The organism is Salinisphaera sp. SWV1 (assembly GCF_052044155.1).
In the GTDB taxonomy this organism is placed as follows: domain Bacteria; phylum Pseudomonadota; class Gammaproteobacteria; order Nevskiales; family Salinisphaeraceae; genus Salinisphaera.
In genome coordinates, this window is sequence record NZ_JBQDYE010000031.1 from 1 (window position 1) to 53,973 (window position 53,973).

Here is a 53,973-nt window from a genome sequence, read left to right on the forward strand (position 1 = left end):
TCGGGCCCGGCGATACCCAGTCGCTCGGCTTCGCGGCAACGACGCGCGTGCTGGCGTTGTGTGCGCTCCAGGATCGGCGCCGCCCGGCGGTTGAGCTTGGCATTGCCGCCCAGACCGAACAGGAAATCGGTCAACGGATCGTCGACGGTCAGCGCCATGAGTTCCGGATTGGCGAAATGACTGTCGCCGCGCAACAGGATATGCGTGTCCGGCCAGGCCTGGCGCAGGCGCCTCAGCACCCGGCCGATGATCATGGCGTTCTCGGCCCCGGTCGGGCGCTTGCCCGGGCGCAAGGCCGCGGTGATGAATCGACCGGACAACCCCTCGAACAACAGCAACGGCAGATAGCAATAACCCCCGTAGTGGTGGTTATAGAAACGAAAGGCCTGCTGGCCATGGGTGGCATCGTCGGTGTGGTCCATATCCAGCACGATGGCGTCCGGCGGCTCGGCGTAGCCGGCGATGAACTGATCCACGAACGCCGCGGCCATACGGTAGATGTCCTGGGCCGAGACCGTATTCTCCAGTCGGGAGAACGTCGCGCCACTGGCCAGCACGCTGTCCGCGTCCAACGGCACACGCCCCACTCCCATCTGGAACATCGGATCCAGGCGCAAGGTGTCGGCGTCGTTGCCGTCCTCGTAAGCACTGGCGACTTGATAGATGCGCTGCGCCAGCAGATCGGCGACTTCATGACGGATATACGATGAATGCCGCCGATCGCTAATGGCCGCGGCCAGCCGCTCGGTCAACCCGATCTGCTCATCGACCGAGCGCAGCAGGAGCGGCCCCACGTCCGAGGACAGGGCCCCACCGTCGAAATCGCCGCGGACGGTCAGGCCATCGATGGGGTTAAATCGGAGCGGCGGTACGTTAGAATCGGACACAGGCGAACCTCGTGGTGCTTTGTTCGAAGCTCTTGTGATTATCCTCCCATTATATCAATGGGTTGCGCGAGGTTCGCCTCCTTTCCTGCAAAATCCGGGTTAACACCAACCGTGATAAATACGGATCGACGCGAGCCCAGTCACGATGGGTTATGGACTGAATCCGATTCCTCCTCGCGGAGGTGGCGGTACAGAGTCGCTCGAGATACACCAAACGAATGGGCCATATCCGTTGGAGCGGATCCCTAATCGATAAGCTTACGAGCTGATTCGAGCTTGGCATCCGTCGTTCGAGGACAGCGTGTCCCGACATACCGCCCCTCGATGTCATAAGAGCCCAGCCTCATCGCGCTCATGGACAGGCGGTCGTAAAGTCACACTTTCATGCCAGCCAAATTACACTCGCCCGTCTTAATCTCCCGATACACTGCATTCGATCTGAACGATCCAACACGCATCACAGTCGACACCATCCGACATGTTCAACTTCTTGCGCCTGAAAGGAAACCAGCATGGCCTCTTTTGTACTCAGCCCGGCGCAGGTGCCGATGTTCGAAAGCCTGTGTCGATCCACGGTCGGGGCGGCGCTGCAGTTACCGGGCATCCTTGATGCGGGGATTGCGCTGTACGACGGCACGCAAGACACGCTCCGGTTGGAATATATGGAGCGTCGGGAGGGTCAGCCTTCGCCCTTTGCCGAGTTGACGCTCGATGAGGGCAGTGTGACCGTTCAGGCGCTCCAGACGGGTCGAACCGTTTGGGTCCGGGAGTTCGCCGAGCACGCCCCGCAGAGTCCTGTGATCTGGGTCGGCGGCGTTGACAGCGTCATTGCCGCGCCGCTGACCGTGGCAGACCAGACCATCGGGGCCGTGGTGGTGACCGCGGCCGCGCGCGAGGTACTGACGGCAGTGCATCTCGGTGCCATCGAGGCACTGGCCGCGGGACTGGGTTTCCAGCTGGCCCATTGGATCCTGCAGGCCCGGTATGCCCATCTTCAGAAGCTGTATGCGGCCCTGCGCGCCAGCAATCGGCTGTTGATTGGCCCCGTTCGTACCCGCGACGAACTCTATGACGAGGCCTGTCGGATCTGTGTCCGGCACGCGGGCTTCGCGCTGGCCTGGATCGCACGGCCCGACGAGGCCGGCTGGTTTCGGACGCTGGCCGTGGCCGGATCCGTGCAGGACTTGAGCGAGCGCATTCAGGTGTCGAGCGATGCCTGGCGCCCCGAGGGCCAGGGCAGTATGGGCCAGGCTTGGCGAACCGGGCAGGCGGCGTATCGGCAGACGCCCCGCGCCGAGCACCATTACCGGCCCTGGCATGCCGCGCTCGAAGACCTCGGGCTGCACGGATTCGCGGCGGTGCCGCTGAAACGGAACGGGCGGGTCGATGCCGTGCTGGCGGTCGGCGCGTATGAGGCCGACTACTTCGGTGATGAAGAGCGCCTGCTGTTCGAGGAAATCGGTATCGATCTGTCCGAGGCCTTGAGCCTGCTCGATGAGCGCATCCGCACCCAGCTCGCGGCGACGGCGGTGCAGCACGCGCCGACCGGCATCATGGTCGCCGAGCCGGACACGCAGCGTGTCCGGTATAGCAACACGGCCATGACGACCCTGACCGGCCAGTCACAGCATGCGCTGCGGGACCGGGCTGGGCTGTTTTTCATGCCCGGGGATCCGATGGGCCGAAGCCTGCCGGGCTTCGCGGCCCGCATCGGCGCAGGCCGGCGCTGGCAGGGGCCGGTCTGGGGCCGGCGTGCCGAGCACATCTGGGAGGCGAGCGTCGAGGTCCGAACCATCACCGGTCCGGACCGGACCCCGCGCTTGCTGGCGCTGTTCGGCCCGCCGCCCGATGCGGCGGGGGCGAGCCTGCGCGATCCGTTGACAGGCCTGCCGAACGCGGACGGCTTTCACCAGGCACTCGAGCGCAGAGTGAGTGAAACCCCCGAGCGCGGCCTGGTCGTGATCCGGATCAACGTTCGGGACCTGACGTCCATCAACAGCGGCTACGGCCGGGCGGGCGGCGACCAGATTCTGGTGGATCTGGCGGGCCGACTGCGGCACGCCCTGCCGATGAGTACGCTCGTCGCGCGTCTTGAGGGCGACAACTTCGCCCTCCTGACGCGCGCCCTGCGCCGCGATGCGGTGGCCCGGGTGGCACAGCGCCTGTTGCGCCAGGTCGATGCGAGTATCATCCGGCCATTCGAGATCGACGGACATGCGCTACCCGTAAGGCTGACCACCGGCGTGGCCTTCCACCCCGGCGACGCGCCGACCGCCGGGGGGCTGCTGGCCGAGGCCGAAATGGTGCTCGGGCAGACCCGCTATCAGGACCGACGCGCCCCGATAGAATCGACGGGGCAACCGGATGCGATCCGGGCCCGGCTGGCCACCGCGGCGCGCCTGCAACACGCATTTCATGAGGGCCACGGGATTCACCCGTGGTATCAACCCAAGATCTGTCTGCACGACGGCACGTTGACGGGGGCCGAGGCCTTGGTCCGCTGGCAGGACGACGCCCGGGGTCTGGTCTCGCCCGGCGAATTTCTGCCGCTGACGGAGGCCCTGGGGCTGACCGGCCAGCTGGATCGGACCATGCTCGATGCGGTGCTGCGTGACCTCGCCCGCTGGCAAACAGCCGCCGGCGGCCTCGTGCCGATTGCCATCAATCTGTCTGCCGGACAGCTCACCGATGAGGACCTGACCCGGCGGCTCCTGGAAGCACTGCAGGCTCATGGACTGCCGGCCTCGCTGCTGCATGTGGAGATCACCGAGCATGACGTGATCACGGACGTGGCCGCGGCCCGAACCGTGTTGCAGCAGTTGGATGCGGCCGGGATCGAGGTCAGCCTGGACGATTTCGGCACCGGCTATTCCTCGCTGTCGATCCTTCGGGACCTGCCGCTGACCCGGCTGAAACTCGACAAGAGTTTCATTGACCGACTGCCCGACGATGCGCGCTCGCTCAAAGTGGCCCAGATGGCGATCGAGCTGGCCCATGCGCTCGAGATGGAGGTAATCGCTGAAGGTATCGAGTCACAGGAGCAGGCGGATGTCCTGCGCGATCTCGATTGCGACTATGCGCAAGGGTTTTTCTTCGCCCGGCCGATGCCGGCGTCGGAATTCGAAGATCAGTGGCTCCGCGGGTGACGCGCCGAACGGGTCACCCCAAGGTCATCTGCTGACGATGGTGGGCATCCGACGTCTTCAACCGACCACGGATCGCCATCTGACGCATGGGGTCTTACCGTACGGTTTATTCTGTTTCGTGAGTTGACCCCCTGTAGCACCGTCATGGCCGGGCGTACCGCAATCATGCGGAACCCTAACAGCTTAATATAACCATGGGCGCCCGGCGGCGTTGCAAGTCTGGGTCGTGGCACGCCACGACGCGGCGACTCGCGCCTTGCCGGACACGATTTGCGGTCTCCAACGCGGCACGTGTACGAAACGGCAACAGGCCCTAATAATCAGTTCGAGCCGAACTGCCAGTAGTCGATCTGGCGGCGCATGCAGAACACCGGCAATTCAGCCTCTTCCACCGCCCGGATCAGTTTGTCCGTCTCGCCGCCGTCGAGCACGAACATCAACTCCTGAGGCTCGTCGGTGGCCTCGAAGAAATGCGCGGAATGCATATGCCCGTTCGCGCCAACACCCTCGATATCGTCGCGCCGGGTCATGCGCGTGATGCCCTGCGAGCGCGCCAGGCTCGCAATCGAATCGAGCACCGGCGCGCCGTTGTGCCGACGCGAGCGCGGGGCGATGAAGATCAGTTCGAATCCTTTCATGACGTCGCTCCGGTGAGATGACGCAGGCCGGCGAACGTCGCCATGCCCAGCCCGGTCATGAGCAAAGAGCCGACCACGTGGACCGCGATTCCGGCGAAAGCCCACAACAGCCGCCCGTCCTGGATCTGGGTGAACATTTCCGCGGAAAACGTGGAAAAGGTCGTCAGCGCGCCCAGAAAGCCGGTGACAATCATCAGCCGCCAGAACGATGACAACTCGGGAATCGCGGTGAAGGTCGCGATCGCCAGGCCAATCAGAAACGCACCCAGCAGATTGGCCACCAGCGTGCCCGGGGGCAGCGTGGGCAGATAGCTGTTGAGGCCGAGCCCGATGGCCCAGCGCAGGTTCGCGCCGATCGCCGCGCCCAGGGCGATGGCAAGCATGGAGTGAATCAACGGCATGGATTTGTCTTCGGCGTACTCGGCTCCGCTTTCCGATTCCTGAGTCTGACCCTGCGGATGCGGTGCCTGCGGGTCGTAGGTCGTCTCGCTGTACGAATCGTTGTTCGTATCGGTCACGCGGCAGACTTGTTCGGTGTGTGCATGCCATATTCTCGCCCGCCCAGGCCGACGATGCCAACGTACCGCCGGGCACGGACGCACGCCACCCGGCCTCCGGCATCAGACACGGCGCCCGGAACAGCCGGCCCGCGTACCCGCGCTCACCCATAGCCAGAGCACCGCCAGCAGCCCGACGAAAAAACGCCCGGCACGGCATACAACGCCAGCCCGGTTTAGGCTCCCGGAGCCAGCGTGAGCAGCCCCAGCGCGTATCGAAACCGATGATCGGGGCGACTGGCCCCGGGTGGTGCGTGAAGGCCGGGTCGGGCACGCGCATCGTATTCGAGCAGTGCCTGGAATTGGCCAGACTGACCCGCCCCGGCGCGGCGCTGGTGGTGGACGACAGCGGGGCCCGGGGTGCGGGCCGTGGCCGCGGGCGCCGACCTGGCGTGCGTCAGCGCCACTGGCGTCTACTTCGTTGCGCCGGGCGATCAGGTTTTCGTTCGGCAGCTTTGGTCGATACAACGTGCCGATGCCAGGCCCACGCCCCTGATCGCGCGTCTGATCGAGGCCCTGAGCGACTGATTCGGGTCAGCTGCTGTTCAAGCGCATCCATTAGGGTCGACCACGTTTCAACGAACAGCCTCGAAAAAAGAGAGGGACAAGCATGACCATTAAAACCACCGCCATCACGGGCCTGACCGCGCTCACACTGGCCGCGGGCACGGGCGTGGCCCTGGCCGACAGCAACGCCTCGAATACGGACAGCCAGGGCATGGCCTCTGCTCAGGCCCAGGGCATGTATTCCGCCAATCGCCTGCTCGATGCGCCGGTCTATGCCAAGGGCAACGACAAGGACGCCATCGGCGAAGTCGATGACGTGCTGCTCGGCAACAGCATGCAGATCCAGGACTTCGTGATCGAAACCAAGGGCAAGTTCGGCGTGCTCGGCGGCAAGAGCTATGTCGTCGCACCCAGCCAGCTGACGGTGCGGACCCAAACCACCGGCAAGGCAACCAAGCCCGACTACCGCGTCGAACTCAATATCACGCGTAACGGCTTGGGCAATGAGCCGGTTTACAGCGATTCCTGGTGGACCAACGCCCAGAACCAGGCCGGACAGGCCTGGCAGGCAACCAAGAACGCGACCTCGAGCGCCTGGACCCAGGTGGAGAACACCACCTCCAACATCGTCAACGGCGGCAAGAACGAGGCCAACAAGGCGGCCAACGCCACCAGCAACGCCGCGGACAAGGCCGGCGACAAGATGTCGAATGCGGCTGACAAGGCTGGCAACAAGGCCTCGAACGCAGCCGACGATACCTCCGACAAGGTCAATAACGCGACCAACAACAACTGATCAACAACCCAAAGCACGTCACGGACGTTCGCCGTCCGCACCAAAGGGGCCGTTCACGGCCCCTTTTTCGTGCTCGGCGCGACGTAACTGACCCCCGACTGCACCTCAGGCTAGAATAACGCCGACCCGGTAACCCAAGTCGAAGGAGCGGCGGATGAGTCCGCAGAACAACAACAACAACCAGAGCAGTCTGTTCGGTGCTCTGTTTTTCCCGGTACTCGCGGTGGGCGTGCTGATCATCGTCGCGATCCTGGTGATGAGTTATATCGGCCACAAGCGGACGGCCCCCGCGCCGAACGGCAACATCCGCCAGCTCAGCGCATCCACCATGAATACGCTGCGCCAAAAATACGACAAGCTGGGCGAATCCATCGGCAATCCGAACGCGCCGGTCACGATCCGCGAGTTCGGCGACTACCAGTGCCCGGCGTGCGGCGCCTTCGAGCCCACGGCAGAGCGTGTCCGCAAGAAATACGTCGATCCGGGCAAGGTCCGCTTCATCTTCTTCGACTTCCCGCTGGCCATGCATCAACACGCCCAGGCGGCGGCGATCGCGGCCCGCTGTGCCGCGCGGCAGGACAAGTTCTGGCCGTATCACGACCGGCTGTATCACACCCAGTCGAAGTGGGCCGAGCAATCCGACCCAAGCTCGATGTTTCTGGATCTGGGGCTGGAGGTCGGGCTCGATAACGACAAGCTCAAGGCCTGCATCAAGAACAAGACGCCGCTGCCCACGATTAACAAGGAGCACGACGCCGGCAAGTTGGTCAAGTTGCGGGCAACGCCGACCGTGTTGGTCGGCAACACCGAGTTCATCGGCGGACCCAGCTACGACAAGCTCAAGCAAGCGATCGACGATGCACTGTCGGCGGCAGGCGCCAACGGCGGCTCGCAGGGTAGCGCCGGGCAGTAGCCCGGCAGTGCCACCGGGCCTATGGCTCGGGTCGGGCCTCGATCTCGGCCAGCGTGGCTTCGATCACGGCGCGGGCCTCGGCATCGCGTTCTTCGCTGTCGCGGCCCTTGGCGACGGCGCGAAACCAGTGCTCCAGGCGTTTGTGGCGAGCCGAATCGAGCCGGTGCACGATGGCGCCGGCCTTGCGGCGGGCGCCGTCGGCCGCGCCCGCTGCCAGTTCACCGACATCGCGCGCGGCATGGGTCCGTTCGATGATGGCCCGATACCGGATCAGCACCGAATCCAGCAGAATCCACGCAAAGTTGGGGTTCCTGGGCGGCCCGAGCGTAATCCGGCGGCCGCCGCCCACCAGTGCGCCCGGCCGGCCCAGCGAGACCTTGAGCGTGGGCAGCGCATCGCCCTTGAAATAAGCCAGCGCACCGCCCACACCGCCGCCAATCAGCGTGCCCAGCCCGAGTGTATGACCGAGCGTGCCCGCGTCCACGGAAACGCCAGCGCCGGCGCCCACCGCCGCGCCGGCAAAGGTAAGCTGGCGCCGGGTCAGCCCGAAACGGCGCCAGGTCTCATCGTGCGCCAGATCCAGCCCCTCGCCGACCGGCGCCGCGGCGGTGGCCGCCCGCGTATGCCGATGGCGGTACAAATCCAGCAACGCGTTCGCGGTATCGCGCTCCAACTCGGCGATACGAGCGTAGTAGCGCCGTCCCGCCTCGGCGATGGCCGCGCGCCGGGCTGCCTCGGGCAACTCGCCATCGGCGTAATCGGCCTGCTCTCGCAGCGTGAGCGCTGCGCGTAGAAACGCCTGGATACGTTCTGCCGCCTCTTCGCGTCGTTGTTGCCACTCGGCATCGAGCAGCGCGATGGTCGTATCCAGATGATCGTGATCGCGCTCATCGATGCGATTGAGCGCCGCCAGCAGTTCGCGGCGGGCGGTATAACGCGCGGCGAACGCATCGAAGGTGCGCACCAGATTGAACGACTTGCCGAGCTCGGTCCGCCAGGCCTCGGCATGACGCCCGGGCCGGTCCGCGGTCTCGCGATGATGCGGGTTGAGCGCCGCCAGCCGCGGCCCGGCCGACAGGCGCAGGATCTCGATCTCGGCGATGAAGGCATCGTGCAGCCGCACGTCCGGGTCCACGACATAGAGCACGCCGGCGCCCTCGATCAGCGGCGCCAGCAATCGGCATTCGTCGACGAATTCATTCGAGTCGCGATAACGATCGACGAAGGCGGCCAGCGTTTCCGGCCCCGGACCACGCGCCGGGTCGGCCGCCAGCGCCCGGATCGCGCGCAGCGCCTCGATCGGCTGCTGGAACCCCGGCGTGTCGATGAAACGCAGCCGCTCGTCGCCGTCCAGCACCAGCGACAGGCGTTGGCAGCGCGTGGTCTCGCCCGGCTCGGCCGAAATCCGGATGATGGCGTCGTCGTCTTCTTCCAGCAGGGTGGCCAGCACGGCCGATTTGCCCATGTTGACCTTGCCGACCACGGCGAAGGTCGGCACCCCGGGCGATACCCAGACGGACGCTGTTTCGCGATCCGGATTACGCGGCAGGATCATAGGCCGTGATTTCGGTGGCGGGGTCGCGCAGGCCGTCGACGAACGCGGTCCAGCGGGCCATATGCTCGGCCTCGGGCGCGCCGGGCGTGCCGTTGTCGTCGGCCACGATTACCCAGGTGATGGGCGTGGCGCGACCGACGGCGGCGCGCACGCGCGCCTGCAGGCGTTCGGCCGAGCGCGGCGACAACGCCCAGTCGGGCGCCACCAGAACGACATGGCCGGGCGCGTGGGCCAAAGCGCGGTCGGCGGCCTCTTCAGCATCGGCATCGAGTACGCTCACGCGCTGCGTGGCTTGCGGGTTCAGCCGCAGGCGGCGCAGAAGAAACCCGCGAATCGCCCCGCCATCGATATCGTGGCCACCGACATCGAGCACGAGCGCGCCGTCGGCGCTCGATTCGGCCACCGCGCCGCGTGTGACCCCGGCCAGCGCGCGCCACAGCGCACGGTGGCGCGGGGCCTGAAAATCGAGCCGCGCCAGAGCCCACCGTTCGCGCGCGGCAAACAGTGCGATCAGCAACAGGCGCGGCAATGCGCCCCAGACCAGTACCGTCATCACCAGAAAGCGCCACCAGGCGCCCGCCACGGCACCGCCCGGCGGTTGCCGGCCGGCCGTGCCGGACAAGCGGCTCGCGCGCACGTCGCTGTCGCCGGGCACCGCCGCGGGCCAGATCCCGGCCCAGGGCGCGGCCAGCGTGCTCACCGCGCTGTCCATCAGACCGGTGTTGTCCGGCGTGGCTTCCCAGTAAAAGCGCACGTCGAAGATCATCAGACTGACCAGAAACGCGAACACCACGCCCAGCGACAACCCGAGCCCGCCCCATTGCATCAGGCGCGCGGCGCGCGCGGTAGCCGCCTGGCGCGCGGCACGCGAATCCGAGAATGCCTGGCCCCAGCGGGCCAGATTGCGATCGCCGGCCATACGGGCCGCCGCCGGACGCAACAGCATGCGGAGCAACCACGGCGCGCCGGTATTGCCAGCGATCAGCCGTGCCAGCGAGAGCAGCACGAAGCCGGTCCACGGCACCGCCACGGTCAGGCCAAGGAAGATCACCACATGCAGGCGCTGGCCATTGCCGAGACACAACCCCCAGGCCAGCATGGCACCGGCCAGCGCGAATCCGCCCAATAGCAGCCAGCCCAGTACGTCGATCAGGCGCGCCCAGGCCAGGCTTGGCCAAATGCGGCCCGGCGCCCGCTCACGACAATGAGTCAGCCATAGCCGGAGACCCAAGGCGCGACGTCGATCGTCCGGCAGCCCGGCCAGCTGCGGGCGGATATCGCGCGCGAAGATCAGTCGCTCACGCTCATCCACCCGCTCGCCGTTGGCCAGCAGAGCCTCGAAGTCGAGCAGATCGGCAAGTTGCCAGCGCGCGCCTGACGATCGGAAAGGGTTCATGCCCTCATTCTAGGGCCTATGGCGATGAAACGAAGCTATCGATAACCGTTCCGGCACAGAAAACCACCATCGGTAGGCCATCAAGACGGACGCGCGATGTTATTCTCGGCGTCATGTCGACGCCCACCACCGACACGCTCAACCGGCCGCTGCGCGATCTGCGTATTTCGCTGACCGATCGCTGCAACTTCCGCTGCACCTACTGCATGCCGCGCGAGCAGTTCGGCGCCGAGCATCTGTTTCTGCCCAAGCGCGAACTGCTGGATTTCGACGAAATCGAACGGCTTGCCCGTATCGCCGCCGGGCTCGGCGTGACCAAACTGCGCCTGACCGGCGGCGAACCGTTGCTGCGCCGCGATCTCGATGTGCTCGTCGCCCGCCTGGCCGCGATCGACGGCATCGACGACATCTGCCTGACCACCAATGGTTCGCTGCTCACCGCCGAGCGCGCCCTGGCGCTGAAGGCCGCTGGCCTGAACCGCGTCACACTCAGCCTCGACGCGATCGACGACGAACGCTTCAAGGCGATCAACGATATGGGCTTTCCGGCCTCGAAAGTGCGCGCGGCCGTGGACAACGCCGTCGCCGCCGGACTCACGCCGGTCAAGGTGAATTGCGTGATCCAGCGCGGTGTCAACGAGGATCAAATCCTGCCGCTGGCCGAAGCCTTCCGGCACAGCGGCGTGGTGCTGCGCTTCATCGAATACATGGACGTGGGCACCTCCAACGGCTGGCGCATGGACGACGTGGTGCCCGCCCGCGAGATCCTCGAGACCATCCGCAGCAGGTACGCGCTCACGCGTCAGCCGGCCCGCCAGCCGGGCGAAACAGCCAACCGCTGGCGCTACGACGATGGCGCCGGCGAGATCGGCCTCATCGCGTCGGTCTCCATGCCATTCTGCGGCGGCTGCAGCCGCGCGCGTCTGTCCGCCATCGGCGAACTCTATACCTGCCTGTTCGGCGTGCACGGCCACGATCTGCGCACCCCGCTGCGCGCCGGCGCCAGCGACGCCGAGATCGCCGCCCGACTGGCCGGCATCTGGCACGCCCGTGACGATCGTTATTCCGAACAGCGTGGCGAGGAAACCGCCCGGCGGCGCGACGGCGATGCCGATGACCGGGTCGAGATGTCCTACATCGGCGGCTGAGCCGTAGGCACGATCCCGAGCACGCGGGCCACGCCCGACGCCTCGACCACGAAACGCACGTCGACATCGCGCAACGCCACACCATAGACGCGATCGGCCTCGCCGCGCCGGTACGCCGGGCGCGGGTCCTGGGCCAGCACCTGTTCGATCAGCGCCCGGAGCGGGCCGGCATCCACCCGCGCGGCCACGCGCCGTTCGGCCGCGGCATCCCATTGCACAGCGAGCGACGGCGGCGCGGTTGGCGCGAGATCGGCGCGCGCATCGACCCGCGCATCCGCCCAGGGCAGATAGGGCTTGATATCCACGACCGGCGTGCCGGCCACCAGGTCGTGCCCGCCAATCAGCAAGTGAACCCGCGCCGGCCGCATTCCAGTCATGCCGGGCAACGCCCACGGTGCCGGCGACGCACGCGATGCGATAGCCACATCGAGCAGGCGCACCACGGAAAGCCCCAGCCGGTTGGGCCGGTGCGTGCTGCGGGTGGCGAACACGCCGACCCGGGCGTTGCCGCCCAGCCGCGGCGGCCGTACGCGGGGGCGCCAGCTTGTCGGGCTGCGATCGAACACGAAACTCAGCCACAGATGACTGTAAGCCGCGATGCCCTCGATGGCGAGCGGATCGTCGTAGGGCGCGACCAGGCTCACCACGCCCCGCGCCGCCGCGACCAGGCCGGGCTGGCGGGGTACGCCGAACTTGTCGGGGTAGTCGCTGGCGACTACCCCGACAGGCGTCAACGACAGCGGCGAACTTTCGTGCATACGGACATCGGGGCCATCGGGTGGGTGCGGGCAGTCTACCGGCCTCGCGAACACGGGCCGGCGACGCTACCATCACGCATCGCCGTTACCAATGGAGCCCGCCGCCCATGACTCCCGCCATCAAGATTCTGGAGGCTGCCGGCATCGCGCACGAAGTCCGGCGCTACGACGCCGGCGAAGCCGCGGGCGATTACGGCATCGAGGCCTGCCGCCAACTGGGACTGTCGCCGGACAAAGTCTTCAAGACACTGGTCGCCGAAACCGACACGCATGCGTTCGTCGTCGCGATCGTACCCGTCTCCGGCCGGCTGGACCCGAAGAAACTCGCGAGCGCCGTGAATACGAAAAAGACCGCCATGGCCGAGCCGGCAACGGTCGAGAAAATGACCGGCTATGTGCTGGGCGGGGTCAGCCCGCTCGGGCAGAAGAAACGGCTGGCCACCGTGATCGACAACTCGGCACTGCCATTGGAACAGATGCATGTCAGCGGCGGTCGGCGCGGGCTGGAAATCAGTCTTGGCCCGGGCGATCTGGCGGCACTCACTGACGGGCAATTCGCCGATATCACGGACTAGCCGTCTCATGCCGTGCCGCCAGCAACATGTAGAAGGCCGGCACCACGAACAGGGTAAACAGCGTGCCGATGGCCAGGCCGGTGGATATCACCAGCCCCATGTTGAATCGGCCGGCAGCCCCCGCGCCCGTGGCGATCACCAGCGGCACCACGCCCAGCACCATGGCGGCGGTGGTCATCAGGATCGGCCGCAGACGCACACCGGCGGCCTGCTCGATGGCTTCGCGCTTGGACAGGCCGGCGCGCTGCAGATCGTTGGCGAACTGGACGATCAGGATGCCGTGCTTGCTGATCAGTCCCATCAACGTCACCAGGCCGACCTCGGTATAGATGTTGAGGCTGGTGAACAGATTGACGAAGATCAGGGCGCCGAACAGGGCCAGCGGCACCGAAACCAGGATCACCGCCGGATCGCGCAGGCTGTTGAACTGGGCCGCCAGCACCAGGAACACGATGATGGTGGCCAAAAGGAGTGTATTGACGAAACCGCCGGATTCCTGTTCGAACTGCCGTGATGCGCCCGAATAATCGACATGGTAATCGCCGCCGGGCGCGACGTCGTGGACCGCGGTACGCAGAAAGGCCAGCGCGGCCCCCTGCGACATGCCCGATACGCCGGAGATGGTCGCCGAGTTGAGTTGCTGGAACCGGTTGAGCGACTGCGGCACCACCGCCGGCTTCAGCGTGGCCACGGTTGCTGCCGGGATCAACGCGCCGTCCGGCACGCCAAGATAGTAATCCAGCACCTGATCGGGATTCAGCCGATCGGCCTGCCGCACCTGCGGAATCACCTTGTAAGATCGCCCGGCGATCGAGAAGTAGTTGACATAGCCGCCGCCGAGCGCGGCCGACAGCGAGGCACCGACGTCCTTCTGGGTCAAGCCGAGGGCGGTGATCAGATCGCGGTCGAACACGATCGTGCTCTGCGGCTTGTCCAGCTTGAGGTTGGAATCGATGTAATAGAACTTGCCGCTGGCCTGAGCCTTGTTCTTGACCGCCTGGGCCACCTCGTAGAGATTCCGGAATGGCTCGGTGGTGGTGATCACCAGCTGGATCGGCAACCCCGAGGCACCGGGCAACGCCGGGAACTGGAAGGCCGCCACCCGCGCGCCGGCGATGTCGTTCCACTTCTGCTGCAGTACCGTCTGCAGGACATGGGCGTTGCGGCTGCGCTGGTCCCAGGGCTTGAACAGCACGCCGCCGATGCCCTGATTGGTCGTCGGCGTGCCGGTCAGCTGGAACATCTGATCGTACTCCGGAAGGCTGCGGGCCTTGTCGAACATCTGGTGGGCGTAGACATCCATCTGTTGCGCGGTCGCGTTGGGCGCGCCCACGATCTGGCCGATCACCACCCCCTGATCCTCTTCCGGCGCCAGTTCCGAGCTCGCCGTCATGCCGAGCGCGATGGTGGCCAGAAACAACAGACCGCCCATGGCCACGATGACGACCCAGGTATCCAGCGCACCGTGCAGCACGCGCTGGTAGCGCTCGCGCACGCGCTCGAACTGGCGATCGATGAAGGCCGGCAAGCGGCCGGGGTTCGCGCTGGCACGAAAGAAACGCGAACACATCATGGGCGACAGCGTCAGCGCGATCACCGCCGATACCGTCACCGCACCCGCCAGGGTAAAGGCAAACTCGGTGAACAGCGCGCCGGTCAGGCCTTTCTGAAAGCCGATCGGGGCATAGACCGCGATCAGCACCACGGTCATTGCCAGAATCGGGCCACCCAGCTCGCGCGCGGCCAGCAGCGCGGCCTGGCGCGGCGTCTTGCCCTCGTCCTTCATGTGGCGATCGACATTCTCGACCACGATGATGGCATCGTCGACCACCAGCCCGATGGCCAGCACCAGCGCCAGCAGCGTGAGCAGATTGATGGAGTAACCCAGCACCAGCATCACGAAGAAGGTGCCGATCATCGACAGCGGCATGGCCACCAGCGGAATGATCACCGCCCGCAGGCTGCCGAGGAAGACAAAGATCACCGCAGTGACGATCAGCAGCGCCTCCACCAGCGTCTTGATCACCTCGTGGATCGAGGTGTTCACGAACGCAGTGGCGTCATACACGATCGCGCCGGTCATGCTGTTGGGCAGCTGGCGCTGCAGGCCCGGAAACGCCTCGCGCACCCGCCGGGCAACGTCCAGAATGTTGGCGTCGGGCGCGACCTTGATACCAATGAACACCGAACTCTTGCCGCCGAAGGCCACGTTGGTGTCGTAGTTCTCGGAGCCCAGCGTGACGTGGGCCACATCCTGCAGGCGTACGATGGCGCCATTGTGCTGCTTGATGGCGAGTTGCCTGAACTGTTCGACCGTGTGCAGGTCGCTGTCGGTGGTCAGGTCCACCGTCACCGCCTGCCCCTTGGTCGAGCCGACCGCGGCCAGATAGTTGTTCGCCGCCAACGCCGAATACACGTCGCTGGCCGTCACCCCGTGGGCGGCCATGCGCGCCGGGTCCAGCCAGGCGCGCAAGGCGAACTGGCGCGCGCCGAGGATTTCGGCGGTCTGTACCCCGGCGATGGAATCCAGCTTGGGCTTGACCACGCGCGCCAGATAATCGGTGATGTTGTTGGTGGGCAACTCATCGCTGTAGAAGCCCATGTACATCGCGTCGATAGTCTCGCCGGTCTGCACCGTCAGCACCGGCTGCTGCGCCGCCGGCGGCAACTTGTTGCGTACCGAATTGACCTGGGTGTTGATCTCGCTGAGCGCGCGATTGGCGTCGTAGTTCAGACGCAGCGTGGCCGTGATAGTGGATACGCCCGACACACTGCTCGACGACAGATAGTCGATGCCCTGGGCCTGGGCGATCGCCTGCTCCAGCGGCTGGGTCACGAAACCGGCCATGGTTTGCGCGTCGGCGCCGTAATAAGCGGTGGTCACCGTGACCGTGGCATTTTCCGTTTTCGGATACTGACGCACCGTGAGACCGGTGACCGCCCGCAAACCGAGCACCAGGATCAGCGTACTGACCACAATCGCCAGCACCGGCCGATTGACGAAAAGATCGGTGAACTTCATGGCGCCGCCTGCACCGGGGACGGGTTCGTGCGACGGTCGCGCAGGCGGTCGGGCCGCCAGTCCGCTTTCAGGCCGGCCGGCGTGGCGCGACTATGCGCGGGGGCGCCACGCCGGGTATTGCCGCAACGCCGTTGCGGCGCCGGCTCGGCAGGAAATATCGCCACGCTAATGTTCCTGCGGCGTCGGATGCGCGGCGTCCGCGGGCTGCACGCTGTTGTCGATCCTGATCGACGCGCCGTTACTCAGTTTGATCTGGCCGCTGGTAACCACGGTCGCCCCGGCGGTGAGGCCGTTGACGATCGCAACCTGGTCGCCGCGGGTTTCGCCGGTGGTGACCAGCGTCTGCTCGACGGTGGCGGGTAGCGGCTGCCCCTGTTCGTTATTCCCCCTGGACGGCTGGACGACAAACACCATGTCGCCGTAAGGGTTATAGACGATGGCCGCTTGCGGCAGCGTCAGATAACGCTGCCTGCGGCCGGTATCGACACGAATGTTGGCGAACATGCCCGGCAAAAGGGCGCCATCGGCGTTGGGCACGATGGCTTCGACCTGCACGTTGCGGGTATCCGTATCCACCTTCGGATTGATGGCAGTGAGCCGCCCGTCGAAACGCCGCGAACCGTAGGCATCCACCGCCAGATGGACGGGCTGGCCGATCTGCAGCCGGCCGATCTCGCGCTGCGGCACACTGAAATCCGCATAAAGCGAGTCGATCTGCTGCAACGTCACGATAGCGGTACCGGCATTGAGATAGTCGCCGGGGCTGACCGTGATGATACCCGCGCGCCCCGAAAACGGCGCGCGCAGCTGCTTCTTGGCCACCAGCGCCTTCTGCCCGGCGACGGCCGCCTGCTTGCCCTTCAGATCGGCCGCCGCACTGTCGTAGTCGGCCGTGCTGATGGCGTGCGAGGCCCGCTGCTGATCGGCACGGCGATAATTCAGCCGCGACAGTCGGGCGGCGGCTTCGAGCTGTGCCAGCTGGGCGCGATCGTCGGCGTCATCCAGCTGCAACAGCAGCTCGCCCTTGCTGACGTGCTGACCGGACCGGACATGGATCCGGTTGACCAGGCCCGGGACGTCCAGCGCCAGGTCGGCCCCGCGCACCGCGCGCAGGCTGCCCACGGCGTGCAACGCCGGTTGCCAGGCCTGATAGCGCGCCACTGTGGTGCTGACCGTGGCCGGCGCCGGCTTGGGCAGGCTGGCGATCGTGCGCATGACCAGCGCAACCTTCGCGCCGACGATCAAAGCCACCAGCAACAGTACGCCCACGATCATCACGATCATGCGCTTGACCAGACTGGGGCCTCGCCCGGCGTTATCCGGCATGCGCGGCACGCCTCGCGAGTCTTGCGGCGAACGTTTCGAGCGCATCGGCGAGGCTCAGGTGCAGACCGTGGGCTGCTGCCACGGTGCGCCCGGCCGGCCAGTCAACACGGCAATCGATCCGGGTATGGAACACGGCGCGCGAAAGGATCATCAGATCGAACTCCAATCGGCGCTCCGAACGGCCGCAAGCGCTGGGTGAACGAGACAGGCCCCGGCCGGGCCGAGCAACGCATACGTTCTTGTTACGATCGAGAACTAAAGCATGGTATCGGCGCGCCGGCAACGACTTTCGTCCAATAACACGCCTGACCGGCACGATCGGCGTCACGCCCGCCATCCCGGCGTGCCGCCCGTGCTACCTGACGGTTGTTGACGCCGTGCATCCGGCGACAAACTTCAGCCCGGACGCCGGCGAGCAAGCGCCGCGCTGTTTCCGGCCGCAGGCGCAACGCCCGCGGCGGGTCAGCCTCGTGCGCCGGTCGCCCTGTGCGCGGATATCGACCCGGCACGGCGAAACCGGTCCATGAAATCGGCCAGCTGTTCGACGGCTTCCAGTGTCACCGCGTTGTACAGCGACGCCCGCAGACCGCCGATGGCGCGATGGCCTTTCAGCCCGGACAGCCCGGCGGCCTCGGCCTCGGCAAGAAAACGCCGCTCCAGCGTCTCGTCCGGCAGGTTGAATGCGACGTTCATGATCGAGCGGTCGCGCTCGGCCGCCCGCCCCCGGTAGAACCCGTCGCTGTCATCCAGCACGCTGTAGAGTTGCGCCGCCTTTTTTCGATTGATGGCGTCCATCGCGTCCAGGCCGCCAATGTCGTGCATCAGCCACCGGGTGACCAGCAACACGACATAGATCGCGAATACCGGCGGCGTGTTGAGAATGGAATGGGCGCGGGCATGGCAACGATAATCGAGGAAATCGGGCAAACCCTGTGGCGCGTCCTGAATCAGATCGTCCCGCACCACGACCACGGTGACCCCGGCCGGGCCCACGTTTTTCTGGGCATGGGCATAGATCAGGCCGAACCGCTCGGCCTCGACCGGGCGCGACAGGAAATCCGACGACATGTCGCAGACCCGAAGCACGTTGTCGTGGCCGAGCACGCGATGGAACTGCAGCCCTTCCACGGTTTCGTTGGAAACGTAGTGCAGATAGGGCGCCGTATCTTTGAGCGCGAGCGTATCGTCGCCGGGCAGGTGACGGAATCCGTCCGCCTCGCCGCTCCAGGCCACGCGGATCGGGCCTTCGCGGCGCGCCGCGGGCAGGACCTTGCCACTCCAGTAACCGGTATGCAGGTAATCGGCGGGCTCACCGTCGGGGGGCAGCAGGGCCATGGGCACCATGCTGAATTGCTGCGTCGCCCCGCCCTGCAATAGCAGCACGTGATAATTCTCGCCCACGCCGAGCAGCGTACGGATATTGTGTTCCAGTTCGTCGACCACGGCCGCGAACCAGTCGGAACGATGGCTGATCCCCAACACCGAAAGACCGACCTCCGGCACCTCGACGATCGCCTGTTGCACCTCGCGCAGCACGCTTTCCGGTAACGCGCCGGGGCCACCGGAAAAGTTCAGGGCGTTGCGCGGATTCATGTCGTTTCGCCCATCAAGCGCGCATCTTCCTCTGCAACGCGCCGCATCAGCAGATCGCGCAGGGCGTGCTTGACCTTGGCCATGTGCGTCTGCTTGTGCGGGAACAGCTCGGGAGAGTCCATGGCATGCACCACCATGGCGTTGCCGATCTCGAAAACGAGCAAATCGCCGTCGGGGGTCTGAGCGCAGTCGATGCAGACATAATCCAGCCCGGAACGCCGGTGAATCGCATCCAGCGCCGCGCGATGGCGGTCGGCAAATGCGTCGAACGACGCCATCCAGGCGGCTTCGCTGGCGCGCTTGTCGGCATCGTCGTACATGCCGGCGTTGAGGTAATGGATCATCCAGTCGTCGGAGATCGCCATATGCCCGGCAAAGGGTTCGCCATCGACGAGCACGACGCGGTACTTGCGATACCAACCGTCCGCGTCGCTGTAGTCGATGAAGGGGGAAATCAGGAAATGCTCGTCCTCGACGTCCGCGAGATAGGCCGCCAGCGCGCCCCGGTCGGCCAACCGGGCGAGGCCGTGGCCACCATGGGAGTCGCGCGGACGCAGGATCAACGGGAAATCGATGCCCTCGCATACGCTCGTCATGGCGCTTTCGCCGCCCGCAACGTCTTCCAGCGCGTCACGCGTGATCGACATTGTCGGCGGCATCGCCAGCCCGGGGACCCCCTGTAGCAATCGGCTGGCCCGCTCACGCTCGGTATTGGCGATGGCCTCGGGCGTGTTGAGCACGGCCCGCGGCCAGTCGGCCACCACGGGTTTGATCGCCTCCAGACTCGGGCGATTGTCGTCGGACTCGCTCATCGCCACGATCGCCAGGTCGTGTTCCGGCAGCGGCGCCTTTTCCGTGGCATCGGATGGCATGACGAAGTAGTACTCGAGATCGATGTCGCTATCCTCGAGCAGACAATCCAGCGGCATGTTGGCGGCCAGGTCGCCGGGCGCCATCAGGAGCAGTACCCGCAGGCGCGCCGGCTGTCGGGCAGCCGCCAGATGGAAACGGCGCTGCATCGCCAGCGCCTGCGCCTGGATGTTGAGGCCGAGTCCGCGTTGCCCCAGACAAAGCATGAGTGTGGCCAGGTTCATCCAGAGGATGGCGTTCTCGGGCTCGGCTTCGGCACCGGCGATCCATTCCCGGGCGAGCGGCTGCATATCGTCCCCGTTGAGGCTACCGCGCAAAAAAGGAGCGAGGCCGAGAAACTCGGCCGCAGCATGGTCGAAACAAGACATCGGGCGGAAACACCTCGGGTATTCTGGGCAGGCCTCTGACCATGGATGACGCAGAATGCATCCAGGCTATTCGGAGGCGACGCCATCGCAGCAGTGGCCTTCACAATGGCCCCATCATACGGCGGCCTCCGGGCATCGAAATGCCGAATACGCAGCAAAAATGATCGCTTCCGACTGATTTCGGATTGACTGCGGCCGGCCGGGAGCCCCGCCCTGGATTACCGCCGAGCATGATGCCGGCGCGATGAGCGACGATGGCGCGACTCATCCGTTGAAGCCGTCACGCCGGCCGCCTGACGCCAGCGCCCCGGCTGCCCGGGCTTGTCGCGCGAACGAGTGATACGGGTCGCCCACGCCTCAAGCCATATTCGAATCCGCCGATATTAAAGAAATCAATGGACTATTGTGCTGCAACGGCAGTTCACGTCATGGATTTCGCATGATTTGTAGTGCCAGGCAATGCGCGGGGATTCGCCGTATCCGGGAATACGGCGAATCGCCGCAACGCCGCATGGCACGAAAAAGCACCGAAAAAGCGTGACGGGATACTAGCGCCAGCCACGCGTCGTGGCGCCGGCAATCAGTTCGTCTTTGGAATATACCCACGGAGAATAGGCACCATGCTCTCTATACTGCCGCTCAGCACCCGCATTCGACGCCTGGAGCGTCGATTCGCGGCCAGCTTCGAGCAGCCGGTTCACCTGGACACCAGTCGCTGCGTGCGGGTCGGCGACTACGACGCACCGTGCCTGGTCCACGGTGATGTCGTGCTCAATCTCCGACATGACTGGGCCGATCGCTTTACGGCTCGAAATGGCGCCACCGCGACGCTATTTGCACGGGTTGGCGATGATTTCGTGCGGGTGGCAACCTCGGTGACCAAGGCTGACGGCTCGCGCGCCGTCGGCACCCGGCTGGATCGTTCGCACCCGGCTTTCGAGCAACTGCGCGCCGGGCAGCACTACATCGGCTACGCTACCTTGTTCGGAACCCAGTTCATGACCTGCTATACACCGCTGACCGATGCACGCGGGCAGATCATAGGCGCGCGTTACGTGGGGCTGGATGTCAGCGACATGTTCAGCCTTGGCGTCGTCGGGCGGCTTACAGCGATTACCGCCGCGGTCGATGTCGCCGCCTTCGCCGGCTACGCGGCCTTCGGCGGGGCGGGCTTCACGCCGGCTTTCGGTATCCTGGCAGCCATTTGCTGCGTGGTCACGCCCATGCTGGTGGGCTGGGCAAGCCGACGCAGTGTCACGCGGCCGATGCAGGTCAGTCGCGAGGCGGCCGAGCGCATGGCCAACGGCGATCTCACGGCCCAGGTGCCCGTGAATCGCCGCGATGACACCGGTCAGCTTTTGCAGGCAATCAACGGCATTGGCGTCGGCCTGGCCACGGTGGTGGACCGGGTGCGTGGCGCCAGCGAGCACCTGCACGACGCCGGAACCGAGGTCGCATCCGGTACCGCCGATCTGGCCGACCGTACCCAAAACCAGGTCGCCACGCTCGAACAGACCGCGGCCGCGATGGCGCAAATCAGCGCCACGGTCAAGCAAACCGCGAGCAATGCCACCGAGGCCGACCGGCTGGTGGGTTCGGCCGCCGAACTGGCGGTCGAGGGCGGCGATCTGGCCGGCCGCGCCACCGAACGAATGAGTGATATTCGCGAAAGCTCGAAGCGGATCGAGGATATTGTGGGAATTATCGATGGCATCGCCTTCAGCACCAATATGCTCGCCCTGAATGCCTCGGTCGAGGCGGCGCGCGCCGGCGAACACGGTCGCGGATTTTCCGTGGTGGCCGCCGAGGTACGCCAGCTCGCCCGGCGTTCCGCCGAATCGGCCGATCAGATCAAGGCGTTGATCGCTGAATCGGCGGACCATGTGGCCACCGGCGCGTCGCTGGTCGAGAATGCCCGCGATGTGTCGACGCGCACCGCCGAGGCGATTCGGGAGTCCGCCCGCCTGGTCAGCGAAATAGCAAAGGCGAGCGAGCAGCAGAGCCAGGGCGCCGAGCAAATCAGCTCGGCCCTGGAGCAACTGGACGACACCACCCAGCGCAACGGCGCACTGGTTCAGGCACTGGAGAGCACCGTGTCGAGTCTGCAGGGCGAGGCCGCGGCGCTGACCACGGCGGTCAAATTGTTTCGCACCACGGAACAAAAGCATCAATCCACCGAGGACACGCGGCAAACATCGGCGCCGGGCGCGACCGCGTCCGAGAAGGACGAGCAGGGCCGGTCCCGGCCGCGCCTGCTGCCGGCTTAGCGGGGCAAGCCGCGGCATAATCGGTCGGTCTGCCGTCAACACGATCGGTCGGACGCGCGCTGCCAGCGCAGCGCCGGATGCACAGAGGCTACGCGATCAGCGAACACCCCTCCACGCCCGGAATCTGCGTGTCGCACATAATCGAGAAGCAGCTTCAACCGCCGCAGGGCTCGCCGGCTCTATTAATCCGGCATCAAAACAGCTGACTTCATCCGCTGTTTTCAACGCCTTCAAAAATAAAAGCCGACGCGTGTCCGTCTTTTATTTTTGAAGGCTTTGGGCCAATGGCCGCGACGAGCATGCGGTCGCATGCTCGCGCTATCAACCGAAAAATCATCTATTTTTGTGCCGGGTTAATAACCATGCAGCCGTTCGAGGGCACGTCGCACACTCTGCCCGTGGCGGGCGATGTTCGACCAGGGGCAATCGCGCTGCGCCAGGCGCCGGAAGATGTTGCCGACATGGAAGCGCCGCGGGCCGATGTCCGCATCGGCAAGCTCGTCCCATTCCAGCGGGGTGGCGATGGGCGCGCCCGGCCTGGGCCGGACCGAATACGGGGCCACGGCGGTCTGGTTCACCGCGTTGCGGCGGATGTCGAGATACAACCGCCCGCCGCGCTTGTTCTTGGCGTGCGCCGTGGTGAATTCCTCCGGATGGGCATCGGCTACACGCTCGGCAATGCCTTGCGCGAACTCGCGCACCGTATCGAAGTCCGCATGGCGGTCGAGCGGGACCGCCACATGTAGACCGGAGGAGCCGGAGGTCATCACGAACGAAGTGAGGTCCACCGCTTCCAGCGCATCGCGCACGGCACGTGCCGCGGCGATGACAGGCGCGAAGTCGTTGTTTTCGCCGCCATGACCTGGCGGATCCAGATCGAAGATGAGCCGATCCGGATGCTCGGGACGATCGTAGCGGCTCAGCGTCACATGGAAGGCGATCGCGCCCTGGCCGACCAGATAGACCAGCGCGTCGGCCGAGTTGATGAGCGGCTGAACCAGCTCACCGTCTTCCTTGGCGACCGTCACCCGTTCCAGCCAGTCGGGATCATGATCCTGGACCGCTTTCTGGATGAAATGGGTACCGTCGATCCCGTCGGGAAAACGATTGAGCGTCACCGGACGGTCCTTCGCATACGGCAGCATGACCGGCGCGATCCGCCGGTAATAATCGGCCAGATCCCCCTTCGTGAGCCCGGCGTCGGGAAAGAAGATCTTGTCGATATTGTCGATTTCCACGCTCACGTTCCGCTCACTTCCCGGACCACGTCATGCGGGTCCTTGTCGTCGCGTTCGCCCAGATAGGCGGGATGGCGCAGCCTGCCGTCGCGGGTCCATTCGGTGAATTCGATCTCGGCCACGCGTTCGGGCTGGACCCAGTGGATGCCACACCCGTCAGGCGGATCGGCAAACGGCGGCGTCTCGCGCTCACTGGCCGAAAGCACGCGATGCAGACGACGCAGCTCGGCATCGGAAAAACCGGTACCGACGCGGCCGGCATAGCGCAGTTCGCCGGATTCGTAATAGCCCATCAGCAGCGCACCCAGGCCGATGCGCTCGCCCTCGGGCTCGGTGTACCCGCCGATGACCAGCTCCTGGCCGGCCTGGCACTTGAGCTTGAGCCAGCGCTTGGAACGGCCGCAGCGATAGCAGCTGTCGGCCTGCTTGGCGACGATACCTTCCCAGCCCTTGCGCCGGGCCTCGGCCAGCAATGTCTCGCCGTCGCCGTTGCGATGCGCGGTGAAATACAGGCGGCCGGAATAATCGAGGATGTCGCGCAGCAGGGCTTTACGCTGGCGCAACGGCACGCGGCGGATGTCGTAATCCTCGATCCAGGGCGAATCGAACACATAAAAGCGGATGGCGATACCTGACGCGCGCGCCTCGGCCGGGTCGGCAATACCCGCCCGCTGCTGGAGCCGGGAAAAACGGGTCACATCGCCATCGAAAGCCACCACCTCGCCATCGAGCACAAAACGCCGACATGGCTGGGCGGCGAACAGATCGAGCAGCTCGGGGAAATGATCATTCCGAAGTTGCCCGTTGCGCGTATACAGCTCGACGTGTTCGCCGTCGCGAAACACCAGCAGGCGAATGCCGTCGAGCTTGCGCTCGTAGATCCAGCGTTCGTCCGAGAACGGCCGGTCGTGCAGCGTGGCCAGCATCGGCTCGAAGGTCCGCGGCATGGCCGCCTTCTGGGCCTTGGCCCAATCATCGCCGTTGATACGGCCTTCCAGGCAAGCCTTGTTCATGACGACTCACCCGCCGCGGCCGCGATCTGCTCAGTCGTGCGCGCGCTGAGCACCGAGTAGTCCTCGGTCGACACCGGATTACGGCGCGCATCGGCGTCTTCGTCGTCGATCTTCACCAGCAGCCACTGGCGCTTGTCGCCCTCCGTACGGAAATGCGTGAGCGCGTAGCCGCCGGTGAGCTTAATGCCATGCAAATTCACCGTGAGATGGCCATCGGCCCAGCACGCCGCCAGCGATTTTTCGGCATGGCCCGCGTCATCGAACTTGGCATTATCGTATGGCCCGATGTCCCAGACCATGACCGTGCCGCCGCCATATTCGCCTTCCGGGATCACCCCTTCGAAATCGGCGTAATCCAGCGGATGATCCTCGGTCTCGATCGCCAGGCGCTTCTCGCGCGGGTCGGTCGACGGCCCCTTGGGCACGGCCCAGGACTTGAATACGCCGTCTATTTCCAGGCGAAAATCGTAGTGCAGCGTCGAGGCCGAATGCTTCTGCACGACGAAGATCGGCGGCCGATCATCGGGCCGCGGGTTGCCCTGACCCGAAGGCTCGGGCGTCACATCGGCATGTCGTTTGTCGCGATAGGTCTTGAGCGGATCCTGAGCCATGGCCGTCTCCGCACGGGTGTTTCTGCGTTATAACTGATCCCCGCGCGGCGCGTCATCCGCACTTACCCGTAACCGCGCACGGCGGCTCGCCAAGCCCTTAAACTGGCTCAGGTATCGACAAAGATGAGTATTTTTCATGCCACACGACTTCTACATGCAGGCTGCTCTGGACGAAGCCCGGCGCGGGCGCGATGAGGGCGGCGTGCCCATCGGCTGTGTCCTGGTGAAAAACGGCGAGATCGTCGGCGCCGGCCACAACCGCCGGGTGCAGAAATCCAGCGCCATCCTGCACGGCGAGATGGACGCGCTGGAAGCCACCGGCCGCCAACCCGGCGCCTGGTACAAGGACATCACCCTCTACACCACGCTCTCGCCGTGTGCCATGTGCTCCGGCGCGATTCTGCTCTATGGCATCCCGCGGGTCGTGATCGGCGAAAACGCCTCGTTCATGGGCGAAGAAGCCCATCTGGCCGAACGCGGTGTCGAACTCACCGTGCTCGACGATGCCGCCTGTAAACAACTCATGGCCGATTTCATGCGCGAGTCACCGGAACTCTGGAACGAGGATATCGGGACGTAGCGACAAGCGGAGGGACAAGTTGGAACCGGCTGTCGTGAATATCGGCGTCCAGCCCGACGCGGCCATTCGGCTTTGCCTCGGTGGAACGCGCAATCGCCCCCATTCCGCTCGATTCGAGTGGGCCGGCCGCGTGTCACGACCGCTTCAAAGCGATCTGTAGATCGACAAGCAGGCTCATCGCCTGTCGCAATCACGAAATCAAGACCGGCCACGTTGCGAACAGCGTAACTCGGCATGCCCTTTGAGCAGACTGCTCACATCCGGAGACCGGCGCGCACGAAACAGACAAAGCCAACAGCGCCCTAATCTTCCCGCTTGTTTGCCCTCATTCGCGCGCATTGGCTGACAACATGCCCTGACTTATTCGGCCCGCTGCGTGTCGGGCATGATCAAGTGCGGCAGTTCGGCGTATCCCTTCTACGGCGCCTGTGATCCCGGCCGGGAGGCGCGCCGCCCCCCCCCGCTCGCCTACCAATCGCACAACCGGCATTCCACCGGATTACACCGCGCTAGCGAATCAGGCCGGTACTGGGGCCACGAACATCAGCCCGAGAGTTAAAGGAATGGCGTAAGTGGTCGATAGGGCGCTTGAAGACCGAACAGCGGCGAGCATCGGCTATATCTCGCATCGCGCCTCCGCCCCATTCGACACCCCGGGACAAGAAGACGCTATGGACGCTCGTCAAGACCGCATGCAAAAATCTAGTTTTATTTATTAAATTACGAGAAACTCCATGCAATGCGATTAATATTTTGTATTAAATATTTTATACGCTATATATCGACCGGGAAAACTTCCTTGACATATTAAAAATTTTGCCAATTTTTAAAGCGGGCCACACAACACTGTACCCAAGTTTAAATCTATAGAATCAGGGCAAACTCTCACCGATATAACACCAGCATGAGGCAATGCAATGGATATAAAATATTTAAGCTTAGCCCTATTTATTGTTGCCGCAGGATTACCGCTGCCGGGTTTAGCGAAGACAGTAATAATTTCGAACGGCAGCAATAGTCAGCCTTTAATTCGGACTGCGAGCGGCACAGATGGATACCAATTCCCATCCCAAATACCGCCTGGGAAAACGATCCGGGCAGATCTTAGCCAACGCCTGATCTCCGACAACTTTTCAATAAGTTACGGGTACAGCAATTCAGGTGGGTGCAAACTAAAAGCCTCTTACAAATCGGTACTTACTAATGGCGGGTACGATGTGCCAGCTTATGATAGTGACGCCAAAAGTTATGGGACAGGAACTTATTGCTCCGATTATCTTCGGGGGCAATACTCAAAACCGTATACTTATACGGTCACTTACAGTCTTTTCGACTAGCAATCGCGCATCTACAAGATTCGCAAATCTCGTTGTTTTTTCGAGAATATTTCATCAGACAATAAGGCGAAAAATGAACGTCACGTCTAAAGCAACATATATACTGAATTTCTCACGCGAGATAAAGCAAGGCGCTCTTTACAAGAGCAATCCAGATATTGCATTCGCGAACAACGGCCAAGATGCTGGCGGCAATTCACGTAACAGGGCAGAAAAACCGAGCGCCGTCGTTAATATCTCCCAGGAATCCAAAGCGTTATCAAAAACATCATCAATCCCAACCGGGCCTGCTGATAATAGCTCCAGTACTCGCTTCAGCGCCTTTATACATGACTTCAACCAACAGATCCTGGAAAACGGAAAGAAGGCTCAGGTACTCCAGCAAACGCCTGGCGGTGATAGTGCGCAGCGAAACGCCGTTGCGGGCAAGGCGGCCAATTACCTTCTTTCCGAATATTACGGCATCAAGGGACCGAATGCCGATAACTCTTCTTCCGACAACCCGTTCGCGCAACTGAGCAGGAAGGATTTATCCAATGTAGCATTTGACAAATCCAACAAATTCACGCCTGCAGAACGGGTGCTTGCGTTTATGCAAATATCCGAAAAGGATGCGACATTCCAGAACAAGTATTTTGATCTGGCCAGCAACACGTCCCAGGCGGGAAGCGCGGAAGGTAAAAATTATCTAGCGCGCGAGATGGATGCGCGCCTGGCCTCAGGCATGTCTGATGCGGAAAAACAATGGCGCGGATGGGATAACTCAGAAATCAAGCCGCCGGAGCACGCGCCCGCCGGTCCAAGGCCCAATTATGACGGCGGCCTGGGAGGCAGTCGTGATTCCGTTTTCGCTGTCGCAAAGAACGATAGCGCAGGCGCACAACTCATCAGCATTCCCGTGGGCCAAATTACTCAAAATAAGAGCAATAACGTCTGGTTGGAAAAGGTGGTTCATATGCTCGATACAAGCGCAGCAGCTGGCTAGAGACGCTCTGTCGGGAGGTAGGCGAACGTCCCGAATGTGGCGATCAGCGCCGTCGCCGCCACCAGAGTCGTTAGGGCCACGGGCAAGGTGACCAGGCCGGCCAATCCCCCGATTAACGGCGGGCCGATCACGAAACCGGCGTAACCGGCCGACGCAGCGCGCGAGATACCGGCGGCTTCGGAGCGGGCGACACGACCGGCGCTACCGAAAGTGATCGGCACCACGTTGCTCATCCCGATACCGACGAGGGTAAAACAGATCAAGGCCGAGGCAAGACCTGGCCTCGCCAACACGACGGCCAGACCGATGGCCGCCAGAGTGGCACCAGCGACACCAACCCGGCGGCGACCGTATCGCGCCACGATCGGGTCGCCACCCAGTCGTCCGATCGACATCCCGACCGAAAACGCCACATAGCCAACGGCGAACCCACCCGATACGCCGGCCAGAGCGCCCTTGAGGTAGATACTGCTCCAGTTGGCCAGCGCGCCTTCAGTAAATAGCGCCAGAAAGGCAATGGCGCAAAGCAACGGCAGCAGGATTGTTCGCAGCCGCTGCGTGCTTGCTGTCGTTTCTGCCGGCGCACTTGTCGAAATTGGCTTCGCGGTTTGATGGCCGCCCAGAGCCAGCAACAGGGCGGGCAGCGCTATCACCGCGGTAGCGGGCAAGACGACGACGGGCCCGCAGCCATGCGCGGCCAGAATACCGGCCAAACCGGCCCCCACAGCACCACCGACACTCCAGGCGGCATGGAAGGAGGACATAAGCGGACGCTGCGCTCGGTTTTCGAGCATGCTGGCTCGAGCGTTAATCGCCACATCCAGGGCACCATGGGCCGTACCGAAGACGGCCAGGGCCACGATCAGACTCGCAATACCCACGACAAAGCCCAGTGCTGTAAGTGCCAGAGCGAACGCCACGCCAATGCCCGCACAGAGGTAGTTGACCGGATACCGCGCCGCCGCCTTGCCACTGATCTGCATGGCGCCCAACGCAGCCACGGCAAAGACCAACAGTGTGACGCCAATCATGAAATCGGACAGCCCGTTGGCGGCTTGAACACTGGCAATCTGAACCGACCACGCGCCCATGCCAAACCCATTGGCCAGGAAGGTCGAAGTGCCGCATACCCGTTGTACTGCCAGATCTTCCAACCGGCTTGCCTCCCATGCGTCGTCAAGCCTTTATTCTTGCGCTTCGTCTGAATCACGAAGCCAGGCTTGCAGGGCCGCCAGTCCTTGATAACGATGCGACACGATCGACAAGCCGCGAGCCGCGGCAATGTTGCTCGGGCTATCATCGACAAACCGAGCCACCGCCCCCGGGTGTCGCTGAGCAACCGACGCAAAGGCCGTGTCAAACGCCGCGATCTCGGGCTTTGCCACGCCCATCTCGCACGACATGAAACGCTGCTCGAACAGCTCGGCGAGCCAGCCGTGGCGCGCATCGAGAAACGTGAATAACGGATCGGGAATGTTGCTTAACAGATAGAGTGGCGTATCGCATCGACGCAGCTCGTACAACATCCGCACCATGCTCGGGTCGACGTTGGACCAACTTTCGTTGTCGAGGGCCGTGAGTTGCTCGACCTTGCCTTGGTTGAACGATAACCCGAGGCTTGCGCCCACCGCGCTCCAGTACGCACCGGGTGAACAGCCGCGGTCGTAGTTCGGCCGTTCCTGCCAATAAGCCGCACTGAACCCGGTTGAGTCGGCCCCCGCGAGTTCGGCCAGCCTGTCCTGGTCCGGCGACCGCTGTTTTCGTATCAGCACGCCAAACAAGTCGAAGACAATGGGAGACGGACAAGCCACGCGAGGCTCCTTGTTTTTGCGTGCTCGTGCATGATATTGCGTGTTATTGCGCTATAGTGCAATCGCGCGACCGACCCGGAGATACGTTGAGCCATGTTGAAAGCCACCCGCCAAAGCGCCCTGTTAACCCAGCTCGAGGCCGAAGGCAGTATCGGGGCGGCGGCGGCGGCTGAATCTTTAGGGGTGTCGGAAGACACCGTCCGACGTGATCTGCGGGCGCTTGAAGCCGCCGGCCAGCTGCAACGTGTCCATGGCGGCGCCATCCCCCGGGCTGCTAAACCCGCCCACTACGCGCAGCGTTCGCAAGCCCGGCAGGCCGACAAAACAACGATCGCGCAGCGAGCCGCCGCTCTTGCCCGCGATGGGCAATTGCTATTCCTGGATGGCGGCAGCACAGCGCTGAATGTCGCCCGCCACCTGGCACCCGACTTGAACGCCACGGTCGTGACCAATGCACCGCCCGTCGCCGCCCTTCTCATCGACCATCCACGCATTGCCGTGTATCTGGCGGGCGGTGCGCTCAATAAGGAACTCGGCGTCACATTGGGCTCGGAGACCACCCGCTTTCTGAGCGCGTTTCGGGCCGATATGAGCTTTATCGGCGTCTGCGCGCTGGATCCAGACGCCGGATTGACCATTCCCGGGCCGGATGAGCTGGCGACCAAACGGCTGATGATCGACCAGTCCGCGCTGGTCGTCGCGTTGGCCGACGCCGGCAAGCTGGGAAAAGCCTTTCCTTATGTCGTTGCCGCAGCCGACACGGTCACCGACCTGGTAACGGACGCGAACACGTCCGAAGAACAGCTTGCGGCTTATCGGCTTCTCGGAATAACGATTCACCGATAATCGCAGCACCCGGAACAGCAGCCTGACCGGACCGCGTGGACGCCGCATTTCGATTCGCTTGATGCCACCTTCTACACCAGCCTCTCACCGTGCGCGGTCCTGCGCCATGGTATCCAGCGGGTGGTGATCGGCGAGAATCGCTCGTTTGTCGGCGAAGAGGCGCTGCTGAGCGGGCGCGGCGTGCGCTGCGCGTGCTCGACGATCCGGGCTGCATCAGCCTCATGACCCGGTTCATGCGCGACGCGCCGGCGCTTTGGAACGAGGATATCGGGGTCTGAACGCACCGCGCGGTGGCAACGGCTCAATGCCACCACCGGCTCCCCCACCCGCGCGGCGGCCGGTCGGCAGGGCGCGGCGGCATGATCGGCTGCCACGGGTCGGGCACGGCGGGCGACGGAGCGTCGACAGACATGCCGCCGGCCGCCTTGAGCGCCTGCAGCCGGGCGATGCGCTCGCGCGTTTCCGGATGGGTGCGCAGCAGCGACCACAGGCCCCCGCGGCGGCCGGGCCACAACACCCGTGTCCAGCCGCCCTGGCGCCATTCCATGCGCGCCAGGGCGCTGGCCAGGGCATCCGGATCGCCGGTCAGGCGGGCCGCGTCCAGGTCGGCATCGAACTCGCGGGTGCGCGACAGGGCCAGCTGGGCGAGTGTGCTCAACAACGGCGCAAAGACCAGCAACAGGATTGCGAACCCGTTGATCGCGACCGCGCCCAGCAACAGCAGCGGCAGATTGACCAGCACCAGCAACTGGCCGAGCCAGGACAAAAACGCCGTCATGCGGCTGAACAGGTCCGCCAGCCCCATCACCCACAGGTCGTTGTGGGCGACATGACTGATTTCGTGGGCCAGCACGCCGACAATCTCGCGGCCGTCGAGCGTGTTGACCAGGCCGGCGGTGACCACGAGGGCAGCGTCGCCGCGCGCGCCGACGGTAAAGGCGTTGATTGCCATGCTCGGCAGATAGTAGAGCCGTGGCGGGGCCGGCAACCCCGCCCGTTCGGCCAGTACCGCGACCCAGCGGTGCAGGCCCGGCGCCTGCGCCGGCGCGATCGCGCGCGCACCGGACAGGCGGATCACCAGCGCCGGCGACAATGCCGGCATGAACAATACCCCGGCCACACCCGCGGCCAGCAGCATGACCAGTCCGGACGGCCCCCACAGCAACCCGCCCAGCAGGGCCAGAAAACCGCCCATGACGGCCAGCAGCAGGACCGACTGGACGCGGTTGCGCCAGTTGTGCCGCTGCCATTCCCGGCGGTCGATACGCGTCGAATAGGCCATTCATCCCACCCCGCTGGCTAGGCAAAGGGTCCGACACTGTGGCGCCGCGGGCGCCCGGGATTATTGATAGGGGCGGTCGACCGCGTTTACCAGTGCTGCCGAGGCACGCTCCGGCAGCGCGCCGCCCAGTCGTCCAGCACGGCCTCCAGCGCCCCGGACCCGGGCCCGGCGAGGACATGGTCGGCGGCCGCACATACGCGCTCGCCTGCCGCGCCCATGGCATAGCCGTGGCCGGCATGGGCCAGCATGGTGATGTCGGAATCGGCATCGCCGAAGGCGGCCACGCGGTCGAGCGCGACGCCGAGGTGGTCACAGAGCACGCGCAAGGCATGGCCCTTGGTGGCGGTGGCGAGATGAATGTCGTGGCATTCGGTCCCGCTCCACGAAATCACCAGTTCCGGTCGGGCGGCGACAGCGGCCTGGACGCCGGCCAGACCATCGTGCATCCCGTCGCACATGATCTTGAGCGCGGGGTCGGGCATGGAGCGAGCATCCAGGCGCTCGGCGCGCAGATCGGGCGTCACGTCTGTGCCCGCGGCTTCGCGCACGATGCGGTGCTCCTGGCCGTAGGCGTGCCAGCGGCCCGGGCCGTAGGCATGGATGCAGCCGCCGACATCAACGAACTGGGCCAACGCGGCGATGAGCACGTCGTCGGGGGTGAAGGTTTCGGCGGCGATGGGGGTGCCGTCGGCGGCGGTGACCCGCGTACCGTTGAAGGAGATCAGCGGCATCTCGAAGCCGATGGCGGCGGCGATCTCGGCCAGCGACGAGTGCTGGCGCGAGCTCGCCAACGCCACCCCGATGCCGGCCTCACGCAGCCCGTGTAAGGCATCGATCGTGCGCTCCGAAAGCGGGTTGCGGGCATCCATCAGCGTGCCGTCGATATCGAATACGGCCAGGTCGATGACCGGTGCCATTACGGGGTCGGGCATGGTTTGCACCTCGGGCAAGGGTATGCGCGTATCGCCTGAGCTCAGTTGCCGGCCATGGGCGGTCGACTGCGGCGATTCGTCAAGTTCTTGATGCACGATATTCCACCGACTTTCTTCCCTCTAGAAGACCTAGAACCGATATGTCTTCATCAAGGCCCGGCCAGTGAATACCTTCTCCTTCGCCGAGCAGCTCGAAGTCCGACAACTGTTCGGGCTTGGCCCTTGCAAGTCGAGGGAACCATACAAGCGGTACCGAAATGACTCGGCCGTCGTTAAGCGAAACCACCAATTCTTCGCTTGTACATCTGACTTGGGTCGCATGCGGAATTGTATTAACTGTTAAAGAACTCATTCCATGCCTCCACTAACATCGGTTGATGCTCTTCGACCAGCTTGAAAAGCTCGTTGAGCTCGTGGGCTGCAAAACCTGTGCTTGATGCGAGCGATACAGAGTCCAACCAAAATTTCGCTAACATCCGATCGCGCTGGATATGGATGTGTCTCGGCTCATCGTTTTCATTTGCATAGAAAAAGAACCGATATCCATTAATGCGCAGTACGGTTGGCAAAACGAAAACCTCTAAGACCTAATGCCTAAGCACAGTTGCCGCCAGAGCGGCCGCAGGCCGCTTCGGGTGGTCAACTGCGGAAAACGCAGCGATGAGCGGCAGGTTTGCGCGTCGACCATGCGCCATCGAATAGCTGATGACGGTGAGAATAGTCGGGCCGGGAATAGCCAGTAGAACCGATGAAGCGGCCACGAATGCGAGCCAAAGGCTGATAGACATCTCCTGACTCTCCTCCGGAGCTAACAGCACCCAATGTAGCGCGCCGGGGGCGCCGTTCGCTATTGCCAGAGTGCCGCGGCCGCCGCGCCGAGATCGAGCGTGGCGGCGCCGGGCGCCTGCCCGCGGGCGTCGTGCGCACCGTCCGGGGTATCGGTGATCGATTCGAAGCAGGCCATGACGGCGGGGGTGAGAAAGCGGCTGTTCGCGCCGTAGACGTGGGCGTCGCCGAGCGCGGCCTGCTGGGTGACGTAGTAGCGCAGTGGCGAGATGAGCGAGAGTTCGTTCTTCGCACGCGTCATGGCGACATAGAGCAGGCGGCGCTCTTCTTCCAGGCCGGCCTCGGTTTTGGTGGAGAATTCGTTGGGGAATGTGCCGTCGGCCACATGCAGCACATGCACGGCATCCCATTCCTGGCCCTTGGCGCTGTGCACTGTGGAGAGGATGAGATAGTCCTCGTCGGCCAGCGCGTCGTCATTGTGATCGCCGGTGGCCCGGGGCGGGTCGAGCGTGAGCTCGGTGAGAAAGTCCGGCGCACAGACATAGCGCGCGCCGATGCGGGCCAGGTCGTCGATATCGCCGGCACGGGCGGTATTCGGCGCCTCGAAGCGATTGTCGAGCTGGCTCTTGTACCAGGTGGCCGCCGGCGCCAGCGCGCCCGGCCAGGCGTTGTCGCCAGCCAGGGCGGCGACCGTCTCGATCATCGTCCGCCAGGCGGCGCGATCGGCGCGGGCCGGACGGAAATCGGCCAATGCCGCGATCCGGTCGCCCGCGGCTTCCAGCGCTGCGAACGCCTGACGCGCCGTGCCGGGGCCGACGCCCGGCACGATCTGCAGGGTGCGCCAGCCCGCGATTTCGTGGCGCGGGTTGTCGGCCCAGCGCAGCATGCCGAGAAAGTCCTTCACGTGGGCCGCCTCGAGGAATTTGAGCCCGCCGTATTTGCGAAACGGTACGTTGCGCCGGATCAGCTCGATCTCCAGTTCGTTGGCGTGATGGCCGTTGCGGAACAACACCGCCTGGCGCTTGAGATCGACACCGGTCTCGCGGCGGGCCAGCACCGCATCGACCACCCAGCGCGCCTCGGCGGTGGTGTCCATGACGGTCACGTGGCGCGGCTTCACACCGCCACCCCGGGTGGCGGTGAGCTGCTTGGCATAGGCGCGCGCGGCCTCGCCCATCAGCGTATTGGCCGCGTCGAGAATCGCCTGGGTCGAACGATAGTTGGCCTCGAGCGTGACGACCTGCGTGCCGCAGTACGTCTTGGGAAAATCGAGGATGTTTTCGACCTCGGCGGCGCGAAAGCCGTAGATCGCCTGGGCATCGTCGCCGACCACGGTCAGCCCCCGTCCGCTGGGCTTCATCGCCTGCAGGATGGCCGCCTGCAGGCCGTTGGTGTCCTGATATTCGTCGACCAGCACATGATCGAAGCGGGCGCCGATTTCGTCGGCCAGCGCGCCGTTTTGCATCACCAGGTACCAGTAGAGCAGCAGGTCGTCGTAGTCGAGCGTGGCGCGGGCCTGCTTGCGCGCGGTGTAGTCGGCGAACAGCCGCTTCAGGTCGTCGTGGTGCTCGGCGCACCAGGGGAACCAGCCGTCCAGCACCTCGGCCAGCGGCGCCTGCCGATTCACCGCGGCCGAATAGATCGCCAGACAGGTGTCCTTGCGCGGAAAACGCTTGCGGTGGCCCCCGGGCCGCGCGGCCAGATTGGCATCGTGACGCGCCACGTCGAGCAGGTCGGCCGCATCGGCGCGGTCGAGAATCGAGAACGCCTCGTCGATGCCGAGCCGGGGCGCGTACTCGCGCAGCAGCCGGGCGCCGACACCGTGGAAAGTGCCCGCCCACGGCAGGCGCACGCCCTGACCGCGGCGCCCGCAGGCCGCCATCGCCGATTCGCAGATCGCATGCGCACGGCGCGTCATCTCGTCGGCCGCCCGCCGCGAGAATGTGAGCAGCAGAATGCGCCGCGGATCGACACCCGCCAGCACCAGATGCGCCACCCGATGGGACAGCGTCTGCGTCTTGCCGCTGCCTGCCCCGGCCAGAATCAGCAGCGGGTCGGCATCCCAGCCGTTCGGCGCGGCCATGCCGAAGCCGGCGGCCGCGCGCTGGGCGGGGTTGAGCCCGGCGAGATGATCGGCGGCGGTGGCCGGCGCGCTGGATTCGATGACGGTCGCACTCATGGCAACACACTGGCATAGGTGGTGGGTCAGATCGTGACCCACCGCCGGCTCATTTGGCCTCGGCGATGCGCTGGCGAATCAGCTTGGCGAGATGCGCATACTGGCGATCGAAGTGATGGCCACCCGGCAGCCCGAGTACATCGAAGCCGGCCGCCGTCAGCGCGTCGCAACTCGCATGCGGGTCGTCGACGCCGTACAGACAGCTCGTCCGCTCGGGCGGCAACCGTCGCGCCTCGGGCATGACGGCCCGGCCCTGCGGCCCGAGACCGATCCACGACAACAGGTGATAGCCGAAGGTGATGTGCCGGGCGAGCCCGAGGAGCACGATATGCGCCACCTGCGCCCGGGTCGCGGGCGGCAGGCGGTTGTAGACAAACGGCATGACATCGGCCCCGCGCGAGTAGCCGATCAGCACCACGCGGCGCCGATGCCAGCGCGCGCGGTAGGTTTCGATCACGCGATCCAGATCGGCGGCGGCATCGTCCGGCGCGTGCGCATGCCAGTAGTAGCGCAGCGAATCCCAGCCGACGACACCGTAACCGGCACGCGCCAGCGCGTGGCCGACCGACTTGTCGAGCCCGGCCCAGCCGCCATCGCCGGAGAGCATGACGACGAGCGTATCGGCGGCGGCCGAGTCGGTATTCGACGCTCCGCGCTCCGGCGGCGGATACACCACCAGCGGCAGGTCGGTCACCGCCTCCGGCAGCGGCACGCCGCCGGGGTGAAACACGCAGCCGGGCGTGCCGGCCAGAATCGCCACCAAACCGGCGCACCAGGCCAGCCGTTCGAGAAAAAATCGCATATCCGTATGAACCACGTCTCGGCAGGGCATCGACGAACGGTTAGACTACTGCGGGCCGCCGAAGCGGCTTCGATGTAATGCAAAGGATAAGCCATGTTCGAATCGATTGAGCGCGTCCCCGGCGACGCCATCCTCGGCCTGATCCAGCAGTTCAAGGACGACCCCAACCCCAACAAGGTGGATCTGGGTGTCGGCGTCTATCGCGACGAACACGGCAATACGCCGATCCTGCGCGCGGTGAAGGATGCCGAGAAAAAGCTCATCGACAGCGAACAAACCAAGGCCTACATCGGCTCGCACGGCGATCCACAGTACGGCGAGTACATCCTGCAGACGGTGCTCGGCGCCGACAGCAAGGTGCTGGCCGCCAACCGCGCGAGCGCGACCCAGTCGCCGGGCGGTACCGGCGCACTGCGTCTGGCCGCGGATTTCCTCGTCTCGCAGCTGCCCGGCAAGGCGATCTGGCTGCCGAACCCGACCTGGCCGAACCACCTCGGCGTGTTCGAGGCCGCGCGGCTGGAGATCAAGCGTTATCCCTACGTCGACGACAACGACCAGTTCGACTTCGATGCCATGCTCGCCAAGCTGAAGTCGATCCCCAAGGGCGATATCGTGCTGCTGCATGCCTGCTGCCATAACCCGACCGGCTTCGATCCGAGCCAGGACCAGTGGCACCAGATTCTCGAGGTGGTGCAAGACCGCGAACTGCTGCCGCTGGTGGACTTCGCCTACCAGGGCTTCGGCGACGGGCTCGACGAAGACGCCTACGGCGTGCGCCTGCTGGCCGAGAATCTCGACGAGATGGTCATTACCCAGTCCTGCTCCAAGAACTTCGGCATCTACCGGGAGCGCACCGGCTGCTTCATCGCCATCGCCAAGGACGCGGAAGACATGCAGGACGTGCGCTCGCAGCTGGCGACCACGGCGCGCGAGAATTATTCCAACCCGCCGGCGCACGGCAGCGCGATCGTGGCGACGATCATGGGCTCGGCCGAGCTGACCGCCGCCTGGCACCAGGAGCTGGATGAAATGCGCGACCGCATCAACGCGGTGCGCCGCAAGCTGGTGGAAGGCCTCGAGCCGCACGGCCTGGCGGATCATTTCTCGTTCGTCACCGACCAGCGCGGCATGTTCTCGTACACCGGCCTGAACAAGGATCAGGTCGATGCGCTGCGCGAGAAATACAGCATCTACATGGTCGCCTCGGGCCGGGCCAACGTGGCGGGCCTGAACGACGACAACATCGAGTACGTCTGCAAGGCCATCGCCGACGTCGTCGGCGGCAAGCAATAGCCCACCATAGATCGAGCGCGGGCCCGCCTGCCTTCCCCGGCGGGCCGCGCTCGCTGCGCTCAACCCGTTTCGTCGTCTCCGACGTCGGCGGCGGCCCGGTCGTGTGCCGACCGGGACCGTGGCAATACCAGATTCAGCATCACGCCCAGCACCCCGGCCAGGGCGATACCCTCCAGCGAGAAACGACCGAACGAAAAATGCAGCCCGCCGATGCCACAGATCAGGATCAGGCCGACGATCGCCATGTTGCGGGACTCGGTCAGATCTTCGCCCGACTGCACCAGGCTGTTCATGCCCACCACCACGATGGCGCCGAACAGCAGCACGATGATCCCGCCCATCACCGGTGTGGGAATGCTGGCCAGGAATGCGCCCAGCTTGCCGATGAATGAGAAGGCCACGGCAAAACCGGCGGCCCAGGTCATGAGCGCCGGATTGGTGGCGCCGGTGAGCGTCACCGCGCCGGTGACTTCCGAATAGGTGGTGTTCGGCGGCCCGCCGAAACAGGCCGCCAGCGAGGTCGCCAGGCCGTCGCCCAGCATGGTCCGATGGATGCCCGGATCGACCAGATAATCGCGCCCGGTCACCGAACGAATCGCGATGATGTCGCCGAAGTGCTCGATCGCCGGCGCGATCGCCACCGGCAGCATGAACAGCACCGCCTGCCAGTTGAAGGTGGGCGCGACGAAATCCGGCATGGCGAACCACGGCGCATTCGCCACCGTGGACAGATCCACCAGGCCCAGACAGAGGCTGGCGATATAGCCGGACGCGACACCGATGATGATCGGCAACAACGCGACAAAGCCACGGCCGAGCAGCGAAACCGTCAATGTCGCCAGCAGCGCCACCCCGGCCACGATCATCGCCGGCGTGCTCGCCACCAGCGTCTGGTCGCCGGTACCGTTGTGGCCGGTGGCCAGGTTCACCGCCACCGGCGCCAGCACCAGCCCGATCACCATGATCACCGGCCCGGTCACCACCGGCGGCAGAAGACGCTCGATCAATCCGACACCGCGCCAGGCGATCAATGCCGACAACAGCAGATAAACCGCGCCGGCAGCCATCAGCCCGCCGAGGGTGGCCGGAATGCCCCAGGCCTGGACGCCGTAGATGATCGGCGCGATGAAGGCGAACGACGAGGCCAGAAACACCGGCACGCGACCCTGGGTGACGACCTGGAACACCAGCGTGCCCAGCCCGGCGGTGAACAGCGCCACATTCGGATCGAGCCCGGTAAGCAGGGGCACCAGGACCAGCGAACCGAAGGCCACGCACAGCATCTGCGCGCCCAGCAGGCCATCGCGAAATCGAAACGCATAATCCTGCGCGCGGGCCGTGTGGGCGGTCTGCGTCATGGTGTCCCCGTTGGTTATTGCGGCGTGATGTCTACTTGGTGCCGTACATGCGATCCCCGGCATCGCCCAACCCGGGGCGAATATAGCCGTGATCGTCCAGGCGCTCGTCGATGGCGGCCGTATAGATCGGCACGTCCGGATGCTCGGCGCGCAGTGCCGCCACGCCTTCGGGAGCCGCCAGCAAGCACAGGAACTTGATGTTCGTCGCGCCCAGTTTCTTCAAATGGCTGATGGCCGCGCCCGCCGAGTTGCCGGTCGCCAGCATGGGGTCGACCACGATCACGCGGCGACCGGCGATGTCATCCGGCATCTTGCAGTAGTATTCGACCGCTTCCAGGGTCTCGGGATCGCGGAACATACCGATATGCCCGACCCGCGCCGACGGCAACAGCTCGACCATACCTTCCAGCAGGCCGTTGCCCGCGCGCAGGATCGACACGAAGCACAGCTTCTTGCCGGCCAGAACCGGCGCGTCCATTGCCTCGAGCGGCGTTTCGATGCGTTCGCTGGTCAGCTCCAGATCGCGGGTGATCTCGTAGGTCAGCAGATGCGCCACCTCGCGCAGCAACGCCCGGAACTTCTGGGTCGACGCCGTGGCACGCCGCATCAGCGTGAGCTTGTGGGCGATCAGCGGATGATCGACGACGGTGACGTACTCGTCCATGGTTCTCCCCAAGAGCCGGTTCCGGATATGCCGGCGACCGCGGCGCCGGCGCCGTTATGCTACTACGGCCGCCGGAAGACCCCCAGCCCGGGCGGTCACGCCGACCGCGCGAATGCCCTGGCTTCCAGTCGCAGCCACTCGCAGAACCGATGCGCCAGCGGCGGCGGCGAACCGGTAGCGGGCCGTAGCAGCCAGTAATCGAACGGCGACGGCATCGCGTAGCGATCACCGAAGGGTGCAACCAGCACGCCGCTGGCCAGACGATCGGCCACCACCGTATGCGTGGCCAGCGCCACGCCGCGACCGGCGATCGCCTGATCCAGGACGAGGCTGAACAGCGAATAGCGCCGATGCACCGGCGCGTCCACCGCGTCGGCCCCGGCGAAATCCAGCCATTCCCGCCAGCCAGGGAAGCTTGTTGCGGCGGCGCCTGGCGTCCACGACGCATGCAGCAGGGTATGCGCCGCCAGATCGGCCGGCTGGGCCAGCGGTGGTCCGGCCGCCAGCAGCGACGGCGCACAGACCGGGAACAGCGTATCCGCCAGCAGTCGCTCGGCCTCGATCCCGAGCGCCGGCTTCGGGCCGCAGCGGATCGCCAGCCGGCTGCGCCCGGCCTGCCAGACCGGCTCGGTCAGCGACGGGCTCACCTCGATCGCCACTTCGGCCTCGCCGGCATCGAACCCGGCCAGTCGCGGCATCAGCCAGTGCTGGACGAACGACGGCGGCACACTGACGGACAACGCTTCGCCGCCGTCCTGGCGAGCCTTTGCCATCGCCGTGGCGAGCCCGGCAAGATGCCCATTCACGTGTTCGGCCAGCCGGCGGCCGGCGGCATTCAACCGCACACCGTGGGCACCCCGCTCGAACAACGTCCCGCCGAGTGTCGCTTCCAGGCGCTTGACCTGACGGCTGACTGCACCCGGCGTGACGCCGAGTTCGGCCGCGGCGCGCTTGAAACTTTCGTGGCGTGCCGCGATCGCGAATGTGCGCAGGGCATTGAGCGGTAGACGCTCGATCATGACATGAGTTTTTCTAAGCCTCGCGTCGCATAATAATTGCTTGCCGCGGCTACCGCCCGGTGCTTCACTGGCGCCCGACCCCACCGGAGCCCGTCATGAGCCATCAACCCGAGCGCGCAGCGACCGCGGCGAAGGCCCCGCAGGCGATCCGGCAACCGCTGGATGCGCGGGCCACCGGGCTCATGATTGGGTTTTGCCTGGTCATCGGCCTGCAGCAGGTCGCGATCAAGTCGGTCGCGCACGCCATCAGCCCGCTGGCCCAGATCGGTATTCGATCGCTGATCGCCGTGCTCGTGATCGCGGCCATCGCGCGCTTTCGCGGCATTGCGCTCTGGGTACCGGAGCAATTCGCCCCCGGGCTGGTCATCGGCGTGGGCTACACACTGGAATTCGCGTTCGTTGCGCTCGGCCTGAACTACACCTACGCGTCGCACATGTCGGTATTTCTGTATACCGCGCCGGTATTCGCCGCGATCGGGCTGCATCTGTTCGTCGCCGGCGAGCAGCTCGGGCCGCGCCACTGGGCGGGTGTCGTCATCGCTTTCGCCGGGCTCGTCATCGCGCTGGCGCCCAGCGCGCACGTCTCGTCCCGCGTGTTACTCGGCGACGGTCTGGGTGTGGCAGCCGGTGCGTCCTGGGCCGGCACCACCATCGCGCTGCGCACCAGTTCGTTATCGGAGGCCCCGCCGCTACGCACCATCGCCTACCAGCTTGTGGTGGCCAGCGTCTTGTTGTTGCCGACGGCCGCCGCACTCGGCGATCTCGGCTCCATCCACATGACCGCACTGGCCTGGGCCAGCCTGTCGTTCCAATCGGTGATCGTGTCGGTCGCAGCACTGCTGGTCTGGTTCTGGCTGCTGCGCCGCTACCTGGCCTCCCGGCTCGGCGTGTTCGCTTTTCTCTCGCCCATTTTCGGCGTCGGCTTCGGCGTGATACTGATGGGCGACCCGATTTCGCTGAACTTCGCCTTCGGCGGACTGGCGATTCTGGCCGGGCTGCTGCTGGTGAACACCCGCGGGCGCCGCCGGATCGTGCCGCGCACCCCCGCCTGAGCCGAGCCAACCACACCATGACCTGCACGCTCGAAGGCCGCTGTTTCTGCGCGCGGTGCGCTACCGTGTGACCGGTGCCGTGAACGGCGCGTCTTCGCCGCAGAACGGCCGGGCTGGGCCGTGCTCGACCACGAGCTGCCGGCCATTCCGGCTTTGCCGACTCGTTACCGGGGAGCGAATGAACGCGATTCGCGCCCCGTTAACCGCGCCCGGTTTTGATCTGCGTAAATCTGCGTTGATCTGCGGAAAATGCCTTGGGAAAACAGAAAAACGCGCTAGCGTTCGACCGCCAGCACCAGCTTGCCGAAGTTCTCGCCGGTGAACAGCTTGAGCAGCGTCTCGGGAAAGGTTTCGAAGCCTTCGACGATATCCTCGCGATGCTTGAGATCGCCAGCCGACAGCCAGCCCGCCATCTCGCGCGCCGCCTCCGGATAGCGATCGGCGAAATCGAACACGATGAAACCTTCCATTCGCGCCCGGTTGACGAGCAGCGACAGATAATTCTTCGGCGCATAGGCGGTGTCGCCGGCCTCGCCGGTGACGTTGTACTGCGAGATCGCGCCGCAGATCGCGACGCGAGCCCGCCAGCGCAGATTGGCGAGTGCGGCGTCCAGGATCTCGCCGCCGACGTTGTCGAAATACAGATCGATGCCGTCGGGGCATTCGCGCCGGACCGCATCGCCGATTTCCTCGGCCTTGTAGTCGATGACCGCGTCGAAGCCGAGCTCGTCGACGACGTAGGCACACTTCTCCGGCCCGCCGGCAATACCCACCACCCGCGAAGCGCCCTTCTTCTTCGCGATCTGGCCGACCAGCGCCCCGACCGCGCCGGAGGCGGCCGATACCAGCACCACGTCGCCTTCGGCCAGCTGGCCGACATCCAGCGTGCCGAAGTAGGCCGTCATGCCGGGCATACCCAGCGCGCCGAGATAGACCGGCAGATCGGCCAGTGAGGTATCGACCTTGCGCAAATCACTGCCGGGAAACACGGCATGCGTCTGGACACCCAGATTGCCGGACACCTTATCGCCCGCAGCGAAGTCCGGGTGCTTTGAATCGATCACCGTGCCCGCCGCGCCGGCGCGCATAACCTCGCCGATGCCCACCGGTTTGATATAGGACTTGCCCGCATTCATCCAGCCGCGCATGGCCGGATCGAGCGAGATGTATTCGACCGCGATCCGAACCTCGCCGTCGCGCGCCTCGCGCAAGGGTTCGGTGGTCAGATCAAAATCAGCCCGCTCGGGCAGCCCCTTCGGACGACGGGCCAGGCGGAATTGACGATTATCGATGGTGTCGGTCATGAAAAATCTCGAGGGGACTTCGATGTACCGACGTTAGGCGCTACGCATCGGCCTGACAAGAGCCGTGAGCAGGCAACGCCGCCAGGCCCGCCCCGGCGCGCACGCGTCCGCACGGGAACGCGGCAAAATAGCGGCCAACGCAAGGCAATGCCCTTATCCAGGCGCGAGCGAAGTATCCCGCCCGGATGTCGCCCCCGGCCGGATCAAGAACAACAGAACCGCGATCACCGCCCCGATTGCATCCGAAGTCCAGCCCGGGAAGATCAGCGCCAGCGCGCCGACCAGCGCAACCAGCCGGAACAACGGGTTGAGCGGTGCCCGCGGATAGCCCTCGACCGCTACCGCCAGCACAAGCGCAGGCGGCGTCGCCCTATTATTGGAACAGGCGCGTTAGTCGCCCCGCAGCCGCCGGGCACCGCTGTAACAGTTGAAGCGTTCGCCGCGCAGAAAACCAACCAGCGTGGTCGAAAACCGACGGGCCAGCTCCACCGCGAAGCTGCTCGGTGCCGAGATTGCGCAGACGACCGGAATACCGGCCGCGATCGCCTTCTGCAACAGTTCGAAGCTCGCCCGGCCGGACAGCATGAGCGCTTGCTGATCCAGCGGCAACTCGTCCTCGAGCAGCGCCCGACCGATCAGCTTGTCGAGGGCGTTGTGGCGGCCGACATCCTCGCGCAGCGCAATCAGATCGCCACCGGCAGCAAACAGCGCGGCTGCATGCAGGCCGCCGGTGGTTTCGAACACCCCCTGCTCGGCGCGCATCCGGTCGGGCAACCCCAACAACCAGCCGGGCTCGATGCGTAACGCAGCGCCCGTGGCCGGATCGCCCCGGCGCGGCTCCGGCGCGCGAAAGCTGGGCTTGCCGCAGACGCCGCAGGCGCTGGTCGCCAGCGTATTGCGCTCGATCCGGTCGAGGCGCGCGCGGGCTGCCGGCTTGAGCATGGCGCGAATCACGTCGGGCTCGTCCGGGCTGTGGCGCAGATAGACGATATCGCCGGCGGTTTGCACCACGCCTTCGCCGTGCAACAGCCCGGCGGCCAGTTCCCGGTCGTGGCCAGGCGTGCGCATAGTGATGAGCGGCTCCGCCCCGGCCACGTGAATCTCCAGCGCGCGCTCGACCGCCAGCGTGTCGTCGGACGTGCGCCAGGCGCCATCGCGGTAGCTGGCGATTTTCACACGCTCGCGGGCCGCGGATGACGCGTCGCCGGTGTCGGGCAAGTCGGGGCCGTCGGCTCGGCGCATGGGCAAGTCGGGTGCCAATATGAATGGCATCATGATAATGCGTCGGCGCGGCGCTGTATCCCGCCCATGGCGGAAGTCTATACTGGCGCCCGCTCCACGGCCTTCGCGGCCTTTTCATTTCTGCATCTCCGGCCCGTTGCCCATGAACATCGCGGCGATTTTCATCCATACACTGGACGTCACGCTGCCGGTGTTCGCGCTGGTTTTCGTGGGCATCGCCATGCGTCGGATCGGCTGGATCGACGATCGCTTCGTCTCGGCCGCGTCGAAGATCGTGTTCAAGGGCAGCATGCCGGCGCTGATCTTCGTGTCGATCGTGGGTGCGAATCTCGGCGACGCGATTCGCCCGGGGATGATCGCCTACTTCGGCCTGGCCACGGTGGCAAGCTTCATCCTGATCTGGCTGTGGGCGATCTGGCGCGTGCCCGAGATCCAGCGCGGCGTCTATGTACAGGGCGCGTTTCGCGGCAACTGCGGCATCGTAGGTCTGGCGCTGGCGCAGAACATGTACGGCGATTTCGGCCTGTCCGCGGGCAGTATTCTCGTCGGGGAGGTTATCCTCATCTACAACATCCTCGCCGTGATCGTGCTGACCTGGTACCAACCGAGTGAGAGCGCGGACTGGCGCTCGATCACGCGCGGCGTGGCCACCAACCCGCTCATCCTGGCGACCCTGGCCTCGGTTGCCGTCGCCGCGAGCGGCATTCCCATGCCGAAGTGGGTGATGACCAGCGGCGAGTATTTCGCCCAACTCACGCTGCCGCTGGCGCTGATATGCATCGGCGGCGCGCTGTCGGTTCGCGCGCTCTACGACGCACGCGGCATCGCGTTTTCGGCCAGCGCGATCAAGATGACGATTCTGCCCGGGGCGGCGGTCATCGGCGGTTGGCTGTTGGGCTATCCGCCGCGCGAACTGGGGCTGATGTTTGTCTACTTCGCCTGTCCGACCGCGGCGGCCAGCTTCATCATGGTCGAGGCCATGGGCGGCGATGCGCGTCTGGCCGCCAATATCGTGGCTCTGACCACGCTGGCCGCCAGCGTGACCATGACCACCGGCGTGTTCGTGCTGCGGGTAGCCGGGATCATCTAGGGCCTGTTGCCGTTTCGTCCGAGTCCGCGCCAAGCGCTGTTTTGCGGCAAGACGAGGCGTAGCGAACGTGGCGTAGTGGTTCTACGTGAGAGAGCTACAACGCTGGATTGCCGCAAAACAGCGCTTGTCCCGAAGGGTTGGGCCGCAAATCGCGCCCGGCGGCGTTGCAAGTCTTGATCGTGGCACGCCACGATGCGGCGACTCGCGCCTTGCCGGACACGATTTGCGGTCTCCAACGCGGCGCTCGTACGAAACGGCAACAGACCCTAGAGCATTTTCCGCTTTTATCGATCCACTGCGCGCCGGCAGCGATACGCCAACGTGATTGTGTACGACACGCAGCTTCCTGAATCAGCAAAAGCATTTGTCCGCAAATGCACGCAAATGAGCGAGAATAAGAAAGAAGATGAAGGCAGCGCTGGCGTCAGGCTCAGCTGCGCGAGCAATCGCGTCGTCAAGCCTTTGACTGAACTTTGCACATCATCGAGTACACCAGCCGGCAGAAAACGCATCGTATCTGCGTTCATCTGCGGATAAATGCTTTGGGACAATAGAAAAAGAGTCCAGGGCCTAACCCTTCGAATCGCTACCGTCACCATTTTGCTGCTTGCCGGCATCGTCGCGTTGACGACGGCTTTCGGCCGAGAACGCCTTGGCGCCCTCGATCACCGGCGCCAGCGTGCGCCAGAGGTCCTCATCGCGCAGCAATTTGAACACGCCGGTCACGCCTGGCGGGTCGTAGGGCGATTGATGCGCGCCCGCCGCGGTTTCATCGACCCGGTCGAGGCCGGCATGCATGGCATTGAACATGCGCTCCAGCTGATCGGGGTCGATCTTGCCCAGCTGCTTGGCCAGCACCAGCAGGTTACGCATGCCGGCCTGGCCGTGCTCGGTATTGAGGCTGTCGAGCGCGATCATCGAGACTTCCGGCATCGCGCCCACGAAATCCTTCAGCCAACGCATCAGGCCGGATTCATAGAGCTGATCCAGCAGTTCATTGATTTCGGCGATGCGGCCCTCGAATTTCTCGAGTTCGTCGGCCGTTTCCGGACGCAGCCGTTTGGCTTGTTCCGGGCGATAGTGAATCTGTTCTGCCATCGGGAAAATCCTGTCGAGCCACGGCCGCGATGCATCGCGGCCGTGGCGTGAATTCAAGGCCTGCTACAAACCGCTGCCGGTCGGGCGCATCTTGGGCGGACGCTTGTAGTCGTCGCGCTCCCATTTCTGGTTGACCTGCACACCGCTGGTGGGATGCCGCTTCTTGTTGCGCTGATTGTTCGGCTTGAGCGGCGCCGGCCCGTGGTCCTCGAGCAGCTCCATGTTCACCGCCAGCTCCTTGTAGGCCGGGGTGTCGGTATCCTTGTCGGCCTCGAAGCTGGTGAGCACGTTGATCGCCTCGATGTTCTTCTTGCCGTGCATGGGCATGTACAGCTGCTTGCCCTGCACGCGGTCGGTCACCTCGACGGCGACCTTGATCGCCCCGCGCCGCGACTTGAGCCGGACCACGGCGCCGCTTTCCAGCCCGCGCTCTTGGGCCAGTTCCGGCGAGACCTCGACGAAACCGTGCGGGATCTTGTAGACGATGCCAGCGGTCTCGTCGGTCATGTTGCCTTCGTGGAAATGCTCCAGCAGGCGCCCGTTGTTCAGGTGCAGGTCGTATTCGTCGTCGACCTGGTCGGTCGGTTCGGTCCAGCTCACCGGATGAAATTTCGCCTGGCCGTTATCGAAATGGAATTTGAGTTCCGGATAAAGGTCCGGGGTATCGGTGCCGTCGGCGGCGACCGGCCACTGCAACGAGTTGAAGCCGGTCAGCCGGTCGTAATGCACGCCGGCGAACATGGGCGCCAGACCGGCGGCCTCGTGCATGATCTGGCTCGGATGGGTATAGCCCCAGTCGTGGCCGAGATGCCTGGCCAGTTCGGTGAGGATCAACCAGTCCGGCTTCGAGTCGCCCAGCGGCGGGAAGACTTGGTAGATACGCTGGATCCGCCGCTCGGTGTTAGTGAAGGTGCCCTCCTTTTCCACCGAGGGGCTGGCCGGCAGCACGACATCGGCAAACTCGCAGGTGCGCGAGAAGAACATGTCCTGCACGACAAAGAATTCCAGCTTCTCGAAGGCAGCCTGCACATTGAGCGCGTCGGAATCGACGATACTCATGTCCTCGCCCACCACATACAACGATTTCAGATCGCCGTCGTGGATGTTGTGCACCATCTGGTGGTTGTTCAGCCCCTTGTTCGTCGACAGTTCGACGCCCCAGGCTTTTTCGTAGCGCTGGCGTACGGCGTCGTCGGCGACGAACTCGTAGCCCGGGAAACGATCCGGCATGTTGCCGAAGTCAGAGGCGCCCTGGACGTTGTTGTGCCCGCGCATCGGGTAGCCGCCCGAGCCGAAGCGGCCCATGTTGCCGGTCACCAGCAGCAGGTTGCACAGCGCAGTCGCGGTATCCGAGCCCATGGAGTGCTGGGTCACGCCCATGGCCCACACGCCGCAGATGGTATCGGCCTCGACGATCATGTCGGCCGTCTTCTGTAGCGTCTCGCGGCTGATGCCGCAGCGCTCGATGGCGAACTCGAAGGTGAAATCTTCCAGCGAGGCCTTGAATTCCTCGAAATGGTCGACGTGCTCGCGGATGTAGGCCTCGGCGTGGTAGCCGTTGTCGATCAGGTACTTCGAGATCGCATTCATCCAGATCATGTCGGTGGCCGGCGCCGGCTCGAGATGCAGATCGGCGCGCTGGGCCAGTTCGTTCTTGCGCAGATCGGCAACGATATGCTTCTGGCCGTGGAGCTTGGCCGCCCGCTTGAAGCGGGTTGCGATTACGGGGTGGCTCTCGGCCGTGTTCGCGCCGACGACCAACAACAGGTCGGCCGCTTCCAGGTCGGCGATGGAGCCGGTGTCGGCGCCGTAGCCGACGGTACGCCACAGCCCCTGCGTGGCCGGCGCCTGGCAATAGCGCGAGCAGTTGTCGATGTTGTTCGTGCCCATGACGCCGCGCGCGAGCTTCTGCATCAGGTAGCCTTCCTCGTTGGTGCACTTCGAGGAGGCGATATAGGCCAGCGCGTCCGGGCCATGCGCAGCGCGGATTTCGTTGAAGCGGCGCGCGATCAGGGCATAGGCCTCGTCCCATTCGGCTTCACGGAAGGCGCCGTTCTCGCGAATGAGCGGCTTGGTCAGGCGTTGCTCGCTGTTGATGTGACCCCAGCCGAACTTGCCCTTGATGCAGGTGGAGATCTGGTTGGCGGGGGCTTCGTGCACGGGCTGGACCTTGAGCAGTTCGCGCTCGCGCGTCCACATCTCGAACGAACAACCCACGCCGCAATAGGTGCAGACGGTCTTGGTGCGCTTGAGCTCGGTCTCACGCATGGCCGCATCGACCTCGGACACGGCGAAGATCGGGCCGAACCCGGTCGTATGTTCAGCCGTCTTGACGACGTCGATCGCGGCGCGGCCCAGCTTGCGATAGCCATCGCGATTCTGCGGCGAGAGCGCGGTCATCGGCCCGACCTTGCCGATGGCCGTCTTTTCCATCAACGCATTGCAAGGGCATACCGTGACGCAATGACCACAGGACACGCAGGACGAGTCCTCGATCGCGACGTCCTCGTCCCAGATCACGCGGGGCCGTTCGCGCGACCAGTCGATCGACAGGGTCTCGTTGACCTGCAGGTTCTGGCAGGCCTCGACGCAACGGCCACACAGGATGCACTGATCCGGATCGTAGATGTAGAACGGGTTGGAGTAATCCTTGTCGTAAGGCTTGCCGCGGTATTCGTAGTGCTGGCCCGGCACGTGCATGTCGCGCACGGTGTTGTGTACCGCGCAATCGCCATTATTGTTGTCACAGACCGAGCAATACAGGTCGTGATTGGAGGTCACGCGGTTGATGGCTTCCAGCCGCGCGGATTCGGCCTCGTCCACATTCAGGCCAACCTCCATGCCCGGTTTGACCGTGACCGCGCAGCCGCGAACCAGGTTGCCGTCGACCTCGACCATGCAGGTATCGCAGGTCTGGATCGGCCCCAGGCTGGGGTGATAGCACAGATGGGGCATGTACACGCCCGCCGCATCGAGCGCTTCCGGCAAAGGCTGGCCGGTACGCACAGTTACCGACTGGCCGTCGACGGTGATATCGAAAAACTCAGCTTCCTGATCCACGAACTTGCTCCTGTTTACCGTCGACTGGGACTAGTCGGAATCGCGCGCTATGCCGGATCCGGCGCCGCGCCGCAATTGGCCCCGCGGCTCGGCATCTCGATCAAGGCACGGGCGGCTGCTGACATCAAGCACGGCCCCTCGGGACCGCGGTCTCGCGGCGCGATGTCGCATTCGGGTCGTCGACGATATTCGATTGTGTTGCCGATGAGTATCCCCACGTTTCGACCTCGGAATCAATCGATATTATCTCGGTCAAGCCGGCGCCCCGCGCCTCGGAAGGCATGAAACATGGCCCGACCCGGTGCATCGGCGGCTGGTGGCAAACACCCGCGGCCGGCGGTGCCCGGTTGCGCCATGCCATGGCCGCGCGGTGGTTGCGGGCCGAAGTGCGCTCGCTCGCGACGTCTCGCCGATCATGCCAGGACACCGCCTCGGCCTGATCTTCCGGGATGCCGAATTACGGATCAACCGTCGCCCAGATTGGCTGGGCGAAGGGTTCGACCGTCACCGGTGTCCCCGCCGACACCCCACCACTTTCCGCGGGCAGCAGGATGAAGGCATCGGCACGGCTCATCGATCGCATCACACCCGAGCCCTGATGATCCAGGGCGATCACCCGCGGCGCGGCGCCGGCCCAATCCAGCCGCGCTCTGAGAAAATGCGCGCGACCGGGGGGCTTGGTCAGATCGGTCGCGGTCGGCAGGGTCATGCGCATCGGCGGCGCGGGCACGCCGCCGGCCAGCCGCACCAGAGCCGGGCGCACCAGCTGGAGGAACGTCACCGCGGACGAGACCGGGTTGCCGGGCAAGCCGAAGAAACGGGCCCGGCCGACGCTACCCGTGACCAGCGGCTTGCCGGGCTTGATCGCGACCCGCCAGAAATCGATGGTGCCCTTTTCGCCAAGTATATCGACCATGAAGTCGGCGGCGCCCACCGAGACCCCGCCACTGGTGATCAGCGCATCACAATCCGCAGCGCGGTCGAACGCATCGGCCAGCACGCGACGCGAGTCGCCGATAGCGCCCAGGTCCACGCCAAGCATGCCGAGGCTTTCCAGTTGCGCCGCCAACCCGTAGCGATTGCTGTCGTAGATCTCGCCCGGCGCCAGCGGGCCGTCGATCGGCCGCAACTCGTCGCCGGTGGAAAAGAACGCCACCCGAGGGCGGCGTACGACCGCCACCTCGGCGGCGCCCACCGACGCGAGCAGGGCGATATCCGCCGGACGGACAAAGCTGCCGGCGGATAGCACCGTGGCGCCGCAGGCTAAATCCTCCCCCGCCGGCCGGATGTTCGTGCCCGCGGCTGGCGGCGAATCAATGCTGACGGCCTCGTCCTCGAGCCGCGCGTTTTCCTGCATGACCACGGTGTCCACCCCGTCCGGCACGACCGCACCGGTCATGATGCGCACGCATTCGCCCGCGCCGACGCGGCCGTTGAACGGATGCCCCGCCAGGCTCTGGCCCACGACGGTCAATCGCGCGCCGGGGCGATTGATACTGGCCGCGGCGTAGCCATAGCCATCCATCGCGGAATTGGCCGCGCTCGGCACATCCACCGTCGCGACCACGGGTGCGGCGAGCACGCGATGCAATGCGCGGGGCAATGGCACGCGTTCGGTCTGCCGGATGGGCTCGATCGCATCGATGATCCGGCGCCGGGCCTCGTCGAGCGCCATCGGTGGACTGGCATCGCCGGGCCGGACGGCCGACTGGCGGGAAGTTGCGGCCATATGCATCTCGCTTTGCGATCCGGACACCCTGCCGGGGGCAATCTCGCGCTCAGAGGCGATGGGTCAACGCCTCGGCGTCCTGGTCGCTGTTGATATTGGCAAACGGCCCGGCTTCGGCCCAATCGACCACCACCCGGCCGATATCCTGCTGCCATTCGGTGACACGGCGCACACCCGAGAACAGCGCTGCCTGGATGTCGTCCAACAGGGAACGACGCATGAGCGCATGCAGCGGATGCAGTTCATCGGGGGTGCGCGCCACGGCGAGGTCGGTTTCCGGACGCATGGCGGCAGCCAGCCGCGCGGCCAGATCCAGCGGCAGCAGCGGCGTATCGACGGGCACGATCAGCACGTACGGTGTCGCCGCGGCCTTGAGCACCGCCGCAATGCCAGCCAGCGGACCGCGATGATCGTCGGTGTCGTCACCATGCACTGTATAACCGAGGCCACGATAACGCGCAAGGCTGCGGTTCGCGCTGATCACGATGTGTCCGACCTGAGGCGTGACGCGCTCGATCGTATGCTCGATCAACGGGCGGTCGCCCACGCGGTACCAACCCTTGTCGATGCCACCCAGGCGACGGCCTTCGCCGCCGGCCAGGATACCCGCGGTAATCTGTTCGGGAGCAATTTTCATGGCGTTATTCTGTCGATCCCGCCGGGTTCGGGCAATGCTCGTCGCCTGCTTTAGAACTTTTTTCAACGCGAGCGTTCCAAACGCCAGCAGGTCCGCGGCAACGACAGCGAGGCGTCAGACGCGATGCGATGTTTTGCGATCGGCCTTCTGGCCTCCAGTCTGCTCACCTTCGTCACCGGAGCCCAGGCCAGCGGTCTGGGCGCGCGGATGGAGCGGGCCATGGCCGCGCCGCCGCCCGAGAGCACCTCGCGCACCCGACGTGTCGGGCGCGACGACATGGCGACCGGGTTGAAGAGCGTTTTGGCCGACGGCGCCAGTACAGCAGTCCTCGAACTCGGCGCGCCGGGTGGCTTCGGCCGGCGGCCGCTGGATCGTTGGCCGGCCATGCGTAGCCCGGCCGGTCGGGATATCCGTCTCACCCACATCGCAAGCGCGGCCGAAAATACCGCAAGCCAGGCCGGCCCTGTTTTGCGCGAAGCGATCAACGCACTCTACATCCCCGATCCGCAGGCACTGCTCGAGCATGGCGCCCCGTCCGCCACCACATTTCTCGCCGATCACGCCAGCCAGTACCTGCGCTGTGCGTTGGCACCTATCGCGGCCCGTGCCTATGCCACGGTGACGCGTACTCCTCGGCGGCCGATCGAGTCGAGCACGAGCGCGCCCAATTCCCTGCTGGCCGATCACATCGCGAGCCAAACGCTCGACGCGCTACTCGATGCGATGGCGCGACAGGAATATCTTGTCCGCCGCGGCGCGGCGACCCACACCGGCCCGCAACGGGCGCGCATTTTCGGCCAATCGACCTAGCGTCGGCCCTGCGACGGACCCTTGCGCCCTGCCGGCGCCGGTCGAGGCGCTGCCGGTCAGCAACGCTAACTCGCCATGCGCACACGACGCGGCGCCAGGCGCTCAAGGAACGCCTGTTGATCGGCGAGGATGCGACGATTGGCCAGAATGAGCCATTCCGCCAGATTGGGCTCGTACGGCAGCGCCAGCAACTTCATGCCGGCCTGTTCCGGTGTCCGGTCGTCCTTGTAGCGGTTGCACGGCTCACAGGTCGAGACGACGTTGCGCCATGCGTGTTCGCCGCCTTTCGACCTCGGGACCACGTGTTCGATCTGCATCTGGGCAAAGCTCAACTGCGTGCCGCAGTACATGCACAGCCCGCCATCGCGGTGGAACAATTCGCGGCGCGTGAGCGTGGGCACCAGGTTACGCGTGAACCGATGCGAACGATCGCGTACTGCGATGATCGAATCGATGGCGATTTCGCTGCGCGCCCCCGTTTCGCGCGATCGCCCGCCCCGCAAAACAATCTTCTCGCTACCTGCTTCCCAGGCGATCTTGTCCGTGAAATACAGGCTCACGGCTTCGCGCCAGTCCACCCACTCCACGGGTAGACCGCCGGCATCGAGTTTCAGAATGCGTGGTATCACCAACACGAAGTGCGACCTCCTTTCGCCGCAACCGGCCACTCCGGGCGGACATCGCTTGTCAACACTTCTTTCTTGTACCGGAAAGATCGTGACCCGCGCAATCATGCGCGCGGCGCGCACATGCCCCGCGGGCGTAACAGCGGGCGGCGGGCAGGGGGCGAGAGAGGGACTGCGCACGGGCAGGTACCATAAAAAAAGCCCCGACGCGGGTGCGACGGGGCTTTTCATTTGGAGCCTGGCGGTGACCTACTCTCACATGGGGAG

The 53,973-nt window shown here is 64.9% G+C and carries 46 protein-coding genes and 1 pseudogene; 13 read left to right on the forward strand and 34 right to left on the reverse strand.

The window, feature by feature from the left end:
* The coding region (locus ACS8YF_RS14345; protein ID WP_440850830.1) for an IS1380 family transposase at positions 1–887 on the reverse strand (887 nt) is incomplete at its 3' end.
* 512 nt (positions 888–1,399) lie between these two features.
* Here ACS8YF_RS14345 and ACS8YF_RS14350 point away from each other — a divergent pair.
* Positions 1,400–4,033 (forward strand): bifunctional diguanylate cyclase/phosphodiesterase, encoded by a 2,634-nt coding sequence (locus tag ACS8YF_RS14350; RefSeq protein WP_440850831.1) that lies wholly within the window; start codon positions 1,400–1,402, stop codon positions 4,031–4,033.
* 320 nt (positions 4,034–4,353) lie between these two features.
* On the opposite strand, the gene ACS8YF_RS14355 is transcribed toward ACS8YF_RS14350, so the two are convergent.
* Both ACS8YF_RS14355 and crcB read right to left on the reverse strand, forming a co-directional pair.
* Positions 4,354–4,671, reverse strand: a complete 318-nt coding sequence (locus ACS8YF_RS14355) for a DUF190 domain-containing protein (protein WP_440850832.1) — start codon at positions 4,669–4,671, stop codon at positions 4,354–4,356.
* The gene (crcB, locus tag ACS8YF_RS14360) at positions 4,668–5,066 is read right to left on the reverse strand and encodes a fluoride efflux transporter CrcB (RefSeq protein WP_440850874.1); all 399 of its coding nucleotides are present in this window, start codon (positions 5,064–5,066) and stop codon (positions 4,668–4,670) included. The genes ACS8YF_RS14355 and crcB overlap by 4 nt, the downstream gene beginning before the upstream one ends.
* A 772-nt stretch (positions 5,067–5,838) precedes the next feature.
* Between crcB and ACS8YF_RS14365 the strand changes: the two genes are divergently transcribed.
* Both ACS8YF_RS14365 and ACS8YF_RS14370 read left to right on the forward strand, forming a co-directional pair.
* Positions 5,839–6,531, forward strand: coding sequence for a PRC-barrel domain-containing protein (locus ACS8YF_RS14365; protein WP_440850833.1), 693 nt, complete (start codon positions 5,839–5,841; stop codon positions 6,529–6,531).
* A 154-nt stretch (positions 6,532–6,685) separates the two neighbouring features.
* Positions 6,686–7,444: a DsbA family protein gene (locus tag ACS8YF_RS14370; protein WP_440850834.1), complete on the forward strand. Its 759-nt coding sequence runs from the start codon at positions 6,686–6,688 to the stop codon at positions 7,442–7,444.
* A 19-nt stretch (positions 7,445–7,463) separates the two neighbouring features.
* Here ACS8YF_RS14370 and ACS8YF_RS14375 read toward each other — a convergent pair whose 3' ends face one another.
* Entirely contained in the window at positions 7,464–8,999 is a 1,536-nt protein-coding gene (locus ACS8YF_RS14375) for a DUF3482 domain-containing protein (protein ID WP_440850835.1), read from the reverse strand.
* Positions 8,983–10,395 carry a DUF2868 domain-containing protein gene (locus ACS8YF_RS14380; protein WP_440850836.1) on the reverse strand — a complete coding sequence of 471 codons (1,413 nt, stop codon included), beginning with the start codon at positions 10,393–10,395 and terminating at the stop codon, positions 8,983–8,985. Before ACS8YF_RS14380 ends, ACS8YF_RS14375 begins: the two co-directional genes overlap by 17 nt.
* A 113-nt stretch (positions 10,396–10,508) precedes the next feature.
* Here ACS8YF_RS14380 and moaA point away from each other — a divergent pair, with 113 nt between their 5' ends.
* Positions 10,509–11,543, forward strand: coding sequence for a GTP 3',8-cyclase MoaA (gene moaA, locus ACS8YF_RS14385; RefSeq protein WP_440850837.1), 1,035 nt, complete (start codon positions 10,509–10,511; stop codon positions 11,541–11,543).
* Here the strand turns inward: moaA and tsaA are convergent.
* A complete protein-coding gene (gene tsaA / locus ACS8YF_RS14390) occupies positions 11,528–12,301 on the reverse strand; it encodes a tRNA (N6-threonylcarbamoyladenosine(37)-N6)-methyltransferase TrmO (protein ID WP_440850838.1) in 774 nt (257 codons plus the stop codon). The two genes, moaA and tsaA, sit on opposite strands and share 16 nt — an antisense overlap.
* 107 nt (positions 12,302–12,408) lie before the next feature.
* Here tsaA and ybaK point away from each other — a divergent pair, with 107 nt between their 5' ends.
* Complete coding sequence (gene ybaK, locus ACS8YF_RS14395; protein ID WP_440850839.1) at positions 12,409–12,876, forward strand: Cys-tRNA(Pro) deacylase; 468 nt, start codon at positions 12,409–12,411, stop codon at positions 12,874–12,876.
* Here the strand turns inward: ybaK and ACS8YF_RS14400 are convergent.
* The 5 genes from ACS8YF_RS14400 to ACS8YF_RS14420 form a co-directional block, all read right to left on the reverse strand.
* Positions 12,866–15,898, reverse strand: a complete 3,033-nt coding sequence (locus ACS8YF_RS14400) for an efflux RND transporter permease subunit (protein WP_440850840.1) — start codon at positions 15,896–15,898, stop codon at positions 12,866–12,868. The genes ybaK and ACS8YF_RS14400 overlap by 11 nt on opposite strands.
* Positions 15,899–16,063: 165 nt before the next feature.
* Positions 16,064–17,224: an efflux RND transporter periplasmic adaptor subunit gene (locus ACS8YF_RS14405; protein ID WP_440850841.1), complete on the reverse strand. Its 1,161-nt coding sequence runs from the start codon at positions 17,222–17,224 to the stop codon at positions 16,064–16,066.
* Positions 17,214–17,390 carry a hypothetical protein gene (locus ACS8YF_RS14410; protein ID WP_440850842.1) on the reverse strand — a complete coding sequence of 59 codons (177 nt, stop codon included), beginning with the start codon at positions 17,388–17,390 and terminating at the stop codon, positions 17,214–17,216. Before ACS8YF_RS14410 ends, ACS8YF_RS14405 begins: the two co-directional genes overlap by 11 nt.
* 296 nt (positions 17,391–17,686) lie before the next feature.
* Positions 17,687–18,817 (reverse strand): phosphoserine transaminase, encoded by a 1,131-nt coding sequence (locus ACS8YF_RS14415; RefSeq protein ID WP_440850843.1) that lies wholly within the window; start codon positions 18,815–18,817, stop codon positions 17,687–17,689.
* Positions 18,814–19,977, reverse strand: coding sequence for an ATP-grasp domain-containing protein (locus ACS8YF_RS14420; protein ID WP_440850844.1), 1,164 nt, complete (start codon positions 19,975–19,977; stop codon positions 18,814–18,816). The genes ACS8YF_RS14415 and ACS8YF_RS14420 overlap by 4 nt, the downstream gene beginning before the upstream one ends.
* A 698-nt stretch (positions 19,978–20,675) precedes the next feature.
* On the opposite strand from ACS8YF_RS14420, the gene ACS8YF_RS14425 reads away from it, so the two are divergent.
* Complete coding sequence (locus ACS8YF_RS14425) at positions 20,676–22,322, forward strand: methyl-accepting chemotaxis protein (RefSeq protein ID WP_440850845.1); 1,647 nt, start codon at positions 20,676–20,678, stop codon at positions 22,320–22,322.
* 353 nt (positions 22,323–22,675) lie between these two features.
* Here ACS8YF_RS14425 and ligD (ACS8YF_RS14430) read toward each other — a convergent pair whose 3' ends face one another.
* From ligD (ACS8YF_RS14430) to ACS8YF_RS14440, 3 genes are all read right to left on the reverse strand, one after another.
* A complete protein-coding gene (gene ligD / locus ACS8YF_RS14430) occupies positions 22,676–23,566 on the reverse strand; it encodes a non-homologous end-joining DNA ligase (RefSeq protein WP_440850846.1) in 891 nt (296 codons plus the stop codon).
* On the reverse strand, positions 23,563–24,507 hold the full coding sequence (ligD, locus tag ACS8YF_RS14435; protein WP_440850875.1) for a non-homologous end-joining DNA ligase: 945 nt from the start codon (positions 24,505–24,507) through the stop codon (positions 23,563–23,565). The genes ligD (ACS8YF_RS14430) and ligD (ACS8YF_RS14435) overlap by 4 nt, the downstream gene beginning before the upstream one ends.
* A gap of 62 nt (positions 24,508–24,569) precedes the next feature.
* Positions 24,570–25,184 (reverse strand): DNA polymerase ligase N-terminal domain-containing protein, encoded by a 615-nt coding sequence (locus ACS8YF_RS14440; protein ID WP_440850847.1) that lies wholly within the window; start codon positions 25,182–25,184, stop codon positions 24,570–24,572.
* 136 nt (positions 25,185–25,320) lie between these two features.
* Between ACS8YF_RS14440 and ACS8YF_RS14445 the strand changes: the two genes are divergently transcribed.
* The gene (locus tag ACS8YF_RS14445; protein ID WP_440850848.1) at positions 25,321–25,764 is read left to right on the forward strand and encodes a nucleoside deaminase; all 444 of its coding nucleotides are present in this window, start codon (positions 25,321–25,323) and stop codon (positions 25,762–25,764) included.
* A gap of 1,410 nt (positions 25,765–27,174) precedes the next feature.
* Complete coding sequence (locus tag ACS8YF_RS14450) at positions 27,175–28,086, forward strand: hypothetical protein (RefSeq protein ID WP_440850849.1); 912 nt, start codon at positions 27,175–27,177, stop codon at positions 28,084–28,086.
* Here the strand turns inward: ACS8YF_RS14450 and ACS8YF_RS14455 are convergent.
* Both ACS8YF_RS14455 and ACS8YF_RS14460 read right to left on the reverse strand, forming a co-directional pair.
* Positions 28,083–29,240, reverse strand: a complete 1,158-nt coding sequence (locus tag ACS8YF_RS14455) for an MFS transporter (protein ID WP_440850850.1) — start codon at positions 29,238–29,240, stop codon at positions 28,083–28,085. The genes ACS8YF_RS14450 and ACS8YF_RS14455 overlap by 4 nt on opposite strands.
* Before the next feature lie 30 nt (positions 29,241–29,270).
* On the reverse strand, positions 29,271–29,897 hold the full coding sequence (locus ACS8YF_RS14460) for an HAD family phosphatase (protein WP_440850851.1): 627 nt from the start codon (positions 29,895–29,897) through the stop codon (positions 29,271–29,273).
* Between the two features lie 93 nt (positions 29,898–29,990).
* Here ACS8YF_RS14460 and ACS8YF_RS14465 point away from each other — a divergent pair, with 93 nt between their 5' ends.
* Positions 29,991–30,743 carry a DeoR/GlpR family DNA-binding transcription regulator gene (locus ACS8YF_RS14465; protein WP_440850852.1) on the forward strand — a complete coding sequence of 251 codons (753 nt, stop codon included), beginning with the start codon at positions 29,991–29,993 and terminating at the stop codon, positions 30,741–30,743.
* Between the two features lie 301 nt (positions 30,744–31,044).
* Here the strand turns inward: ACS8YF_RS14465 and ACS8YF_RS14470 are convergent, their stop codons facing one another.
* The 7 genes and pseudogenes from ACS8YF_RS14470 to ACS8YF_RS14500 all read right to left on the reverse strand — a co-directional run bounded on the left by ACS8YF_RS14470 (position 31,045) and on the right by ACS8YF_RS14500 (position 36,724).
* Positions 31,045–32,025: a zinc metalloprotease HtpX gene (locus tag ACS8YF_RS14470; RefSeq protein ID WP_440850853.1), complete on the reverse strand. Its 981-nt coding sequence runs from the start codon at positions 32,023–32,025 to the stop codon at positions 31,045–31,047.
* An 86-nt stretch (positions 32,026–32,111) separates the two neighbouring features.
* Positions 32,112–32,957 (reverse strand): HAD family hydrolase, encoded by an 846-nt coding sequence (locus tag ACS8YF_RS14475; RefSeq protein ID WP_440850854.1) that lies wholly within the window; start codon positions 32,955–32,957, stop codon positions 32,112–32,114.
* A 79-nt stretch (positions 32,958–33,036) separates the two neighbouring features.
* Positions 33,037–33,309: a DUF2442 domain-containing protein gene (locus ACS8YF_RS14480; protein WP_440850855.1), complete on the reverse strand. Its 273-nt coding sequence runs from the start codon at positions 33,307–33,309 to the stop codon at positions 33,037–33,039.
* A complete protein-coding gene (locus ACS8YF_RS14485; RefSeq protein WP_440850856.1) occupies positions 33,290–33,526 on the reverse strand; it encodes a DUF4160 domain-containing protein in 237 nt (78 codons plus the stop codon). Before ACS8YF_RS14485 ends, ACS8YF_RS14480 begins: the two co-directional genes overlap by 20 nt.
* A 69-nt stretch (positions 33,527–33,595) precedes the next feature.
* Positions 33,596–33,745: pseudogene (locus tag ACS8YF_RS14490) on the reverse strand (LysE family translocator); the annotation flags it as partial.
* Positions 33,746–33,804: 59 nt separating this feature from the next.
* The gene (locus tag ACS8YF_RS14495; RefSeq protein WP_440850857.1) at positions 33,805–35,922 is read right to left on the reverse strand and encodes an ATP-dependent helicase; all 2,118 of its coding nucleotides are present in this window, start codon (positions 35,920–35,922) and stop codon (positions 33,805–33,807) included.
* A 49-nt stretch (positions 35,923–35,971) separates the two neighbouring features.
* The gene (locus tag ACS8YF_RS14500) at positions 35,972–36,724 is read right to left on the reverse strand and encodes an AcvB/VirJ family lysyl-phosphatidylglycerol hydrolase (RefSeq protein WP_440850858.1); all 753 of its coding nucleotides are present in this window, start codon (positions 36,722–36,724) and stop codon (positions 35,972–35,974) included.
* A gap of 93 nt (positions 36,725–36,817) precedes the next feature.
* On the opposite strand from ACS8YF_RS14500, the gene ACS8YF_RS14505 reads away from it, so the two are divergent.
* Complete coding sequence (locus ACS8YF_RS14505; protein WP_440850859.1) at positions 36,818–38,017, forward strand: amino acid aminotransferase; 1,200 nt, start codon at positions 36,818–36,820, stop codon at positions 38,015–38,017.
* 59 nt (positions 38,018–38,076) lie between these two features.
* On the opposite strand, the gene ACS8YF_RS14510 is transcribed toward ACS8YF_RS14505, so the two are convergent.
* From ACS8YF_RS14510 to ACS8YF_RS14520, 3 genes are all read right to left on the reverse strand, one after another.
* Entirely contained in the window at positions 38,077–39,375 is a 1,299-nt protein-coding gene (locus tag ACS8YF_RS14510; RefSeq protein WP_440850860.1) for a uracil-xanthine permease family protein, read from the reverse strand.
* A gap of 31 nt (positions 39,376–39,406) precedes the next feature.
* Positions 39,407–40,039: a uracil phosphoribosyltransferase gene (upp, locus tag ACS8YF_RS14515; protein WP_440850861.1), complete on the reverse strand. Its 633-nt coding sequence runs from the start codon at positions 40,037–40,039 to the stop codon at positions 39,407–39,409.
* Positions 40,040–40,134: 95 nt separating this feature from the next.
* Positions 40,135–41,058, reverse strand: a complete 924-nt coding sequence (locus ACS8YF_RS14520) for a LysR substrate-binding domain-containing protein (RefSeq protein WP_440850862.1) — start codon at positions 41,056–41,058, stop codon at positions 40,135–40,137.
* Positions 41,059–41,153: 95 nt separating this feature from the next.
* Here ACS8YF_RS14520 and ACS8YF_RS14525 point away from each other — a divergent pair, with 95 nt between their 5' ends.
* Positions 41,154–42,110, forward strand: a complete 957-nt coding sequence (locus ACS8YF_RS14525; RefSeq protein WP_440850863.1) for a DMT family transporter — start codon at positions 41,154–41,156, stop codon at positions 42,108–42,110.
* 275 nt (positions 42,111–42,385) lie between these two features.
* Here ACS8YF_RS14525 and ACS8YF_RS14530 read toward each other — a convergent pair whose 3' ends face one another.
* The 3 genes from ACS8YF_RS14530 to fdhD all read right to left on the reverse strand — a co-directional run bounded on the left by ACS8YF_RS14530 (position 42,386) and on the right by fdhD (position 44,656).
* The gene (locus tag ACS8YF_RS14530) at positions 42,386–43,414 is read right to left on the reverse strand and encodes an NADP-dependent oxidoreductase (RefSeq protein ID WP_440850864.1); all 1,029 of its coding nucleotides are present in this window, start codon (positions 43,412–43,414) and stop codon (positions 42,386–42,388) included.
* A 153-nt stretch (positions 43,415–43,567) separates the two neighbouring features.
* Entirely contained in the window at positions 43,568–43,765 is a 198-nt protein-coding gene (locus tag ACS8YF_RS14535) for a hypothetical protein (protein WP_440850865.1), read from the reverse strand.
* 39 nt (positions 43,766–43,804) lie between these two features.
* On the reverse strand, positions 43,805–44,656 hold the full coding sequence (gene fdhD, locus ACS8YF_RS14540) for a formate dehydrogenase accessory sulfurtransferase FdhD (RefSeq protein ID WP_440850866.1): 852 nt from the start codon (positions 44,654–44,656) through the stop codon (positions 43,805–43,807).
* Positions 44,657–44,798: 142 nt separating this feature from the next.
* Here fdhD and ACS8YF_RS14545 point away from each other — a divergent pair, with 142 nt between their 5' ends.
* Positions 44,799–45,746, forward strand: a complete 948-nt coding sequence (locus ACS8YF_RS14545; RefSeq protein ID WP_440850867.1) for an AEC family transporter — start codon at positions 44,799–44,801, stop codon at positions 45,744–45,746.
* Between the two features lie 570 nt (positions 45,747–46,316).
* On the opposite strand, the gene ACS8YF_RS14550 is transcribed toward ACS8YF_RS14545, so the two are convergent.
* The 4 genes from ACS8YF_RS14550 to mobA all read right to left on the reverse strand — a co-directional run bounded on the left by ACS8YF_RS14550 (position 46,317) and on the right by mobA (position 52,270).
* On the reverse strand, positions 46,317–46,844 hold the full coding sequence (locus ACS8YF_RS14550) for a DUF1641 domain-containing protein (RefSeq protein WP_440850868.1): 528 nt from the start codon (positions 46,842–46,844) through the stop codon (positions 46,317–46,319).
* A gap of 63 nt (positions 46,845–46,907) precedes the next feature.
* Positions 46,908–49,904 carry a formate dehydrogenase subunit alpha gene (gene fdhF, locus ACS8YF_RS14555; RefSeq protein WP_440850869.1) on the reverse strand — a complete coding sequence of 999 codons (2,997 nt, stop codon included), beginning with the start codon at positions 49,902–49,904 and terminating at the stop codon, positions 46,908–46,910.
* Positions 49,905–50,361: 457 nt separating this feature from the next.
* Positions 50,362–51,633 carry a molybdopterin molybdotransferase MoeA gene (gene moeA / locus ACS8YF_RS14560; protein ID WP_440850870.1) on the reverse strand — a complete coding sequence of 424 codons (1,272 nt, stop codon included), beginning with the start codon at positions 51,631–51,633 and terminating at the stop codon, positions 50,362–50,364.
* Positions 51,634–51,682: 49 nt separating this feature from the next.
* A complete protein-coding gene (gene mobA, locus ACS8YF_RS14565; RefSeq protein WP_440850871.1) occupies positions 51,683–52,270 on the reverse strand; it encodes a molybdenum cofactor guanylyltransferase MobA in 588 nt (195 codons plus the stop codon).
* Between the two features lie 123 nt (positions 52,271–52,393).
* On the opposite strand from mobA, the gene ACS8YF_RS14570 reads away from it, so the two are divergent.
* Positions 52,394–53,080, forward strand: a complete 687-nt coding sequence (locus tag ACS8YF_RS14570; RefSeq protein WP_440850872.1) for a DUF4197 family protein — start codon at positions 52,394–52,396, stop codon at positions 53,078–53,080.
* A gap of 65 nt (positions 53,081–53,145) precedes the next feature.
* On the opposite strand, the gene ACS8YF_RS14575 is transcribed toward ACS8YF_RS14570, so the two are convergent.
* Entirely contained in the window at positions 53,146–53,715 is a 570-nt protein-coding gene (locus tag ACS8YF_RS14575) for an HNH endonuclease (RefSeq protein ID WP_440850873.1), read from the reverse strand.
* Between the last annotated feature and the right edge of the window lie 258 nt (positions 53,716–53,973).

Bases quoted from the DNA above. Each gene is read 5' to 3' on its own strand.
- ACS8YF_RS14350 (WP_440850831.1), top strand. From the start codon at position 1,400: ATGGCCTCTTTTGTACTCAGCCCGGCGCAGGTGCCGATGTTCGAAAGC.
- ACS8YF_RS14355 (WP_440850832.1), bottom strand. From the start codon at position 4,671: ATGAAAGGATTCGAACTGATCTTCATCGCCCCGCGCTCGCGTCGGCAC.
- ACS8YF_RS14365 (WP_440850833.1), top strand. From the start codon at position 5,839: ATGACCATTAAAACCACCGCCATCACGGGCCTGACCGCGCTCACACTG.
- ACS8YF_RS14370 (WP_440850834.1), top strand. From the start codon at position 6,686: ATGAGTCCGCAGAACAACAACAACAACCAGAGCAGTCTGTTCGGTGCT.
- ACS8YF_RS14375 (WP_440850835.1), bottom strand. From the start codon at position 8,999: ATGATCCTGCCGCGTAATCCGGATCGCGAAACAGCGTCCGTCTGGGTA.
- ACS8YF_RS14380 (WP_440850836.1), bottom strand. From the start codon at position 10,395: ATGAACCCTTTCCGATCGTCAGGCGCGCGCTGGCAACTTGCCGATCTG.
- moaA (WP_440850837.1), top strand. From the start codon at position 10,509: ATGTCGACGCCCACCACCGACACGCTCAACCGGCCGCTGCGCGATCTG.
- tsaA (WP_440850838.1), bottom strand. From the start codon at position 12,301: ATGCACGAAAGTTCGCCGCTGTCGTTGACGCCTGTCGGGGTAGTCGCC.
- ybaK (WP_440850839.1), top strand. From the start codon at position 12,409: ATGACTCCCGCCATCAAGATTCTGGAGGCTGCCGGCATCGCGCACGAA.
- ACS8YF_RS14400 (WP_440850840.1), bottom strand. From the start codon at position 15,898: ATGAAGTTCACCGATCTTTTCGTCAATCGGCCGGTGCTGGCGATTGTG.
- ACS8YF_RS14405 (WP_440850841.1), bottom strand. From the start codon at position 17,224: ATGCCGGATAACGCCGGGCGAGGCCCCAGTCTGGTCAAGCGCATGATC.
- ACS8YF_RS14415 (WP_440850843.1), bottom strand. From the start codon at position 18,817: ATGAATCCGCGCAACGCCCTGAACTTTTCCGGTGGCCCCGGCGCGTTA.
- ACS8YF_RS14420 (WP_440850844.1), bottom strand. From the start codon at position 19,977: ATGCAGCCGCTCGCCCGGGAATGGATCGCCGGTGCCGAAGCCGAGCCC.
- ACS8YF_RS14425 (WP_440850845.1), top strand. From the start codon at position 20,676: ATGCTCTCTATACTGCCGCTCAGCACCCGCATTCGACGCCTGGAGCGT.
- ligD (WP_440850875.1), bottom strand. From the start codon at position 24,507: ATGCCGCGGACCTTCGAGCCGATGCTGGCCACGCTGCACGACCGGCCG.
- ACS8YF_RS14440 (WP_440850847.1), bottom strand. From the start codon at position 25,184: ATGGCTCAGGATCCGCTCAAGACCTATCGCGACAAACGACATGCCGAT.
- ACS8YF_RS14445 (WP_440850848.1), top strand. From the start codon at position 25,321: ATGCCACACGACTTCTACATGCAGGCTGCTCTGGACGAAGCCCGGCGC.
- ACS8YF_RS14450 (WP_440850849.1), top strand. From the start codon at position 27,175: ATGAACGTCACGTCTAAAGCAACATATATACTGAATTTCTCACGCGAG.
- ACS8YF_RS14465 (WP_440850852.1), top strand. From the start codon at position 29,991: ATGTTGAAAGCCACCCGCCAAAGCGCCCTGTTAACCCAGCTCGAGGCC.
- ACS8YF_RS14470 (WP_440850853.1), bottom strand. From the start codon at position 32,025: ATGGCCTATTCGACGCGTATCGACCGCCGGGAATGGCAGCGGCACAAC.
- ACS8YF_RS14475 (WP_440850854.1), bottom strand. From the start codon at position 32,957: ATGCCCGACCCCGTAATGGCACCGGTCATCGACCTGGCCGTATTCGAT.
- ACS8YF_RS14480 (WP_440850855.1), bottom strand. From the start codon at position 33,309: ATGAGTTCTTTAACAGTTAATACAATTCCGCATGCGACCCAAGTCAGA.
- ACS8YF_RS14495 (WP_440850857.1), bottom strand. From the start codon at position 35,922: ATGAGTGCGACCGTCATCGAATCCAGCGCGCCGGCCACCGCCGCCGAT.
- ACS8YF_RS14500 (WP_440850858.1), bottom strand. From the start codon at position 36,724: ATGCGATTTTTTCTCGAACGGCTGGCCTGGTGCGCCGGTTTGGTGGCG.
- ACS8YF_RS14505 (WP_440850859.1), top strand. From the start codon at position 36,818: ATGTTCGAATCGATTGAGCGCGTCCCCGGCGACGCCATCCTCGGCCTG.
- ACS8YF_RS14510 (WP_440850860.1), bottom strand. From the start codon at position 39,375: ATGACGCAGACCGCCCACACGGCCCGCGCGCAGGATTATGCGTTTCGA.
- upp (WP_440850861.1), bottom strand. From the start codon at position 40,039: ATGGACGAGTACGTCACCGTCGTCGATCATCCGCTGATCGCCCACAAG.
- ACS8YF_RS14520 (WP_440850862.1), bottom strand. From the start codon at position 41,058: ATGATCGAGCGTCTACCGCTCAATGCCCTGCGCACATTCGCGATCGCG.
- ACS8YF_RS14525 (WP_440850863.1), top strand. From the start codon at position 41,154: ATGAGCCATCAACCCGAGCGCGCAGCGACCGCGGCGAAGGCCCCGCAG.
- ACS8YF_RS14530 (WP_440850864.1), bottom strand. From the start codon at position 43,414: ATGACCGACACCATCGATAATCGTCAATTCCGCCTGGCCCGTCGTCCG.
- fdhD (WP_440850866.1), bottom strand. From the start codon at position 44,656: ATGCGCCGAGCCGACGGCCCCGACTTGCCCGACACCGGCGACGCGTCA.
- ACS8YF_RS14545 (WP_440850867.1), top strand. From the start codon at position 44,799: ATGAACATCGCGGCGATTTTCATCCATACACTGGACGTCACGCTGCCG.
- ACS8YF_RS14550 (WP_440850868.1), bottom strand. From the start codon at position 46,844: ATGGCAGAACAGATTCACTATCGCCCGGAACAAGCCAAACGGCTGCGT.
- moeA (WP_440850870.1), bottom strand. From the start codon at position 51,633: ATGGCCGCAACTTCCCGCCAGTCGGCCGTCCGGCCCGGCGATGCCAGT.
- mobA (WP_440850871.1), bottom strand. From the start codon at position 52,270: ATGAAAATTGCTCCCGAACAGATTACCGCGGGTATCCTGGCCGGCGGC.
- ACS8YF_RS14570 (WP_440850872.1), top strand. From the start codon at position 52,394: ATGCGATGTTTTGCGATCGGCCTTCTGGCCTCCAGTCTGCTCACCTTC.